The sequence below is a fragment of the Faecalibacterium sp. Marseille-Q4896 genome, from assembly GCF_017377615.1.
Taxonomy (GTDB): domain Bacteria; phylum Bacillota; class Clostridia; order Oscillospirales; family Ruminococcaceae; genus Faecalibacterium; species Faecalibacterium taiwanense.
Window position 1 is genome coordinate 336186 of sequence record NZ_JAFREG010000001.1, and the last position, 57671, is coordinate 393856.

The window sequence follows — 57671 nt, forward strand, 5'->3', positions numbered from 1 at the left end:
TACATCCGCTACACCGCCGAAGAGCTGGCCGCGCAGGAAGAAGCACGCAAAAAGGTCGAAGCCCGGGAGAAGCTGCCGGAGCGCGTGGACGCGCTGGAAACCGCAAACAACGATATTATTTTGATGATGGCTGATTTGATTGGAGGCTGATTTTTATGAAAACCCTGAACGCACTCAAACTTCGCATTATGACCCGCGCTTTCAAAATCCGCATTGCCGCCGGTGAAGTCTTTGAAGACATCGCCGCCGACTACCCGTCCCTGACCATGGACGATCTGGAAGCCATCAAGGCAGAATTGGAAAAATAAGCCCGCGGCTTGATCCTATGAAAGGACGTGATACATATGGCGATCAAGCAGTACAGTTTGAAGAATGATGGTGCAAAGCAGCTCTCTCCCGCATTCCGTGTGCGTGAGTTCCGCTGCCGCGACGGCACCGACACCATCCTCATTGACGAGGGCCTTGTGGTGCTGCTGCAGTGCATCCGGGAGCACTTCGGCAAGCCGGTGACCATCACCAGCGGCTACCGCACGGCCAGCCACAACACAAAGGTGGGCGGCTCTAAATCCAGCCAGCACCTGCTGGGCCGGGCCGCTGACATTCAGGTGCAGGACACCGACCCGCTGGCTGTGGCCGCCTACGCAGAGAGCCTGATGCCCGGCTGGGGCGGCGTGGGCCGCTACCCGGTCAAGGCAGGCCGGGCCAAGGGCTGGGTGCACGTGGACACCCGCCCGAACAAGAGCCGGTGGACACTGTGAGGGGGTGAGACCAGTGGAAAGCATCATCTCAGCCATCCTTGCCGGTGCGGTGACCCTGATCGGCGTGCTGATCGCCAACAGCCGCAGTCAGGCCGTGACCGACACCAAGCTGGAAGAGCTGACCCGCGAGGTGCGGGAACACAACAATTTTGCCCGCCGCGTCCCCATTTTGGAAGAGCAGATGAAGGTGGCCAACCACCGCATCGCTGATTTAGAAGCAGACGAACACGAAAGAGAAAGGAACTGACTATGAACGCACACACCTACAACGCACCCACCATCTCCGCAGGTACCATTGCCCGCACCGCCTGCCTGCTGCTGGCCCTGACCAATCAGGTGCTGTCTGCACTGGGCAAGCCCGTGCTGCCCATCGAGAGCCAGACCGTGGAGCAGCTGGTCACCGCCGGTATCACCACCGTGGCCGCGCTGGTCGCGTGGTGGAAGAACAACAGCTTCACCCCCGCAGCCCTTCAGGCAGACCAGACCTACGACAAGCTGAAGGCACAGGGGAAGTAAAGGAGACGCAGACGTGATTATTACTGGCATGGCCGAATATGAAAGCATCTGCAAAAATGCACTGGTCGAGTGGTACAACGCCCACCGTGAGACGAAGATCACCCTCGAAAATGTCTTTGTGGTGTGGGCCTGCAAGACACTCCAGAACTATAAGGCATTGCTGTCCACCACCGTGGCAGGTGACGGAATCTATGCTGAGTACACCTACAACGGCGATAAGCAGGAGCTGTACGAGGATGTATACGGCAAGCTGACGAACCGCTGTATCAAGCGGTAATCCCATACATAGCAGCAGCCCCGGGGAGCCTGACGGTTCCTCGGGGCTGTTTTTGTTTGGCATGTTTCGACGCTTTACGACGTATATCGACGTAATTGGTAAATTTTAAGTATTTTTCGGTTAGAGTTGACGCATAGAAAGGATGTGTCAACTATGATCGTTTCCGAATTGTCCACTCAGGTCAATGATTTGCTGCGCCCGATGGGCATCACACGCAATCTGAGCGCCTACAGTATCCTGTGCCAGTGTCTTGAGCTGGTCTGTGAGCAGGAAGACCGCCTGCAGGCCGTGGAGAAAGATATCTATACCCCTATCGCCGACCGCAGAAGATGTGAGCCAAAAGCGATTCAAAGCGCTGTCCGCCGGGCAGCTAAAGGTGCATGGCTCACAAACCCGGAGTATGTGCAGCAGCTGGCAGGCTATCCGCTGACCGGTGCGCCCAGCGCGGTGCAGTTCATTGAGATGTTGTATAATGCACTGGTGAGAGCAGTCTGAAAACTTAATAGTGTTACCAAAAACGTTACCATGACAAAGAAAAGAACGCCAATTCCTAACGAAATGGCGTTCTTTTTTCATGGTGGAGGCGATGGGAGTCGAACCCATGTCCGAAAAGAGTTCAGTGTAGGTATCTCCGGGTGCAGGCGATCTACAACATTCCCGCCGCGCCACGCCGATCGTCAGGCTAGCGCATTGGTAGCTTCATGAGTTCCTGCCGGTCCGCAAAGCTTAAGTCCGTTCAGGTGCTGTGTCTAAAGGACGCCCCGGCCCCACACGACACAAGAGTGGGCGGAACGCGCAGCACTCAGGCTGCGAGCAACTGAGAATTGTTATTGTCAGTTAATTTTTTGGAGGAGTTATAGAGCAGTTCCCCCACTGCTACCCGCTGCCCAGACCTCGCTCTCCCCGTCGAAACCTTTACGCCCCCTTATAAAGCACACCTTGCGGTGTGCAGAAAGCTTTGAAAAAGTTCCGCTTCAGGAAGCGGTCTGAAAAAATCAATAGTATTTGCCGTTGGACTTCATGGCACGGTCAATGGAACGCTTTGCGTCACGCTGGGCGGCATCGGCACGCTTATCGTAGAGCTTTTTGCCTTTGCAAAGGCCCACTTCCATTTTCACGCGACCATGCTTGAAATAGAGCGAAAGCGGCACAAGGGTATATCCCTGCAGCTTGCACTGCTGATGCAGCCGCCGGATCTCACTTTTGTGTGCCAGCAGGCGCCGGACGCGCATCGGATCCTGATTGAACATGTTTCCGTGGTCGTAGGGACTGATATGCATTCCCTTTACCAGCAGTTCACCATCCTCAATATCGACCCAGCTGTCTTTCAGGTTGACCCCTCCGGCACGCAGGCTCTTGACCTCCGTACCTTTCAGTTCAACGCCGGTTTCCAGCGCTTCCAGAACGAAGTATTCATGGCGCGCTTCACGGTTTGTGGCAATGGTTTTTGTTGCCGGACGCTCCTTAGTGGGTGCCATTCCGCGCGCCTCCTTTCTCCATTGTGGTTTGTTGTATCAGTATACCATTTTTTTATGGTTTTGCAAGGGTTGTTTTTGAAGAAATTGTAAATTTTTCCCAATTCACAGCTCACCACGGCCAGAAAGTGCACGGTACAAAGTGGTTTCGTCAGTGTATTCCAGGCTTGCGCCCACCGGCAGGCCATAGGCCAGACGTGTGGTCTTGATGCCCAGAGGCTTGATAAGCTTTGCCAGATACATGGCGGTGGCTTCACCCTCCACCGTGGGGTTCATGGCCATGATGACCTCTTTCACCTTGCCGTCGCCCAAGCGGGCCAGAAGTTCCTTGACGCACAGCTGTTCGGCAGTAATGCCGTCCATCGGGCTGAGCAGGCCGTGCAGCACATGGTACAAGCCGTGATACTCCCTTGTGCGTTCAAACGCCTGCACATCGCGGGGCGTTTCCACCACGCAGATCACAGAAGGATCGCGTTTTGCACTGGCACAGATGGGGCAGATATCCGCTTCTGTATAATTCTGGCAGATACGGCAGCGATGGAGCTTGGTGTGGGCACCCTGAATGGCTCCCGCCAGTGCGGCGGCATCTTCGTCCGACATGCTCAGCACCTGATACGCCATGCGGGTAGCGCCCTTGCGCCCGATCCCCGGAAACTTGCTGAATTCTTCGATCAGCTTTTCCAGCGGGGCAGCAGTATAGCCCATATTCTTCCCTCCTGCCGGATCAGAGACCAGGGATGTTCATGCCGCCGGTCAGCTTGCCCATTTCAGCTTCGGCAGTTTCGTCCACCTGCTTGACGGTTGCGTTGATGGCAGCAGCCACCATATCTTCCAGCATTTCAACATCATCCGGGTCCACAGCCTCGGGCTTGATGGTGATGGACAGCACTTCGTGCTTGCCGTTCATCTTAACAGTGACCATCTCACCGGCAGCGCTGCCGGTGTACTCGGCAGCTTCCAGCTCGGCCTGTTTGGCTTTCATATCTTCCTGCATCTTCTGTGCCTGACGCATGAGGGCGTTCATATCGGGGCGGCCAAAGCCTGCGGGCATTCTTGCTTTCATAATCGTTTCTCCTTATTGATGCAATGTATTTTTATGATCTCGTTTTCCTTGCGGAATCCTCAATGGACACATCCAACCCCAGCTTTTCCAGTGCACGAAGCGACTGCTCTGCGTTGGAGACCGTTTTGCCAGCGCTCTTTGGTTCATAGGGACCAATGGGCACCGCCGTACCGGACACATCCTTGATCAGCTTTTTGATCAGGCGCTGGCTGTCCTTGTTGGCGCGGATAAAATCGCGGAAGGTCTTGCCGCCGTCGATCAGCACGCGGGTGCCATCAAAATAAGCCTTGGACTTGCGCAGATAGGTGTAGAGCATGGGATCTTTTTCCTGCAGCTGCTGTACCACCTGCGGCCAGTACGGATACAGCGCAGTCCCTTCCTGCCCGGCATCCTGTGGCTTTTCCGGCACAGGCTTTGCAGCGGGCGTGGGTGCAGGTTTGGGCGGTTCTGGCTGCGGAACAGGTTCCAACTCTGCCGGCACGGATGCAGCTGGCTGTGCGGCCTGCGCGGCAGGCTCGTCCCAAGGCAGCATTCCGGCCTGCTGCACGGGCGGTTCCTCCGGCAGCGGCGGCAGCTCTTCGGTCTGGACGGGTGAAGTCTGCTCTACAGATATTTCCGACGGCACGGAAGGTTCTGCCTTTACAGGTTTCGGTTCCGCTGCAGGCTGCACCACAGGAACGGACGGTATTGGCGGCTGGGGAGTCGGAGCGCTTGCAAAGGGCTGCACAGCAGTTGCCGAGGCAAACGGCTGCGGCGCTGCGGGTTGAGCTGCAGCACGGACAGGCGCGGCCTGCACAGGAACTGCCTGCGGCTGCTGGGGCGGTTCGGATAAGCCAAACAGTGCAAGTTCCAGCTCGATCCGCTGGTCGCTGCCGCGGGTCATATGTTCCAGCGCACTGCCCAGCGCACGGATGGCACGAATGGCCTCCCGCTGGCCCAGCTGCGGGCCTTTTTCCAGATACAAAGCCTCCTCCTCCGGCGAAACGCCGGACAGAAGGCTCTGCCCGCCCGGCAATGCTGCCAGCATCAAAGCACGATAATGCGCGATCAATTCCTCCGTCAGACGCTTGACATCCACAGACTGCTGGCGAAGCTGTGCCAGCTGGGCCAGTGCTGTGGCACCGTCCTGCGCTTCCAGTGCGTCCGAAATGCGGAACAGATAACTGCGGTCGGTCACACCTGCCATGCGGCGCACCACATCGGCATCGATTTTCGCCGTAACGCCTGCGCAGGTATCCAGAATGGACAACGCATCACGCAGTGCACCGTCGGCCAGACGGGCGATCAGTTCCGCACCGTCCGGCGAAAGCTCCAGCTTTTCCTCACCTGCAATGTATTCCACCCGGCGGGCGATATCCTCCGGCCCGATGCGGGTAAAATCGTACCGCTGGCAGCGGGAAAGAATGGTGGCGGGCACCTTCTGGATCTCAGTGGTTGCCAGAATAAAGATGACGTGGGCAGGCGGTTCTTCCAGCGTTTTGAGCAGCGCATTGAATGCCGCTGTGGACAGCATGTGCACCTCATCGATGATGTATACCTTATATTTACAGGCGCTGGGAGTGTAAGCTGTTTCGTCGCGCAGATCGCGGATATCGTCCACACCGTTGTTGGAAGCCGCATCCATCTCCACCACGTCCAGAATGCTGCCGTTATCGATGCCCTTGCAGATCTCACACTCGCCGCAGGGGTCTCCATTGACCGGATGCAGGCAGTTGACTGCCTTTGCAAAGATCTTGGCGCAGGTGGTTTTGCCGGTGCCGCGCACGCCGGTAAACAGGTAGGCATGGCCCACACGGTTTGCCGTGATCTGGTTTTTCAGCGCAGTAACAATGGCCCGCTGGCCTACCACATCCTCAAAACGCTGCGGTCTCCATTTGCGGTACAAGGCACGGTACATGGTTCTCTCCCCTTTCCTGCAAAATAAAAAGGACAGCGCTGACGGGGTTTTGTCCCCGCCTTGCGTAACTCGGCATACGGATGCAGGCTTACTGAAACGCACGAACGCACTGCTTAAGGCTGCTTGGTTCCCCACCTGACCTGGTTCACAGCGAATCCATCGTACAGGACCCGCATCCGTATGCCGAACCACGCAGCAGGCGCTGTCCGACACATCCTTCTGAATGCCAGAATATTGTACCATAAACGCAGGCAGATTGCAAGGGGTGGGAGGTATCATTTCACGGCCCACGCATGAAACGATCAAATAGGATAGCCCAAAGTCAGAAAATGTGATGTTCTCTAAAATCCAAAAAGCGCAGTACATTCTCTGCGCTTTCGCGTTTTGTACTGCGCTTTGCTTTTATCCTGTTATTTTAACGGCATTGATTTTGCAACAGCCCTTTTTTCTTACAATGCCACATCCAGTGCCATCATCAGCGCAAATCCCAGCACGATGCTTACAACACCGGCAGGCTCGTCGCCCTCCACGGCCTGCGGGATCATCTCCTGTGCGGTCACGCACACCATGCAGCCCGCCGCCGCGCTGAGCAGCCACGGCAGCGCAGTACTGACCCATTCGGCCAGAGCAAAGGCAAGCAATGCCCCCAACGGCTCTACCAGCCCGGAAGCCGCTCCCGCAAAAAACGCCTGACTGCGGGTGCGGCCGTTATGGGCCAGCGGCAGGCTGACTGCTGCACCTTCCGGGATATTCTGCAGGCCGATGCCAAGGCTCAGCGCCAGTGCACCGCTGATGGCATCCGGCTCCCCGGTCAATGCCAGTGCAGCGGCAAGGCCCGCCACCATACCCTCGGGCAGGTTGTGTAATGTTACAGCCAGCACCATACGTCCGCCGTGCCCGGCCCCGCCTGCCAGCAGCTGCCCGGCAAACTGTTCCACCTGCAAAAGGCCCACTGCGCCAAGCACAAGCCCCACTGCCGATGGAATCCATGCCGGAAGCGGCAAAGTCTGTCCGCGCTGGATAGCAGGCAGCAGCAGGCTCCACACACTGGCCGCCAGCATGATGCCCGCTGCCATGCCGCACAGGATGCGCTGCGTGCAGGGCCGCGACTGCCGCCGCAGCAAAAACACGCCTGCTGCCCCCAGTGTAGTGCACGCCGCCGGGAACAGCAGCACCCACGCAGTGAAAACGATCTGGTTCACGATACATTCCCCCTTTGCCCGGTGTATGTGCGCCGAAGCAAAAAGGTGCAGAAAAGCCCGTCACACTGTATTTTGTGTGGCGGGCTTTTCTGTCAGAATGCGATGGCATCTTCTTCGTTGCCAAAGGGCAGACCCGTAGCCGGATCGACCGGCGGCAGGCCAGTCTGCCCCATATCCGCCGCCTTTACACTGCATACCACCGCATTGGCAAGCACATACTTCACCTTTGCGGTGGCAGCAGCGCCGATCTTATCATAGATGCGGCCTGCGCTGTAACAGTCGCCCAGCACGGTGTGAGTGCTGTTGGCCACATAACCCACCTTGCCCAGACCCGGCAGTTCTGCGCGGATGGCTTCGCGGTCAAAGTCATTCTCCGGCTCCTTGACCAGCTTTACCTTCTGGCCTACTGTAAACGGCTGAGTGCCGAAGCGGTAGTTGAGTCCGGTCAATGTAACATAGTACTTCATCTTTATTTCCTCCAAAACACATGTTTTATTTTCAGTGAACCCGTTCATCCCCTGCTGTGTCTGTATTATCCACTTTTTATGTCCAATAAAAATCACTTTCAAATAGCACTTGTCATTTTTTGATATTTTTGTTCAGGTTCGCTGCACAAAGTTTACCATCTTTTCTTTCTCCGCAGGTCAACTGTCAGGTGACAAATAGTTCTTTTCCGTTTCCGGAGCCGCATCATCCTCACTTTTGCATTTCTTTATTTCTCTTTAGGGAACATGCATTCCCGTCTTGATTCAAGTGAACAAACAATGAAAGAAATTACAAAGTGATTACAACGCGGTAAAAAATTCTTTCCTGAGTCTCCCTGTGCTTCGATCAGTTTAACAAAAACTCTTTGACTTTTAGCGATAAATTATAACAAAATCGTAGATTATCATTGAAATCTCACTTCTTAGCCAAAAAAGCTCTTGATTTTTTCGCAAAAAAGACTAGAATATCCACTTGCAGAAAGGCACTTCCTGTAGGGCCTTCTGCAAAATACATTTGCGTATGGCAAGGAGATTTTAGATATGAAACTCAAGAATGTTTGTGTTGCTGTTGTTGCTCTGGCTCTGGCTGTTGGCATGACCGCTTGCGGCGGCTCTGCTTCCTCCACTGCTGCATCCTCTTCCGAGGCTGCTTCTACCAGCACTTCTGTTGCTGCTGAGGCCGATGAGAACGCTTCTTCCGCTGTTGCAGAGGAGAACGGTTCTTCTTCTGAGGCTGCTTCCAGCGAGGCCGCTTCTTCTGAGGCCGCTTCTTCTGAGGCTGCTTCCAGCGAAGCTGCTTCTTCTGTTGCCGCATAATTCAGGCAGCACTCTTAGTTCAAGGAACGATCAAACCGGGCACGGAACTTTTTCTGTGCCCGGTTTTTTTGCAGCAAAATGCGCCGGAAAGGTTTATTGGGAACCTCCCGGCGCATTTTTCAGAAGCTGTCATCAGAAGCAGGATGCCCCTCAGGCAGCGTGCAATGCTTATTCTTATATTCCCCAGAACAGGATCCCCAGTCCTGCAGAGAGCAGGATCATCCCAATGGGCGATGGTGCTTTGCCCTTTTTCCGGCGGCAAAGGGCATGCAGCCCCCACAGCAGCAGGAACACCACAATGGAACGGAGATCCGGTGCAATGCCTGCCTTGTCCGCTGCAAACCCGGCCAGCGTAGAAAGCGCCATGTTGACAGCAGTTGCCAGGATCATCGCCACCACACAGGGACGAACGCCGCCAAGAACTGCATTGACACCGGCATATTTCATCAAATTCTGCAGCACCGATGCAATGAGCAGAATGATCACAAAAGACGGCAGCACCACACCCAGCGTGGCACACAGCGCGCCCCAGAAGCCGCCCTGTGAAGCACCGATGAAGGTGGCCATATTGATGGCCAGCGGGCCGGGTGTGGATTCCGACACGGCAATGAAGCTGAGAAATTCGCCTTCCGTCAGCCAGCCGTGTCCTAAGACCGTTTCCCGCACCAGCGAGATCATGCCGTAGCCGCCGCCGAAGGACAACGCACCGATCATGAGGAAATTCCAGAAAAGTTCTACATAGATCACGGCTTCTTCTCCCCCTTCCGCAGCTGCTGTACTGCATACACCAGCAGCCCGGCCGCACCGCTGAACAGGATGTAAAAAATGGAAGAGAATGACACTGCTGCAATGGAACAGCCCACCATCGCTGCCGCAACCGTGGTCAGGATGACAATATTGAAGACGCTGTGTTCCAGCTGCTTCAGCATTTTCAGTCCGGCGGAAAGGATCAGATAGATCACACACACCTGAATGCCGTGGAACGCACTTGCCACCACCGAAAGGCGGAGGAACTGGTCAAAGAACAGCGAGATCAGATAAATGACCGCGAAGGACGGAAGACATACCGCCACCGTGGACGCTGCCGCACCTGCCGTACCCTCGATCTTGTAGCCGATGTAGGTGGCACTGTTCACCGCCACCGGGCCGGGCGTAGACTCCGCAATTGCCACCATGTCCAGAAATTCTTCTTTTGTCACCCACTTTTTCTCTTCCACAAATTCATTCTGCAGCAAAGCCACCATGGCATAGCCGCCGCCAAACGTGAACGCACCAATTTTGAAAAACGTCCAGAAAAGCTCCTTTGTTTTCGACATAGCCTTCTCCTTTCTTGCGCCTTATTATATCATTTTTTGTTTTGATATGATATACTTTAATGGAATATGCTGTTTTCTTTGGAAAAAGCAGAAAGCTGTTTTCTTTGGAAAAAGCAGAAAAAGGAGTTTAGGATATGAAAACAAAATTTGGCATTGTAGGCTGCGGATTTCTGGGCGGCATTGTGGCCAACGCATGGAAGAACGGTCTGCTGCCGGACTATGAGCTGGTGGGCGTGACCAGCCGCACCCGTGCTTCGGCGGAAAAGACTGCCGAAACGGTGGGCTGTGCCGTGTGTGACGATGTGGATGCCCTGCTGGCGCTGGAGCCGGAGTACATCGTGGAGACCGCTTCGGTGGAGGCTGTGCGCGCCATGGCTGTGCCTGTACTGAAAAAAGGCGTGAATCTGGTCATTATTTCCATTGGTGCCTTTGCGGACCTTGATTTTTACGAGCAGGTCAAGGCCGCTGCCGTGGAGGGCGGTGCCAAGGTGCATCTGGCAAGCGGTGCCATTGGCGGCTTTGATGTGCTGCAGACCGTCACTCTGATGGCCGAGGCGCAGAAGCTGGCCGAGACGGCAGGCATTGAGACCCACACCGGAGCCAAGGGCTTCCGCAACACGCCGGTATGGGCCGACCACCTGCTGACCGATACCGAAAAGACCACCGTGTTCACCGGCAATGCCAAGCAGGCCATTGCCACCTTCCCCCGCCGCGTGAATGTGGCTGTTGCCACCTCGCTGGCCACCACCGGCCCGGAGATCACCGGCGTGACCATGCACTCGGTACCCGGCTGGGTGGGCGACGACCACCGCATCACCGCCGAGATCGAGGGCGTGAAGGCCGTGGTGGATATCTGCTCTTCCACCAGCGCCATTGCCGGTTGGAGCGTAGTTGCCCTGCTGCGCAACCTCTCCTCCCCTGTATGCTTCTACTAAAGGAGGGCTTTGCAGATGTTCAACAAACTGGTGGCCATTGAGCCGGTAAGCCTGATTCCTTCCGCCGAGGAAGCGCTGCATCAGTACGCAAAAGAAGTGGTGCTGTACCGCGATATCCCGGCCAGCGATGACCAGATCGTGCAGCGCATCGGAGATGCCGATGCTGTACTTCTGAGCTACACCTCCCGCATGGGCAAAAATGTGATCGAGCGCTGCCCGAATATCCGTTACATCGGCATGTGCTGCAGCCTGTATTCTGAGGAAAGCGCCAATGTGGATATCGCCTACGCCCGCACCCGCGGCATCAAAGTGCTGGGCATCCGGGACTACGGCGACCGCGGCGTTGTGGAGTACGTCCTGCATGAGCTCACCGGCATCCTGCACGGTTTTGGGATGCCCATGCTGCGGGACGAGCCGGTGGAGATCACCGGGCTGAAGGCAGGCATCATCGGGCTGGGTGTGTCCGGCAAAATGATCGCCGACGCGCTGCAGTTCATGGGCGCCGACATTGCCTATTACAGCCGCACCCGCAAGCCGGATGCCGAAGCTGTGGGCATGGCCTATAAGCCGCTGGCACAGCTGCTGACCGAGAGCGAGGTGGTGTTCACCTGCCTGAACAAAAATGTCCTTCTGCTGGGCAAGGACGAATTTGCGCAGCTGGGCGCAGGCAAGGTGCTGTTCAACACCTCCATCGGCCCGGGCTTTGACTCTGCTGCTCTGGAACAGTGGCTTGCTCTGCCGGGCACCCACTTCTTCTGTGACACCCGTGCCGCTGCCGGCCCGGTGGGCGAAGACTTCTTTGCCCGTGAGAATGTGCATTGCGCGAATGTTTCTGCCGGACGCACCAAGCAGGCTTTTGTGCTGCTGAGCCAGAAGGTGCTTGCAAATATCCGCACTGCACTGGGAGAATGATATAAAAAGGAAACGCTTCCCGGCCGGGGAAGCGTTTCCTTTTAGGCTTTATTCAAAATTGTTGTGATCTCTTCCAGATTCGCCGCAAATCGGATGCCCTGCTGGCGCTGCGGCGTGGAAAGGCCTTTCTCGATCATTTTGGCAAGCAGTGCTTTCAGGCTGTCGTAGTAGCCGTTCAGATCATACAGGATGCAGGGCGCGTCCAACTGGCCCAGCGAGACCTTGGACATTACCTCTGCGATCTCTTCCAGCGTGCCGGTACCGCCGGGGAATGCGATGAAGGCATCGCCCAGCTCGATCATCTTCGTCTTGCGCTCGGTCATGTCCTTGGTGACGATCAGCTCGGTCAGGCCATCGTGCTGCAGCTCCTGCTGCACAAAGAACTGCGGTTCCACACCGGTCACCGTGCCGCCTGCGTCCAGCGCGCTCTGGGCAAGCTGACCCATCAGGCCGCTGCGGGAGCCGCCGTACACAAGGCGGTGCCCGTTTGCACCGATCCAGCTGCCCAGTTCCCGGACAGCTTCCGCCAGCGCAGGATCATTGCCCGCATTTGCTCCAAGATAGACCGTGATGTTCATGGTATTTCCCCCTTTGTTTTTTCCATTTTACCACGCAGCGGGCCGATTGAAAAGGGCCATCCCCTTGCAAATGCAGCGGCACTGTGGTATTCTTGAACGCAGAAAAAGGGAGCCTGCAAAAGCAGGCTGAGAGTGGGCTGTTTGCCCAGACCTGTGACCTGATTTGGACAATGCCAACGTAGGGAGATACTGCTGCTTCAAAGTGCGGAGGTGCCTCTTTGCGGGCATTTCCGCATTTTTTGCAAAGGAAGTTGTAACCATGAAAACTGCATTGACGATTGCCGGCAGCGATTCCAGCGGCGGTGCTGGCATCCAGGCCGATATCAAAACCATGACTGCAAACGGCGTGTACGCCATGAGCGCCATTACCGCACTGACTGCCCAGAACACCACAGGTGTGACCGGCATTTTTGAAGCCACGCCCGAATTTCTGGCACAGGAGATCGACGCCATTTTTACCGACATCTACCCGGATGCCGTCAAGATCGGCATGGTATCCTCGGCAGAGCTGATCGGTGTGATCGCCGAAAAGCTGCACACCTACGGCGCAAAGCATATCGTGGTGGACCCGGTGATGGTTGCCACCTCCGGCTCCAAGCTGCTGCGGGACGATGCCGTGCAGGCACTGACCGAAAAACTGCTGCCCATGGCAGAGGTGGTCACCCCCAACATTCCGGAGGCTGAGATCCTTTCCGGCATGAAGATCACCGATGCGGCCGGAATGGAGGCCGCTGCAAAGCTGATCAGCGAGAAATACCACTGTGCCGTGCTGTGCAAGAGCGGCCACCAGATCAACGATGCCGACGACCTTCTGTGGCGGGACAGCTGCGGCAAATGGTTCCGCGGCAAGCGCATTGCAAACCCCAATACCCACGGCACCGGCTGCACCCTATCCAGCGCCATTGCGTCTAATCTGGCAAAGGGCTATGATCTGGATGCATCTGTGGAGCGCGCAAAGGCCTACATTTCCGGCTGTCTTTCTGCCATGCTGGATCTGGGCCACGGCTCCGGCCCGATGGACCATATGTTTGCACTGAAGGGAGAGTTTGTGGGTGAGTGAGCAGACCTTTGTGCAGCAGCTGGTGCAGGAAAGTCTGCCTGTGTGGGAGCAATGTCTGCACTCAGAATTTCTGACCCACCTTGCGGATGGCACACTGGATGAAGCCTGCTTCAAGGGCTACATCGTGGAGGACAGTCTTTACCTGCGGGAATATGCCAAGGTGTTTGCCTGGGGCATGACCAAGGCAAAGGATATGCAGACCATCCGCACCTACTATTCCCTGCTTTCCTTCGTGAATGAGAGCGAGGATGCAGCCCGCCTGCACTATCTCAAGCACTTTGGACTGACCGATGAAGGCATCCAGAGCCTGCCGCTGCGGCCGGAGAACCGTGCCTATGTGGACTCTATGATCGAAGCCGCCAAAAATGGCGATGGCGCGGCCGAGTGTATGATGGCCTGCCTGCCCTGTATGCTGAGCTATGGCTGGATCTTCCAGAAACTGCTGGAAGAAAAGCCTTCCGTGCAGGATACCCTTTATGGTGCGCTGGTGGTGGACTATGCTGACAAGGGCTATGAGGCGGCCTGCCGCGACTGGGCCGCGTTTGCAGAAAAAGTCTGCGAAGGCCTGAGCGACGAGCGCCTTGCCCGCTGCCGCGAGATCTTCCATGCCTGCTCGGAGCACGAGCTGAACTTCTGGGCCATGGCAGCTTCCCCGCGCAGTGACCTGTAATTTTTCCTAAAATATAAAATGCACCCGGCCTGTGGGCAGAACCGCAGCAACCGGGTGCATTTGTTTTGTTCAGGGTTTCGTGGCCGCAGCCGCAGGCATGAGCCTTCGTGCCGGAAACATGGGAGCCCTATGCTGCACTAAATGGTGTATTCCCGCACAGCGTCCTTCATGCTTTTTACATATGCGCCAATGTGCTCCGGTGCATCCTTGCCGTACTGTTCCAGCAGTTTGATGATGGCCGAGCCCACAATGGCACCATCGGCAATGCCCGTCATTTTTGCTGCCTGCTCCGGCGTGGAGATGTTGAAGCTGTGGGCGTTGTCGCCGCCGGTGCCAACGATCTCAAAGATATCCATGCCGGTGTCCACCTTGGTGGCGTGGTCGCGCATGGCGGCGGCGCAGCCCGCAATTTCGTCCGTGGTCTCAGCCTTGGCGCTCTTGGTGGAAAGCGCCGCCAGAAAAGCTGCGTTCTGGGTGGGAGTGGTCTCGCCGCTCATGATCTCGTTCATCACGGCATAGGCTTCGTCATAGGTCAGGTCCTGTTTGCTGACGATCTTCACAATGGCTTCCTTGATCATTTTTTAACCCTCCATACTTCGTCCAGTGTGGGCCGTATCTTCATGGCTTTTTCCCTCCCGGTAGAACAAAAACTCCCCCGGCTCTTCTGCCGAGGGAGTGGAAAAGAAAAACGCCCCTAACAGAAGAACTCTCTTCTGTCAAGGACGAATAAAATTTGGCCTTCTATCCGCGGTGCCACCCTGACTTCATGGGCATGACCCCATGCACTTGGCGGGATGCCAACACATCCCCGGCAACTGACGTATGCCCTACGTTGCAGAATACTGTGCGGCGAAAGTTCTCCGCAGTTCCCTGCACCCTCAGCGGTCCATTTCGGGAAAATATAACGCAAAGTCACACTTTCCTTGACGAACTGTTTCCGGTCTGCTTCTCAGCTGCGCAGGCTCTCTGTACAGGCATGGTTCGCCGTTATCTCCGCTTCAACGGTTTAGTGTATTGAATTTGGCTATATTAAACCACGGATTTTTCGTTTGTCAATACCTGTTTGCAAATTTTTTAAAATCAGCCTATGTCCACAGTGGGTTCAGCGCTTCCGGCGGCTGTTCGTGCTGGAAAACTTCACCGCTTTTGCCGGCCTGCGGCGGCTGTGCAACGCACTGTAGTAGCCAAAGGCAGTGCCGCATAAGCCGCCCACAATGTGCATGAAGTTTGCTACATTGTCGTGCACAAAAATGATATCGTACACCTGCTGACCAAAGTACAGCGCTGCAACCAGCAGCATGGTGACCGGGATGCCGCCGGAGAAGCCCGCCAGCGACGAAAGCATGATAAGCATGAACACGATGCCGGACGCGCCCAGCAGCCCCGAACGCGGGAACAGCACGCATTGCAGCACGCCGGTGACCAGAGCGGTGAACACCATGCCGCACAAAAGCGGCTTGCTGCCGTACTTTTCTTCCATTGGCGGGCCAACAACGAGCAGCAGCAGCATGTTATTCAGAAAGTGGTCCCAGCTGGCATGGCCCAGCACATGGCCGAACAGCCGGATGTAGAACAGCGGGTCCTTCAGCGAGGAGCGGTAGACACAGAACAGATGCATCGTCGTCCACCCGTCCGTCCACTGGTCGAGGAACAGCACCAGAAGTGACAGCAGGAAAAATGTGAGGATCACCGGGGAGTTGTACTGCAGTTCCAGTTTGAGTTTTACTTTTTTCATCCTCTTGTCTCCACCCAGTATTCGCCCATGCTCTGGCCGGGCTGGTTCGTCACTTCATCCTTGAGGTAATCGCCAAGGCCGCAGCTTTCCGGCTGCCATGCAAGGGCTGCTTCCACCGTGGGGTACTCCACCTCGGCGTACCAGAACTCGGTGGGCTGGCCTTCGTCCACATGGTTCACTTCCAGCACAGAACCGTCCGGCAGGGTGTAGCTGCGGCGCAGCTTTGGGATGAGCGGTTTAGCGATAATCTTGTATTCCAGATCATCAAACAGTTCTTTGTCGATGCTGCGCTCGATCTCCTCGCGGGCAAGGCCGCCCCCGGATTTGAAGCAGAGGATGTAGTCCGTTCTGCCACCGGTGAGGGCTTCTTCCCGGATGCGCACAGTGGGCCGCACGCTGATATAGCCCTGCCGCATGGCAAATTCCTCCCTGAGGGGCAGCCCCTCCGGCCAGCCCTTCACCATCCATTTGCGTTCGATCTCCATAATGTATCCCTCTTTCATGCGGTTTTTTGGCATTTCTTATTTATAATAACATGATTTTGTGCTATTATAAAGGGTAGATTTTTACTCCTTCAGTCTGCTTCGCAGCCAGCTCCCTCAGTGAGGGAGCCTATCCGCACGGTAAGCGTGTCGAGCGAACGCGGGACGAAGGGAGTTCGTCCATGATAAGGAGAACCATATGAAAGAACGCGCTTACCCTGTGTATACCGTCAACAAACACGCCGAAGGCCTGCTGGTGGGCGGGCACCCCTGGGTGTATGAGAACGACATCCTCAATTCCCCGGAAAATGAGCCGGAAAACGGCACGCTGGCCGATGTGGTCAGCACAAAGGGTTCCTACCTTGGCACCGGCTTTGTCTCGCTCAAGAGCAAGATCCGCGTGCGGCTGATCTCCCGCAATGCCAACGACACCTTTGATGCTGCGTTCTGGCGCCGCCGGGTGGAATATGCATGGAACTACCGCAAGACCGTGCTGGAACCTGCAGACCTTTCTGCCTGCCGCGTCATTTTTGGCGAAGCCGACCAGTTCCCCGGGCTGACTGTGGACCGGTTCAGCAACATCCTTGTCACCCAGACCCTAAGCGTGGGCATGGAAAAGCTCAAGCCCATCCTCTTTCCTATTCTGGCAGAAGTCCTGCGTGCCGACGGCCAGACCATCGATGGCATCTACGAGCGCAACGATGAGGCTCTGCGCGCCAAGGAAGGTCTTGAGCAGAACAAAGGCTGGTTTGAGCTGCCCGGTGAGACTCATCCGGCAAGCACCCAGACCGAGATCTGCGAGAACGGCGTTTACTACCATGTGGACTTTGAGAATGGGCAGAAGACCGGCTTCTTCCTTGACCAGAAGTACAACCGCCGGGCCGTGGCACGTCTTGCCGCAGGCCACACCGTGCTGGACTGCTTTACCCATACCGGCAGCTTTGCACTGAACGCCGCTGCGGGCGGCGCTGCCCGTGTGACCGCCGCCGACATCAGCGCCGAGGCCATTGCCATGGCGCAGCGCAATGCCCAGCGCAACGGTCTGACCAATATGGACTTTTTGTGCGAGGACACCTTTGAGCTGCTGCCCCGCTTGGAAAGAGAAGGACACCCCTACGATTTTATCATTCTGGACCCGCCGGCCTTTACCAAGGCGCGCCGCACTGTGGAGAACGCCATGCGCGGCTACAAGGAGATCAACTACCGTGCCATGAAGCTGCTGCCCCGCGGCGGCTATCTGGCAACTGCCAGCTGCTCCCACTTTGCCACCGAGGAGCTGTTCATCAAGATGCTGCGCGCCGCTGCAAAGGATGCGCACCGCCAGCTGCGGCAGATCGAGGTGAAGCAGCAGGCACCGGATCATCCGATCCTGTGGGGTGTGCCGGAGACGAATTATCTGAAGTTCTTCCTCTTTCAGGTGATTTAACGATTTTAAAATTGCGCCGCTTCGCTCTGCAATTCATTAAGGTATTTTTATTTTATATTTTCGTGTTTGTCGCGTCCCCGACACTTGTCAGGGCAAAGCCCTTCCATCTGCTAACGCAGACCGCTCGCCTGCTTAAAAGCCTCGCCGGGGCTTTTATTGCTGCGCAACCGCAGGGCCGATCCAAACACATTTTCACCAGAAGGGACCCCATCGGGTAAATGCATCTTTTTGCTGCGCTGCCTGAACCCTCTCAGTCAAAGCCTGACGGCTTTGCCAGCTCCCCCGAGGGGGGAGCTTTATGAGCAGGGACGGAAAACAACAATCTTTTCCGATGATGAATAAACTTACCCGGCAGCTGGATAAAAGCTCGCCCTTCGGGAGAGCTGGCATTGCGCAAGCAATGACTGAGAGGGTTTTTCCCATCGGGCGGAGAGGGTTCGTTCTCTTAAAAAGTCATACCAAGTGCGGATGCTCCAAAAATGCAGGAAGCTGTTTGTACAGAATCGTCAGATTTGTCAATTGCCTTTTTGCCCGGCAGAGGCTATAATCAAACCATAGACAGCAACGGCGCTGTGGGTCACCTCCTGACTCGCAGCGCCGTTTTTGTTAAGATGCTTTCGTACTTCTGGGTGCGGCATTGCGGCAGACCAGAATGCAGACGAAAGGGTAAGAAAAATAAGATCAAGTAAGGAGTAGGATTTATGGCAGCGAATGTTATGGAAATCTACGGCAGCAAGGTCTTTAACGAACATGTGATGAAGGAGCGCCTGCCGAGCGCAACTTATAAGAGCCTGAAGAACACCCTGCACAAGGGTGCTCCGCTGGACATTGAGGTGGCAAACGTTGTGGCCAGCGTGATGAAGCGCTGGGCCATGGAGCTGGGTGCCACCCACTACACCCACTGGTTTCAGCCGCTGACCGGCATCACCAGTGAGAAGCACGATGGCTTTGTTTCCCCTGTGGGCGACGGCACCGCCATCATGGAGTTCTCCGGCAAGGAGCTGGTGCGCGGCGAGCCCGATGCATCTTCCTTCCCCTCCGGCGGTCTGCGCGCCACCTGCGAGGCCCGCGGCTACACTGCATGGGACCCCACCAGCTACGCATTCGTGAAGGATGATGTGCTGTGCATCCCCACCGCATTCGTCAGCTACACCGGCGAGGCTCTGGATAAGAAGACCCCCTTGCTGCGTTCCATGAACGCACTGTCCAATCAGGCAGTTCGCATCCTGAAGCTGTTCGGCAAGGATGTGGATTACGTCTCCACCACCGTCGGCCCCGAGCAGGAGTACTTCCTTATTAAGAAGGAAGATTACGAAGCCCGTCAGGATCTGATCCTCACCGGCCGCACCCTGTTCGGTGCCCCCTCTGCCAAGGGTCAGGAGCTGGAAGAGCACTACTTCGGTGTCATTCGTCCCGAGGTCTCCGAGTTTATGAAGGAGTTGGACGAGGAGCTGTGGAAGCTGGGCATTCCCGCCAAGACCAAGCACAACGAAGTTGCTCCCTGCCAGCATGAGCTGGCTCCCATCTACGATACCACCAACGTGGCCATCGACCACAACCTGCTGACCATGGAGATGATGAAGAAGATCGCCCCCAAGTACGGTCTGGTCTGCCTGCAGCATGAAAAGCCCTTTGAAGGCGTGAACGGCAGCGGCAAGCACAACAACTGGTCCCTGTCCACCACCGAGGAGAACCTGCTGGATCCCGGTGACACCCCCATGGAGAACCTGCAGTTCCTGGTGTTCCTGGCCGCCGTCATCAAGGCTGTGGACGAGTACGCCGACCTGCTGCGGACCTCTGTGGCCACTCCCGGCAACGATCACCGTCTGGGTGCCAACGAGGCACCTCCGGCTATCATTTCCATCTTCGTGGGCGAAGAGCTGGAAGCTGTCATTGATGCTATCGCATCCGATTCCCCCTACGCAGGCCCCGTCAAGATGAAGATGGACCTGGGCGTGGACGTGCTGCCCAAGTTCAGCAAGGACACCACCGACCGCAACCGCACCTCCCCCTTCGCCTTCACCGGCAACAAGTTCGAGTTCCGGATGCCCGGTTCTTCTCAGAACCTCAGCGACTGCGATACCATCCTGAACACCGCCGTGGCCAAGGAGCTGAAGGGCTACGCCGACGAGCTGGAGGGTGCTGAGGACTTTACCAGTGCCGCCATCGCGCTGGTCAAGCGCACCATCCGGGACCACCGCCGGGTCATCTTTAACGGCAACGGCTACTCTGCCGAGTGGGAAGAAGAAGCAGCCCGCCGCGGCCTGCCCAACAAGAAGAACGCCCCCGCTGCCCTGCCGGCCCTCATCGACCCCAAGAACATCGCCCTGATGGAGGAGTTCGGCGTGCTGACCAAGGTGGAGATGTACAGCCGCTACGAGGTAGAGCTGGAGCACTACTCCAAGATCATCAACATCGAGGCCCTGACCATGCTGGAGATGGCCCGCAAGCAGCTGCTGCCCGCCGTCAACGCCTACATGAGCGAAGTGGCCAACACCGCCGCTTCCAAGCTGGCCGTCAGCGAGAGCATCAGCGTGCGCAGTGAGACCAAGACCCTGGGCCGTCTGTCCGCCGACGCCGACGCCATGAGCGACGCCATCGACACCCTGCAGGATGCCGTGGATGCCGCCAAGGCTCTGCCCTCCGAGAGCGAGAAGGCCGTTGCCTTCCATGACAACGTGCTGCCCGCCATGGACACCCTGCGTGCCGCCGCCGACGACGCCGAGACCATCTGCGGTGAGGATTATTGGCCTCTGCCCAGCTACAGCAAGATGCTCTACTACGTCTGATCTTTCATCAGCGTAACAGCAGAATAGCATCCGTAGGCTGCGGAATTTAAAATTGCCATTCTCCTTTTCCTATTTCTTACACCAGCCTAAAGACCTGCTCCCATTCTGAGGGCAGGCCTTTAGGCGTTTTATTTGAAAGGGAAACCATTATGAGCTATTCGACCCAACAGGACATCCTTGATTTTGTGGAGGACAATAACGTCAAATTTGTGCGCTTTGCCTTCTGCGATATCTTTGGCACTCAGAAGAACATTGCCGTGCTGGCAAACGATCTGCCCAAAGCTCTGGAAGACGGTGTCTGCTTCGACGGCAGCTCCATTGCCGGCTTCATGAAGGTGGAGGAAAGCGACCTTGTGCTGCGGCCGGATCTTTCCACCGTGACCATTCTCCCCTGGCGGCCTACCGAGGGCCGGGTGATGCAGTTCTTCTGTGATGTGGAAAAGCCGGACGGCCAGCCCTTTGGCGGCAACTGCCGCGGCTTTCTGCGCAGCGTGAACCGAAAATTCAAAAAGCTGGGCATCACCTGCAATGTGGGCGCAGAGTGTGAGTTCTACCTGTTCGAGAATGATGACCGGGGCCGCCCCACCCGTATCCCCATCGACTTTGGCGGCTACTTTGACGTAGCCCCGCTGGATGCAGGCGAGAACCTCCGCCGGGACATCTGCCTGACCATGGAGCAGATGGGCATGAGCCCTCAGCACAGCCATCACGAAAGCGGCAACGGCCAGAACGAGATCGACTGCCACCACGCAGGCCCCCTCAAGACCGCCGACAACGTGATGATGTTCAAGCAGATCGTGCGCGCCATTGCCACCCGCAGCGGCATCCATGCAAGCTTCCTGCCCAAACCCCTGCCGGATCAGGCAGGCAGCGGCCTGCACATCAACCTGTCCCTTTACATGGATGGCCGCAACCTGTTTGAGGGCGACATTGCCCCGGACAGCATTGCAGGCAGCTTTATGGCCGGTGTGCTGGCCCACAGCCGGGAGCTGACCGTGTTCACCAACCCTCTGCCCAACAGCTATCAGCGCTTTGGCTGCGATGAAGCGCCCCGCTATGTGAGCTGGAGCCGCCAGAACCGCAGCCAGCTGGTGCGCATCCCGCAGGTAAAGGGCGACAACTGCCGCATGGAGCTGCGCAGCCCGGACCCTGCCTGCAACCCCTATCTGGCCATTGGTCTGGTTCTGGCTGCCGGATTGGACGGCATCGAGAACCGCATGGTGCTCTCTGCCCCCGTGAACAAGAATCTGTTCGACCCCTCCATGGCTGAGGGGCTCGGTCTTGAGACTCTGCCCACCAGTCTGGAAGAGGCCGTGCAGGCCGCGGAGGAGAGCGAATTTTTGCGCAGAGTGCTGCCCGAGCAGCTTGCCAGCCGCTACTTTACGGAAGAACTGAAGCGCTGCGAAGCACTGAAACACGCGTCCGACCCTGTTGAGTACGAGCGTACCCATTACTTCAACGCCATCTGACCCCTGCAAAAGAGAGTGTGTAGGAGAAAGGAGCGAAGGAAATGGGACGTGCACTGATCGTAAGTGCCGGTGCAAGCTCCAACGAGTATATCGCTGCACGGCTGACCGAAATGGGCTACAGCCGCCCGGTGATCATTCCCAGCGGGGCCGAAGCCCGGAGGCGCATGACGGAATCGGACTTTGAGCTGATCGTGGTCAACTCTCCCCTGCCCGATGAATTCGGGCATGAGGTGTGCATCAATGCTGTGGAAAAAACAGATGCCGGTGTCGTGTTTCTGGTCAAGGCCGCACAGGCTGAGCAGCTTTTGGGGCCTTTGAGTGAGCAGGGGGTATTGCTGCTGTCAAAGCCCTTCAGCACCACCTTTTTTGTGCAGGCCATGCACATGGCGGCGGCAGGCAACCACCGCCTGCTGCGTGCCCGGCAGGAGAACGCCCGCTTACAGGAAAAGATCGCACAGGTGCGGCTGGTCAGCCGGGCAAAATGCTGCCTTGTGGAGCACGAGCACATGACCGAAGCCGAGGCACACCGCTACATAGAAAAACAGGCCATGGATACCCGTCGTGACCGCACAGAAATTGCACAGGAAGTCCTTGAAAATTATGAGGACATGGGTGTATAATATTGGATTGGGAAAAGTATCCTTGCTTTCACCGGCTCATTTTGGGAGAGGCTGAGAGCAAGACCGTTCACCTGAAAGAATTCACAAAGGTTTATAAGGGAAAAAATTCAGAAAAACAAAAATAGAGGAGGAAATTCTATGGCAGAGAAACAAACCAAATTCATCTTTGTCACCGGCGGTGTCGTCTCCGGCCTTGGCAAGGGCATCACAGCCGCATCGCTGGGCCGTCTGCTCAAGTGCCGCGGTCTGAAGGTGGCCAGCCAGAAGCTGGACCCCTATGTGAATGTGGATCCCGGCACCATGAGCCCGCTGCAGCACGGTGAGGTGTTCGTGACCGACGATGGCACTGAGACCGATCTGGATCTGGGCCACTACGAGCGCTTTATCGACGAGAATCTGAACAAATACTCCAACCTGACCACCGGCAAGGTGTACTGGAACGTACTGAACAAGGAACGTCAGGGTGCATATCTGGGCCAGACCGTGCAGATCATTCCCCACATCACCAACGAGATCAAGAGCTACATCTACAATCTGGCCTCTTCCACCGAGGCTGACGTGGTCATTACCGAGATCGGCGGCACGACCGGTGATATTGAAAGCCAGCCCTTCCTCGAGGCCATCCGTCAGGTGGGTCTGGAGCAGGGCCGCGACAACTGCTGCTACATCCATGTGGTGCTGGTGCCCTACATTTCCGGCTCGGACGAGTACAAATCCAAGCCTGCACAGCACTCTGTGAAAGAGCTGCAGGGCATGGGCGTGAACCCGGACATCATCATCCTGCGCGCAGACGGCAGTGTGGGCGGCGACATCCGCCGCAAGATCAGCACTTTCTGCAATGTGAAGCCGGAGTGCGTGATCGAGAACCTGACCATGCCCAGCCTGTACCAGTGCCCGCTGATGCTGCACACCGGTGGTCTGGACGAGGTCGTGGTGAAGAAACTCAAGCTGGACGTTCCTCCTGCCGACCTGACCGAGTGGAAGCAGGTGGTCAGCCGCATTGCCACCCGCAGCAAGACCTGCAGCATTGCACTGGTGGGCAAATACGTCAAGCTGCACGACGCTTACCTCTCCGTGATGGAGAGCCTGTACCACGCCGGCTTTGAGAACGACAGTCAGGTGGAGATCCGCTGGGTGGAGAGCGAAGACCTGACCGACCAGGTCGCCTGCAAGGAAGCCTTTGCAGATGTGGACGGCATCATCGTACCCGGCGGCTTTGGCGACCGCGGCATTGAGGGCATGATCCAGGCTGCACAGTATGCCCGCGAGAACCATGTTCCCTACTTTGGCATCTGCCTTGGCATGCAGATCATGGTGATGGAGTTTGCCCGGGGCGTTTTGGGCTACAAGGATGCAAATTCCAGCGAATTCACCCCGGATGGCAAGCACAATGTGATCGCCCTGATGGCCGACCAGCAGGGCAACATTCCCAAGGGCGGCACCATGCGTCTGGGTAAATACCCCTGCAAGGTGATGCCCGGCACCAAGATGGCCGAGTGCTACGGCGAGGCCGAGATCTGGGAGCGCCACCGCCACCGCTACGAGTTCAACAACGAGTTCCGTCAGGAGATGCAGGACGCCGGTCTTGTCATTTCCGGCACCAGCCCCGACGGTCGTCTGGTAGAGACTGTAGAGCTGCCCGGCCGTGACTTCCATTTGGGCGCACAGTTCCACCCGGAGTTCAAAAGCCGTCCGAACCGTGCTCACCCGCTGTTCAAGGCATTCATTGCTGCGGCACTCAAGTTCCGCGCCAGCGAGCAGCGCAGCCTGCTGCACATGTAAACCATAAAAATAAGGTGCTGTCTGTGCGGACAGCACCTTATTTTTTACCCATATAATCCATGATCCTGCAAGGCATTATTCATAGTGGTCATTTTCCAGATCACACACCACAAACCGGTCCACGATGCGGGCCATCCCGTGGAACATCTGTTCCGTAAGTTCCTTGCGGCGCTGCAGCTCCATCCGTTCCGCTTCCGCTTTTTGCAGAGAACTCCCGGTGGCTTTGTTCTATCCTTGATTTCCGATCAGCACCACGGCCACATCGTTGACATTCGTGCCGGTCGCGCCGGTGATGATGAGCCCATCCACCGCCTTGAGGGCATGGTAGGCATCGTTGTTCTGCAGCACATCGTACACCTTCAGCTGGTTCTGCGCCAGTGCCGCGGCCGTGCTGCCGTCCACATAGCCGCCCGCAGCATCGGTTGGGCCGTCGGTGCCATCGCTGCCCACCGAAAAGACCGCTGCGTCCAGCCCGGCGATCACCGGTGCTGCAGCAAGGGCCAGCTCCTGATTGCGCCCGCCCAGACCTGTTCCGGTCAGGTGGACGACCGTCTCACCGCCTGCAAGAAAGGCCAGCTTTTTGCCCTGCCCCGCGTGGGTGCGGGCTATGGAACCAAGGAAGCTGCCAGCCTCCCGCGCTTCACAGCAGAGCCTGTCGGTCAAGATCACCGGCTCATAGCCCAGCTCCCGGCAGGCGTTGGCTGCTGCGCTGCACAGCTCCCGCACGCTGCCGGTGATCTGCGTGGCAACACGGTCCAGCACCTTTGGAGTCTCCTGTGCCAGCAGAGCCTTGGCCTGTGCCGAAAGCTGCAGGTGATATTTTTCCGCAATGGCAAGGGCCTGTGCACAGGTGGAGGTATCCGGCACCGCCGGGCCGCTGGCGATCATATCCAGCGGGTCGCCCAGAATATCACTGAGCACGATGCTGAACACCCGCGCGGGCGCACAGCTCTGTGCAAACCGCCCGCCCTTGACCCCGGACAAGCGCTTGCGAATGGTGTTCATCTCCACGATATCGGCACCGCTGGCAAGCAGCTGGCCCGTGATCTGCTGCAGCTCTGCGCCGGGGATCAGCGGCTTCTCAAACAGTGCACTGCCGCCGCCGGACAGCAGAAACAGCACCGTATCCTCTGCCGTTAAGCCCTGCACCAGTTCCAGCGCTTTCCGGGTGGCGGCAAAGCCATTCTCATCCGGCACGGGATGCCCGGCTTCGCAGCAGTCCACGCCGGGGATCGTGCCCTTCACGTGGCCGTATTTGGTCACGACCACGCCGCCATCCACCCGGCCAAGAAATTTCACCGCCGCATGGGCCATCTGCCATGCTGCCTTACCGGCAGCCACCAGCAGCACCCTGCCGCCCTGCGGCCGGAAATTTTTCAGCGCGCGGCGCACCGCTTCGTCCGGCAGAACAGCGTTCAGGCTGGCACGGATGATGGCATCTGCATCTCTGCGCAGTGTTTCGTTTTTCAGCATGTCGTTCTCCCCTTTTCCATCGCTTCTTGTCCGCGGACAAAAAACACCTGTACAGTCTATTCCTATGCAGGAAAACGCCGTACAGGTGTTCTGATCTTTTTTGCTTACTTTGTGCTTGCCGGAGCAACCTCAAAGTCGATCTTGCCCAGGTTCACATCCGCACGCACAATGGTGATCATCATGGTGTCGCCCAGGCTCCAGTTCTTGCCGGAGACGGGGTCGGACAGGCGGATGCCCTCGGTGAGCATGGTACCGGAGGGGGTCAGGCTGGAAGCCGGCACAAAGCCCTCCACGCCATTGTCCAACTCGATGAACAGGCCGCGCTGGGTCACGCCGGAAATGCGGCCCTCGTAGCACTCGCCCAGATGGCGGCGGGCATACTCGGCCTTGTAGCAGTCCTCAGCCTTGCGCTCGATCTGCATTGCAATGATCTCGCGCTCACTGGACTGCTTGCTTGCCTTCTCGGCAAAGTCGCTGTAGCGCAGCACCATGGTATCCTTATCCATGCCCTTGAGCTGGGCGGTCATGATGCGATGGATGGCCAGATCCGGGTAGCGGCGGATGGGGCTGGTGAAGTGAGCGTAGTCCTTCAGCACCAGACCGTAGTGGCCCTTGGGTTTTTCCTCATACACAGCCTTGGACATGCAGCGCAGCATACCGGTATTGATGATCTGCTCATACGGGCCGCCGCGCACACCTTCCAGAATGGCGCTCAGCTCCTTGGGGGTGGGCACATCCTTGGCAAAGTGATCGTTGATGCCGCAGGCCTGCAGCAGAGTGTGCAGACGCTCCAGCTTTTCAGCATTGGGTTCCTCGTGCACACGGTACACGAAGGGGATCTGCTTCACGCGGGCAAAGTGGGCAGCGCACTGGTTGGCCAGCAGCATGAACTCTTCGATCATAGCTTCGCTCTCGCCGGAGGTGCGCTTTTTCACATCGATGCAGTGGCCGTCCTCGTCGAGGATCAGCTTCACCTCGCCGCTCTCGATATCCATGCAGCCGCGCTCCTTGCGCAGGCGGGCACGGTGGCCGTACAGCTCCTTCATGGCGGGCAGCTGGTTGAGCACTTCATGGTACTTGCCCTTCAGCTCGTCGTCAGCACTGCCGGCCAGCAAGGCATTGATCTCGGAGTAAACACCCTTGACGCGGCTGCGGATGACCGACTTGACAAAGCGGTAATCGATCAGGTTGCCATCCTTATCCAGATGCATCAGGCAGGAGAAGGCCAGACGCAGCACGCCCTCATTCAGGCTGCAGATGCCGTTGGAAAGCTGCTTGGGCAGCATGGGCACCACCTGATCGGCATAGTAGACGCTGGTTGCGCGGTTAAACGCTTCGTTGTCCAGTTCGCTGCCGGGCTTGACATAGTTGGAAACATCTGCAATGTGGACACCCAGCTCAAAGCCGCCCTCCGGGGTCTTGGTCAGGCTGATGGCATCATCGATGTCCTTGGTCTCAGCACTGTCAATGGTGAAGATGGGCAGGGCACGCAGATCCATGCGGCCCTCGGTGTCCTTTTCAGAGACCTCAGCGTTCTCCAGCTTCTTGGCTTCCTCACGAACCTTATCCGGGAAGCGGCTGCGGATATCCTGCGCATAGAGCAGGGCCTTTGCGCAGCGCTTTGCTTCGTCCGAGCTGCCAAACCGCATGGCAACGCCCACGCGGTGATCTTCCTGCCGATTGCCGCGCTGCAGGATCTCCACGGCCACCTTGTCGCCGTCCTTTGCACCGCCCTCGCAGTCACGCATCAACTGCATGGAGATGGCCGGGCAGTCGTCCGGCACGAACTTCAGGCGGCCCTCAATGCGGCGGGCAGTGCCCACCAGATCGTTCTTTTCTTCCAGAATGGCCAGGATCTCGCCTTCATCGCTGCCCTCCACACGGGGGTGCTCAAACTTTTCCACAAGCACCATGTCGCCGGGCATGGCACCGCGGGTAAAACGGCCCGGGATAAAGATATCGCTGGTGCCGTCCTCCAGCATGACAAAGGCAAAATTCTTGCCCAGTTTTACCACCTTGCACAGCAGAGCCTTGTCTGCACGGCCGGAGCGCACCGTAAAGAACACGCCCTGACGCTGGCAGATGACCGCCTCGTGCACCAGCTGATCCACAGCCTCCATCACCTTGCGGTCCGAGCCGCGGTCCCCGCCGAATTTGGATTTGAGGTCTTTGACGGTGCACGGCTGATTCTGGATCGCGTGCTCAATTTTATCGCGCATTGCCATAATATTTTTTCTCCTTGCTCTTCCATGGCCGCAGCCTCCAACGTGCCGCAGCGCTGCCAATCGTGGGCCAGCTGCCCCACCCTGCCCGGCGGTCAGACTGCCGCCGACATCCTATCATAACACAGAAAAACAGCCCCGTCCTTTACACGGGGCTGCACGAACCTTGTCAACCTGCCAGACGGCCTGCAAACAGACATGCCAGAATGGCAACCACAAAGAAAACAATACCTGCAATGCGGGTGGTCTTGGCCAGCATCTGATCAGCCGGGGTCAAACGGGCATTGTTTGCGCCGCCCATACTGCCGTTGATAGCACCGGAAAGGCCCTGACCGTGGGTGTGCTGCATGAGAGTGAGGAAAACGATGACGAGCGAAGCGATCAGCAGGATCACACCGCCAACAATTTCGATAACAGACATGGATTGAAACGCTCCTTTATTTTAATTCAACAAAAACTACGCAGAAATACAAATATATAGTAGCATAACAAGCGCAAAAAAGCAAGCAGAAACCGTGCATTTTTATGCCAGAAGGTCCAGCATTGCGCACAGCCGGGCAAAGATGGCGGCGCTGGAATGTTCCGTGCTCACCTGCCCGTCCTGCAGCACCACAATGGTGTAGCGCGGCTGCTGCGCCGGGTAAAACCCTGTGAACCACAAGTTTTTGCGTTCCGTGCCATCCGGTGTGAACTGCCCGGTCTGCGCGGTACCGGTCTTGCCGCCAGCCCCTTCTTCCAGCCAGGCAGCATCCTGTGCGGTGCCCTCTTCCACCACCTGCTGCAGCATTTTACGCAGGAGCGCTGCATTTTCCGCGCTCATCACCCGCCTTGACTGCGGATGTGCAAGCGTTTCCAGCGGCGTACCGTCAGTTTCATCCACCGAGCCACACACAAAGAAAGGCGTGCGGTACACCCCGCCGGAAGCAATGGTGTTCATCATGGCGGCGATCTGTACCGGTGATGCCAGCAGACCGCCCTGCCCAAAGCTGAAATTTGCCAGCTGGCCGCTCTGGGCAAGCTCCCCGGCAGACGGCAGCTTTCCGGCATCGGCGTGCAGCGCACCTGCCACCGGCACCTCCTGCCCGAAGCCAAGCTGCCGAGACATCTGCAAAAGCGTCTCTGCCCCCAGCTGCTGCCCCAGCCGGATAAAATAGCCGTTGCAGCTTTTTTCCAGAGCCGCAGTCATGTCCACCATTCCGTGCGGAACACCGCCTGCGCAGCGGAAGATCTGTCCATCCACCACCACAGCACCGGTGCATTCGCACTCCGGCAGGATGCCCTGCTCCAGCGCTGCCGCGGCCAGCACCGGCTTGAACACTGAACCCACAGCATAGCTTTCCAGTGCGCGGTTCAGGAACGGACTGTCCGGTGCATCCAGACTTGCGGCAAGGTCATCCGGGTCATAGCCCGGCACGCTGACGCTGGCGCGAACCGCAGCAGTGGCCGTGTCCAGAACCAGAATGCAGCCGCTGGTCATGGTGTCTGCGGCCACCGCTTCGGCGGCACGCTGCACCGGGCGGGAGATCGTCAGCTGCACACCCACCGCACTGCTGTCCTGCCGGGTGAGCTGCGGTGTTTCCCCGGCCCGCAGCCGTCCTTGTGCTGTGACCGCGCACACCAGCGTGTCATGCTCCTTTGTCCCGGCCAGCTGGCTGTCCAGCGCCTTTTCCAGCCCGGCAATGCCGCGGCCTTCTGCATCCAGATAGCCGATCAGATGCTGGCACAGTGGAACTTCTGCGCAGCGCCGTGCCGTTGCAAAGCAGCGTATGCCGCGCCCGGAAAGGTCGCGGTCCACTTCCAGCAGAAACGGTGCGGAGCGGTTGCGGTTCCGGTACAAAAGTGCCTGCCCGGCACTGTCCGTAAATGCATACAGGCGTGTGTAGTTGTTTTCGCCCGGGAAGCAGAGGGCAAGATGCCGCGTTTCCAGCCCGGTGAGAAGCAGGCCGCTGTGGTCGTAAAAGCTGCCCCGCCGGGCAGGCAGCGAGAGCCGGACCGTGCTCTGCGCTTCGGCCCGGGCAGCATAGGTATGGTTCTCTGCCAGAAAATACAGGCGGCACAAAACTACCGCAAACCCCAGCAGAACAGCTGCATACAACGCCAATACCCGTTTGCCGGACATCTGCTCACCCCTTTTTGATAGAGTGGGCTGCATCTGTGGTTTCTATACAAAAAGAGACGGGGTCTCCGAAGAGATCCCGTCTCCATAAGGTACTTATTGAGTAAGCAATTCCGCTTCATACGTCGAAAATCACAGGTTGCCGGCGATCTGTTCAAAGGCTCTTTCAACCGATTCAAAGCTGCTGTGCGTGTAGACATCCAATGTCACACTGGCATTGGAGTGCCCCATCAGGTATTGCAGGCTCTTCACATCCAACCCGGCCTGCTGAACATTGGTGCAGAAGGTGTGTCGCAGCACATGGGGTGTAATGCGCGGAACCGGTTTGCCATATGCCTTCTCAAACTTTCCCTGTACGCCGCGCATATAGTTTTCCAAGTGCATTGCCACCTTCGGCATTCCGGACTTGTCCAGAAAGAGAAATCCGCTGCAACCATCCACTAGTGCTTCCACCTTTGTGGATGCTCTGGCTTTTACTACACGCCGCAACGCTGCACAAACGGTATCCGTCATGGGAACATTGCGGATACCGCTTTTTGTTTTCGGCGGTGTGACAAAGTAGGGCTTTTCAGCCGTCCGGCAAAGCTGCCGCCGGACATGGATACAGTGCCGTTCAAAGTCGATATCTGCTCGTGTCAGGCCATACAACTCACTCACACGCAAGCCGGTTCCCATAAGAATGACGATATCATCATAATAGTTGCCGCCATAGTCTTGAACGAATTGCAGATATTTCTCCTGCTGTTCTCTGGTCAGGGCATTGCGCACATAAGCGTCCTTCGGCACAACGTCCGACAGCTTGAACTTAAATGGATTCTTGCGGATGATGTCATCCTCTACCGCCATCTCAAACGCCGGTCTGACAACGCTTTGCAGGATTCCTATGGTGTTTTGCTTGAAACCGCTGTCATGCAGAAACACGAACCAGCCTTTCGCATCGGACAATTTTACCGTTTTGATGGCTTTTTGCCCGAAAGGGTCAGCATGAATCCGCTTGACCGCTGTGTTGTACGACCGAAGTGAATTGGGTTTCAACCCACGTTTCAGGTTCATATAGCGGTCAACCAGATCAGCCACCGTCATCTCTCCGGCGGCGTAGTCGATGCCGTCTGCCAGATCGCGCCACAGTTCTTCCTCTTTTTTCCGCAGCTCTGTCAGGGATTTAGCGTAAATACAACGCCGTTTCTTGTGGATATCGGTATAACGATAGTCGTAGGTGCCGTTTGCTCTCTGGCTTTCGCCATCCTTCAAAACACGGCCCTTGCTATCTTTGCGCTTTTCAGACATTTAGAAACTCCTTTCTGTGAAAAGCGCATATAGGGGTTAATTTTAGTATACCATACCGACCATGCGATTTCCACCGATATCGAATAGAAAAGACGTTGCATCATTCTCAAATAGAATACGCCTGCTCGATAAAGCAATCAAACAGACGGCGCTTGATCAAACGCTTGTTGCCCACCCAAAGGACAAATTTGCACTTATCCTCGTTGGTGATCTCACGCAGTTTATTGATGCCAATGCCGGAATAAGCCGCAGCTTCTTCCAGCGTCAGATTGCTCTTTTCCCAGATCGGAACTTGTCGGGACTTGGTTCCTCCATCTTGCTGATGCAAGACCGTTCCGTCGCTTGAAGTCTCCACCGGGGACTTCATTGCTTCGCAAACGCGAACTTCCTTCATAGGCAGACCTCCAATTCCTTGTAACCGAACGCCTGTAACCGGGCAGGAAAACTCTCTTTTTCTGCACACAGGGCATCCGGTCGGCTTTATACTTTTTCTTATCTTTTTAAGGTTACATGGTTACAGAAAGAGGAAAACACAGTAGCCATGCGGCCTTTGGACTGTAACTGAAGTGTAACCGAATCTGTAACCAGACGTGTAACCGCTGTTCATCAGAAGGGAAAGCCCAGCTGCTTAGCTTCTACATCCGTTATTTCGGAGAAATCTTCAGCCCCGGTTTCGGGGCTGGTTACGCGCTCCCAGCCTTTCTGAACGCCGTACTTCGGGTAACGCTTGGCGGTCTTGTGCGCCTGCCAGCCTTGAATATCGCCGCGCGAAATTCCCGTGTTCATGATCTCACAGATAGCGCGGGTCTCCCACTCTGCCGGGATGTTCGTGTTGCCCAGCGCTTCCGCATAAAGCTGCTTGGAACACACCCGGTCACCCGTGTAGTCCTCCAGAAAGGCGTAGATCATGCCAGCCTGTGCATCCTCCTGCATGAAGTCCTGCTGATGGACTTGCAGCGTTTCCTGCATGGCGGGGCTGAACGCCAGCTTGTAATTACCGCTGTTGTAGATGGTCATGGCTTCAGCCCAAAGCTGGGCGATATAGGCACGGGATTCGGCTTCATCGTCTAGAATGTGGACTTCGGCCAGTTCCGCATTCACCGGGACAGGGATGAAGCGGCGGTTGCCTGTGCGGTCACGGGGCAAAAAATCCTGTCGATTGGTCGTGCCAGCAAAGACGCACTGGCGCAGACGGTCGGCAGGATGTGTCTCGTAGGGAACTTTATAGGTTTCCTTCTGCTTGCTGAGGAAACTCTTGATCTCCTCGATGCTCTTAGCATTGGCGGTGGCGATCATCTCCGACATTTCGATGATCCAGTGACCTTGCAGCTTGCGGTACACGTTGTCATCGTCCAGCCGCCGCAGGTCATCCGAGAACCACTCATCCTTGACCGCCAGCAGTCGAAAAAAGGTGGACTTCCCCGGGTCTCGCCTGTCGGCTCGGTCGGTGCTTCAAAATGCCTGCAGCATTTTGAGGTCGCCACTGGCGACCCGCACCCTTGCCCGCCCACCAGACAGAGCATGGTTTCAAATTTACATCCCGGCTGGAACACCCGCTTGATGGCTCCCAGCAGGAATATCTTCATAGCTTCGCAAGTGTACTCGTCCTCCGCAGCACCGAGGAAGTGGTGCAGAACGTGGGGAATCCTCTTTGTGCCATCCCATTGCAGGCCGTTCAGGTAGTCCCGGATGGGGTGGTAGCGGTTCTCGTTGGCAACGATGCGGATGGCGGATTCGATCTTCTTCTCGCTGGAAATGCCGTATTTCTCCATCCGGCGCAGGATATACTTCATGTCAGTGTCGTTCAGGGTCTTGCCGGAGCGGGGCCAGCCCACGGGCTTCACAATGTCGATGCGCTCGCTCAACAGGTTCAGCCGGATGGCATCGGCAAGCACATGGTCGTTCTGCAAAATCGTGATGCAGTTTTGGATTGTCCGCTGGATCTCGCCGTTGGAGTGCTTGGTCAGCATTTCTTTTACGTCCGCAACGGTTCTGGGAGTACGTTCTTCGTTGGCTTCTTTGCTCAATAAACATCACCTCGTACTATTATTGAAAACAATTTTCTAACTTTTCCGCAGCGGGTATATCTCCGGGTTTCCGTTGCATCTGCTCTGCCTGCAATCGGCTTAGCAGTTGCAGAACGGAATCCCGTGCTTTCTCCTTGACCTGTTCCTTGCCTTTCTGCCGGACTTCCGGCTTCAGCAGCTTCTCTTGCAGACGTGCAGCAGTGGTCTGCATGGTCTTGAGAAATTTGTCCAGCACGGTGTCCAAACGGTGCGCTGCATACTCTCTCGTGGCCTGCGGAGCCTTGCGTTCAGGGGACAGCACCCACTTTTTTGTGTCCTCGATCATCCGCATATCTTCCTTGCGGGTCTCGGTGCGTACCACGTCGGTCACAACCTCCACCGCCTTGTCATAGGCCGCAGCCGAAACATTTTCCAGCAGGGTCTCCATATCCGAAACTTTCAGGGTCAGCTCGTCCAGCTTGCTCTGCTGGGCGGCAAGCTGCTCCTTCTGCTTGGCAAGGATGAAGTCCTGCTTTTCCAAATACTTGCGGTTGCCATACTCCGCTTCTTCCTCCAATTCCAGACCATGCCGTTTTGCAATCTCGAACAGCATCTTCCGGCAGGCGGCATCAAAGGTGATCTTGCGGTTGTTGCGGCGGCTGAGGGGCTTGTCCGGGTCGGGCAGGTCGAAACCCAATGCTTCCAGTGCCTTTTCCTGCTGAGGAGCGATCTCGCCGTACTTGTTTTCGCAGTCGAACACATGACGCTCATGGATGTGGGGAGTGCTTTCGTCCAGATGCAGTGCCCAGTCCAGCAGATGAACATGAGTGCCGAAGCGCTCATGAAATTCGGACATAAACTCTGTCACCACTAAAACCAGGTCTTCCACCGATGCGTGTTCGTCCAACGTTCCGAACTGGTAGATGGTTTCTTCCGGGCAGGTTTTCTTACCTGCAAGCAAGTCCTCTATGGTTCGATTGCGCTCGGTGTGGCGAATCTTCGCATTGCGGGCGTTCTGGTTCTCCACAAAGTGAGCGTAATGGATTTCATAGAATATCTTCTCCACATCGCTGAATGCGGCAGTCTGTTTATCATTGTCGGATGCAGAACGGATGCCATGATAGCAGTCCCAGTAGATGTTACCTTTAGCTCGTTCCGGGTCAATGTGCTCGCTGTTGGAAAGGTTGAAACTGCGGTCATTGTGCTTGGGGTTATAGGTGCCGTGGGTTCCGGCTCGTCCATTGTGTCGTGTTAATTTCAGATAGACATCCCTCTTTTCCTGTATTTTTGTGTACGGTCACTCATGCTATTAGATCACAAGAGTAATACAATTCTTCCAAGCAAAGGGTCTCGCATTTCAAGACCGTGTCTTGAAATCTTCTCTCGGAATCGAGAGGTAATCCTTTCGGAAAAGGATTTATGTGTTTGTTATACTGCAAAGAAAGTGGCCTACCGCTCCTTCCCTCAGTGGGAGATCATGGCGTTTGTCGCTTTCTGCTTAGAAGAGTTTGCTTTCGCTCTGCAAGAAAAGTATAACAGAGAAACTCATAGTCGAACAGGAACTGTGAGTTCCTAATTTTCAGTGAAAGTAGGAAGCATCGTTCCCATTTCTTGTTGCATCGTTATTCTTTCTTTGCAGAAAATCACTAAGATGCTGCATCTCTGCAATTATTATAGCACCTGAAATCACTAAATTCGTGGGCCTCGTAGGCCTATTATTGGCTCCCTAAGTGAACCTGTTTTGATTACTTTTTCCTGATTTTGGTATAAGGTTTAGCGGAGGCTTCTTTCATTTCAACAGCTTGCCGGGAGAGTGCGCAGCAGCGGAGCTGCTGGATCTGCCGCCATTTTGCGCCAGATAATACCCAGTAGGATATGACGCACAGCATCATATCACTGGGCAAGGCGTTCCCCCTTGACTCCCTTCAAAGAGCTGGTCTCGCCTGTCGGCTCGGTCGGTGCTTCAAAAGGCCAGTGGCCTTTTGAGGTCGCCGCAGGCGACCCGCACCTCTCTGCACTCTTGCTCCGGGCAAGCTGTCCTGGAATGGACAGCTCGTCCGGCTCCGATGTAACGAGAACTGACAAATTCGTCCGTTTTCGTAATCGTATAGCACAAAAAGGCGGCCATCTGCACCCATGCAGACAGCCGCCTTTGGTTTTATGCTGTATTCTATTTGTCAGTCTCTGAAAATCTTATCCAGTTCCCTTTCCATGGTGCCCGCCTTGGCAAATTCCAGCGTATCCGCCTGACGGATATGGTGGGCGGTGATGCCGTGATCCTTTGCAAAGCCCAGAATGTAGCTGATAGCAATGCGGTAGATGATCTCGGTAGGGGCAAGCCCATAGACCTGCTTGGCAAAGATATGTTCCAGCCGGGCGTTATCGTCCGGGAAGGCTTGCCGCATCTTCTCGCTGCGGTAAAGGCGCTTGACGATTTCCGTAATGTACAGGCCGGACTTCATGTAGGGATCCAGGAAGGTCTTGCCGGGGTCATCGAAGCAGCCGGGGTTTTCCTGTTCCAGCAAGTCCACCATCTTTTTCACCACCCACTTTGGGGTGAAGATCTGGTTGGTTTTCTGGGGCGGGATGTAATCGAAGATATCCTCGGTGCGGCTCTCGTCAAAGTAATCCGCCAGTTTGACCTTCAGGTTCAAAAACTCCTTCACCGAATCGTCAAACACCACCGGGTCGAACAGGTGGCCTGCAAAGTGCTCCTCCTGTCCGGTAGTCTGGTTGATGTACGGCCCGCCGTCCCGCAAAAAGCGGAACTGCTCCAGCGTGATGCTGGTGACCTCCTGAAAGACCTTGTCCGGGATGATCCGGTCAAAGTTTGCCAGTGTCACGGTCTCGTCGCCGTAGGCCATGAGGAAGGACGGGATGGTGCGGGAGAAGCCCCGGAGATGGTCACGGACGGTGTCCTCGTAGCCCTTTTTCTTCTGCTCCTTCTGGTTGGTCTCCACGGTGCGCACGATGGTCTGCTGCATTTCCTGCGCCGTCTGCTGGATGGTGGATTGCAGGGTCTCCATGAGGGCGACGGTGCTCTGCTGCTGCTTTGCGTCAAACTCCCGGTTCACCTGCTGGCGCTGCTGGGCGGTGGTGCAGCTTTGCAGCTGCTGGGTGCGCTGGGTCTCCAACTGGCTCTGGTCGATGCGGTAGTTGTCCACCACCTTGTTCACCGCCACGTCCATTTTGGCCTTGGCGGTGCTCTCAAACCGCTTCTGGTCGGACAGCTTCAGGTCCCGCCCATACTCCTGCTTTGCCTGCTCCACCATAGGAGTGATGATCTCCTTGGTGATGCTCTTTTTCAGAGGTTCCAGATGCTCTTCTTTGGCAGGAGCCGGGGCATCGGTCAGGTCTTGCAGGGCGGTGTCCAGCGTCGGGGTGCTTTCGTAGATCTTTGCCCCGAACACATCCGCTGCCTTGCCGATGACGTAGCCCTCGTCCAAATCCACCTCGCCCTTGTCGTTCAGGGAGAGGTCTGCGCCGGTCTCCGGGGTAATCTGGATGGGCTTTGCCTTGGCTTCGCTGATGGGCTGCAAGTTTTGCAGAATGTCCAGCACCTCCTGCGGCGCACTGAACACGTTGGAAATGTTCTGGAACAGGAAGTTGCTCTGGAAGCCCATCCGCACCACTTCCTTGGACTTAATCTTCCGGGGGATGCTGAGGACTTTTTCTGCATCCAGCGGGATCATCTCCCCTTCCTCGTCCTCGCCGATGACCGGGAAGAAGTTGAGCAGATTCTGAATGTGCGCCTTGCGCTCCTCGGTGTCGCCCTTGCCGCTGGCGGTGTCCTGTGAAAGGTCGTTGGCGAACTGCTCGTAGATCAGCAGGGTGCGGGCAGGGTCAAAATCGAACACATAGGCGTTCTCTTTGCGGCGGAAGGTGCCGTTTTCGTGGAAAAGGCAGGGGTTCTGTGCACGGAACGCCGCCTGCATATACAGCGCCGGGCTTTTCAGGTTGGAGAGCATCAGCACCGCCGACCACTCCGGGATGGTGACACCGGTAGTGAGCTGCCCCACCGACAGGGTGATGGTCTTTTCGTGGTGGGCGATGGCGGCTTTTACCCGGTCAAAGCTCTTCTGGTTCTCGTCCGTGTCGTCCAGCTTGCCGTCACCGGCGGCTAGGATCACCTCATAGTCCCGGAATACCGGGTGCGCCTGCAGCTTTTTCGCCAGCGCTCTGGCGCTGTCCACCCGGTTCAGTAGCCAGAAGGTATGCTTCAGCTCGGCACGCAGTTCCGGGGTGGAAAACGGAAATTTGTTCTGGGTGGTCATGGCATCCAGAAAGCGGTCCACCTCAGCCTCATGCTCAAAGCTGCCGCTGGGCTTTACCTTGAAGAACTCGTTCAGGTCAAAGGCAAATTCCTGCGTTTCGCCGTCGATCTCCACGCCCTGCTGAATTTCGTCCCGGATGATCTCGGACATCTGGTAGGTGTAGAGGTTGAGCATAGGGAGGTTTGCGTAGGGATTCTGCTGCCCCGGTGCGCCCTGCCAGTTCCGCTTGGCGGCCTGCTCGTCGGCGTAGGTCCAGTTGAAGATGGCATCCCCGGCAAACTTGTCGTTCGCCAGCGCCTTGAAGGGCGTGCCGGACAGGTGCAGCGTGAAGCGGCGGCGGATGTGGTCAAAGGCAAGGTCGGTCTTGTAGGTGTCCACGCCCTCGTGGGCTTCGTCGATGACCAGCACATCCCAGTTCAACTCGGTCAGGTGGCGCAGCTTGTCGTACTCGCCGCCGAAATATTTCGAGCCTTTCATGTCCTGCAGGCTGACGAACTCAATGCGCTTATACAGTTTCTCGCCCTGTGCGGCGGCATCCAGATAGCCTTGCTCGTCCAGCACATGGGGCTGCCCGGCAAGGGCATCCACATGGCTGACAAACAGGTAGCCGGACTCCCTGCCCAGAAAGCGCACATAGTCGCTGTACCAGCTATTGGCAATGGCAGGGCGGTTGGTGACGATGAGCACCGTCTGTGCATCGACCTGCTTACAGAAGTCGTAGACGGAAAGGGTCTTGCCAAAGCGGGGCTTGGCGTTCCAGAGGTATTCCCCGCCGGGGTGGCTCTGGTAATAGATTTTGGTGTCGTGGACAGCCCTTGCCTGCTCCTCCCGCAGGGTGTAGGCGATGGCGGCATCCAGCTGCACCCGGCCCCGGTTCATGCGGAAATCCTGAAAATACCGCCGGGACTGCTGACCATCCAGATGGAACCACTCGTTTTTGCAGTCGTTCTCCACGTTCAGCTTGCGGAGGTAGGCGTGGAAATCGTGGTCGGTGAACACCTCGCCGCTGCCGTCATCGTAGACGGCATTGCCCCGCCACTCCTCATGGTACAGCACATCGGCGGTGTGGGTCTGCTGTTTCAGGCGTTTGTCCACCGACTGCTCGGTGTAGCCGATCTTCGTCCAGCCGTTGTGCCGGGCAATTTCCGGGGTGGTATAGGCGTAGATCATGGGCACCACCTGCCGGGCAGTGCGCAGGGTTATGCCAGCCATTATGCCATCTCCTTTATAATGCTTTGTATGAATGCCACTTCATCAGAAGTTAGTTTATACTTTGAAAACAGTTCTTCATCTGTCCACGCTCTTGAAAAATCCTGAGCAGGAACAAAACCAAACATACCTTTGCTGATATGCTGTGTCATCGCCAAAATCGAAATCAAAAAACGCACAAATCGTGTTTTTAGGTATCTCATATAGTTATCTGCTTCAGCTTCTGTGTCAAATGCTCCTGCAACGAGATACGTTTCTGAACAAACTACTTTCGGCGGCTGCTTTTCCATTGTCGAGAGAATGCGGTATTGTCCGTTCTTGTCGGGCTGTCCTGCGTGTTCTGCCGTCAAATATGAAATAATGATTTTATAGCGGTCTATATTTTCTATACCCGTAGAAATCAAACTTCTTTTATATGGGCCTATCCCACCATTAAATCTCAGTTGAATATCTCCTGCTTTGAGCGGTTTCACATTTGTAGCAAGACCAAACGGCTTTCGGCTGGAAACTATCGTATCAAGCGTCTGCTCTCCTTTCAGACGCACCTTCTTAACTATCTCGGCAGCGATTGGATAACGAATAAATGTCGAAAACTCATTCAAATCACGGTATTCGGATGTCTTAACCCCATCTCGGTAATTTATGTAGTAGCATTTTCCCTCATGTGACTTAGCCCACACAAAATAGCATACACCACCAGCAACATCCACATTCGGAAAAACATCCAGCGAGTTAGGATAGTCAACGAGTACCGCCATTCGTTTGTCGTTTAACATCTGCTCTCGAAATTTATCCAACCCTTTACCACCAGAATACCATTTTGCTGGAATGATAAAAGACATTGCCGTTGGATTCAATGTCTTTGTTTCCTCAATGAATTTGTTATATACCGGCGTTGCGCTTGCGCCTGAACCTCCATCAACTTCCTGATACGGTGGGTTTCCGATGACATAATCAAACTTCATGCTGGCACTCCCTTCCTGAATGGTTTCAAAGTTCTGCGTTTTGCTAGAACGCCAATTTTTCACTTTGCACGATACTGCCGGGGTCTGCTCTTCCATCGTGCCAAACATTGAGAAGAGATTAAGCTGTTCTGCCTCCGGCTGAGGCTTGCCGCCGGGCACAGACAGGTGCAAGCCGTCCATTTGCCACAGGTTCCAGCTGATGATGTTGGCGATAGGCTGTAACTCTTCTTTTGTGGGTTTGCGCTGCCAGCGAGCTTGCAGATGCTCTGCATAGGTCAGCAGCAGGTTGACCCGCGCCAACAAAAGATTATCTCCCTGATACTCGTAGCCGTAGGTGGACTGCACCGCATGGGTGGCATATTTGCGCCACTCGTCCTCTGTGGCGGCGTTCTCGCTTACCACACGCAGTTTTCGGTCCAGAATGCCAATACGCCGAGCCACCGGGATCATCTCGCCGGTGGCGGCATCGTAGCGGGACGCCAGAAAGGGGGCTTCACCGCAGGTCACCTCCAAGCGGCGGCTCTGCACATACTGCACCCATGCCGGAGTCCTGCCCTTGCAAACCGGAAACTGCACCGGCGTTTCCACCGTCTGCCAGCCTTGGGGCAGCTCCACCGTGAACTGCCCGGCACTCTCCTCTGCCCCCAGCGCACCGAACCAGTCGGCGTCCAGTGCGTTGTTCATCTTGTTGCAGACCCATGCGGGGCTGAACACCTCGCCTTTTTTGCGGGTGCGCTGCTGCTGGGTGTTGGTCTGCTTCATCATCCGGGGCAGCACCACCTCGTAGTGGGTCAGCCCGAGCTGCTGGGTGGTGATCTGAGATCTATCCGTCACCGGCTCGTACATTACCGTTTGCAGTTCCTCCGGCGGGTCGGTGGCCCAGATGATGTTTTTGCCGGTGGATTTATCTTTTAGTAGCGTATCCAGCACCGCCTGCACTTCCGGTGCGTGAAAGTCGATCAATTGTTCCAACGGGGATTCCCTCGCTTTGCCTTAGCGTTGCGGCGGAAGTGATAATATTCTTAGCACTTTCAGTCCATACTAACAAGTATCTTATCACTTTCAAGCCAAATTAACAAGATTCTCGGCGTTTTTTACCAAAAGTGATATGAAACACCTATACTTATGGCAAAGAAAGGCGGGAAAAAGATGATTGGAGCACGATTAGCCGACCTGCGAGATTGGAATAACCAAACGCAGGAAGAACTCGCCAAAGCCCTTAATGTTGCAACCTCTACCATCCGCAGTTGGGAGCATGAAAAGAGTTCCCCAAACCACGAGATGTTGATTGCCATTTGCAGGTACTATGGCACCTCCGCCGACTACCTGCTGGGTCTGACCGACATCGACCCCTCGGACGAAGCCCGCAAACAGCGCCAGCGCCTGACCGAAGAAGAACAGAACGAGATGCACCGCTACGAAGAATATTTGCTCTGGAAACGCAAAAAATAAGCCGCCCAGCGAGACCGTAAGGTCGCTGGGCGGCTGTTTTGTATATAAACTAGTTGTCTTCTCGAATTTCTTTCAAAATGTCCTCTGTTCGTTTTATTCCCATTTTACTAAAGTCAGATTTCAAACTATTATAGCATTTTTCAAGTTTTTCTTTATCATGTAGATATAACAAGGTCATAACATTATAACAGACCATTTTTTTGGTTTTTGACATATTATCAACAGGGAACGAATTTCTTTGATACAAGGGATCAATTTCTTCATCAATATAGCGATGCATCTCTAGCGTTCCTGTATACCATTCTTTAAGCCAGTACGAATACTCATATGCAATTTCTTCGTCTAGGATACCACCAAGTTTCTCGATATATGTTCTTATAATTTCTTTTTTCGTTTGTTTAAGTACTTCTTCATATATATCACGAATTTTTTCTGTTGCGCCATGGAATTCATCGCTATTGTAATAGTCCAATGGACTTCTTTTATCGCTTCTGTTCTCACATAAAAACATGTTTTTTAAAACATCTCTGTAATATTCAATAAGTTCGTCATCATCTTTTTCCAACACCTGAAACCAATAATCATATTCCCCTGCCAACTGCGTCAATTCTACACTATTTGATGCTTCATGTAATTTTGCTTTCCAACTTTGAATGTAAGTCTCTATCTCCTCATCAGTTTTGTAATAATTTGCTTTATCACCGGCTTCCTTGAATTTTTGATAATGTTTTTGAAGGGTTTCTTCACTAAGCATCTTAGAGCTTTTAAAATAGTTATAGATATCATCCAATAATGCACCACTAGATTGAAGATGTACATAGTTTGCGAGTCGGACATTTAAATGATTGCTCAAGATATGCCCATCTTTCCGGTATCTGCTGTTAGTATTTTCTTTCTCTGTTGAATCGTTTTTATAGTATAACTTATCTACATCTTCTACAACAACAGCAAAGCAGAGCATCTTTACTTCATTCATAAATTGTTCGTTTTCTATTTTCAGGCAATACTGTTTCACATCATTATAAAAATTTTGAGCCTTTTGCAATGTTCTCAAATTTTTTGCTTTATGATGCATCAAAAAGGCATCAATAAATTCTCCATCTATTCCATACACTCCCCACTTAATCGATGCCGAGTGTTCCGTTACCTCAAAGATACGATCAATAGTTTTTTCTTTGTACTTATTGAACGTAGTTCTTTCATTTTCATGAATTTCATTTGAATTGGCAATAAGAATAACCTTAATATAGTTGGACTGCTTTAGTTCCTCAATCACTCCAAAGAGTTCCTCTAAATCCAATCCAGCCTTTCGACGTTCCAAATCGTCAATGACGATAATTCTGTTCTTTTTAAAATTGCTCGCCGTAACCGCAAACAATTCTCGTTCAGATATTGCTTGTGCAAGCGCACCGTTCAATTTTGTTATCTCCGCACAGAAATTACCAGCTGCTTTTGCTACCCCTTTCGCACCATTTGCAATTTTTCCTCCACGAGAGGTACGCAACGCCAACTGAAAAAAAGCTTCATGGTATATTTTTTGAACATCATCCATTCCAAAAAGTGAGATAAAGCACGTCCTATCCTTCATATCCTCCAGTGCTTTTCTTACCATGTAGGACTTACCAATTCCCCAAGCGCCATCAACTAAGATACATTTATAAGATTGCTTATCAATATTTCGAATGATATTTTCAACATAGTCAGCATTCATTGATTTCACCTCACACGAAAAGAAACTACTTTTATATCATTGTTGCAGCATGCTTCTTTAGCCCATTTCGCCGCCGCATTTGTTGCAGAAAGCAGCCGTGATTTCAAAAGTATACTTCTTTTCCCGGATGGTCTGGTTGATTTTGATTTTCTTCAAGGTGTAGCTCGTTTCTCTGCGGCATTCTGTGCAGAAATCCCTCTGATTTTCCATGGCGGCACGCTCCCTTCCGGTTTTACATTCTTTTTTATTATTGTATCCCTACCTTTGTTTTTCGTCAACAATAAAGCCGCTGACAGTCTGCCGCTCGCAGAATCCATCAGTGGGTTTCATGAGTCTTCAAATCCCCTAGACACAAAAAATCGGCACCCGCTTTTCAGCGAGTGCCGATTTTATTACCCTATAGTGCGCTTTGATTTTTGGCGTAAGTGGCGTAAGTTTGGCGTAAATCCGCTTTTGCGCGCTCCAAAAATCAAGGATTCATGCGGTTTTCAGGCAGTTATTAGTACATGCCGCCCATACCGCCCATGTCACCGCCTGCAGCAGCGGGTGCAGCAGGGGGTTCCGGCAGATCAGCGACCAGGCTTTCGGTGGTCAGCACCATCTCAGCGACGGAGGCTGCGTTCTCCAGAGCGGAACGGGTGACCTTGGTGGGGTCAACGATGCCAGCAGCGATCATATCGTCCACAAAGACCTCGTTCTGAGCATCAAAGCCGTAGTTGGGCTTGTTGGCAGAGATGATCTTGTCGATGATGACACTGCCTTCCAGACCGGCATTCTTAGCGATCTGGCGCAGAGGAGCTTCCAGAGCCTTCAGAACGATCTTGGCACCGGTGCGCTCGTCGCCTTCCAGCGTGTCGCACAGCTCGCGCACAGCGGGGATCGCATTGATAGGAGCAGTGCCGCCGCCGGCAACAACGCCTTCCTGAACAGCAGCCTTGGTTGCGTTCAGAGCATCCTCGATGCGCAGCTTCTTGTCCTTCATCTCAACTTCGGTAGCAGCGCCGACCTTGATGACGGCCACGCCGCCAGCCAGCTTTGCCAGACGCTCCTGCAGCTTTTCACGGTCGAAATCGCTGGTAGCGGCCTCGATCTGGCTGCGGATCTGAGCGATGCGGGCTGCGATGGCATCCTTATCGCCTGCACCGCCAACGATGGTGGTGTTCTCCTTGGAGACCTTCACCTGACGGGCATGGCCCAGCATCTGGACGGTAGCATCCTTCAGCTCATAGCCCAGATCGGAGGAGATCACGGTGCCGCCGGTCAGGGTTGCAATATCCTGCAGCATTTCCTTGCGGCGGTCGCCAAAGCCGGGAGCCTTGACAGCGCAGACGTTCAGGGTGCCGCGCAGGCGGTTGACGATCAGAGTGGACAGAGCCTCGCCCTCAATGTCCTCAGCCACGATCAGCAGTTTCAGACCGTTCTGCATCACCTGCTCCAGCAGAGGGACCAGATCCTGAATCACGCTGATCTTCTTATCGGTGATCAGGATAGCGGCGTTGTCCAGATCAGCCACCATCTTGTCGGTATCGGTGACCATATACGGGGTGAGGTAGCCGCGGTCGAACTGCATGCCTTCCACGATCTCGTTGTAGGTCTCAGCGGTGGTCTTGTTCTCCTCAATGGTGATAACGCCATCGGAGGTAACCTTCTCCATAGCCTCGGCGATCAGACGGCCGATCTCGGGGTCGCCTGCAGAAATGGTGCCGACGCGGGCGATATCGTTGCTGTCCTTCACCTTCTGGCTGTGAGCCTTGATGGTCTCAACAGCCTTGGCAACAGCCTTGCTCATGCCGCGGCGGATATCCATGGGGTTTGCACCGGCGGTGACATTCTTCATGCCCTCGGTGACCATGGCCTGTGCCAGAACGGTTGCGGTGGTGGTGCCGTCGCCTGCTGCGTCGTTGGTCTTGGTAGCGACTTCACGCACCAGCTGTGCGCCCATGTTCTCGAACTCGTCCTTCAGCTCGATCTCCTTGGCAATGGTCACGCCATCGTTGGTGATGACCGGTGCACCGAACTTTTTGCTCAGCACCACATTGCGGCCCTTGGGGCCCAGGGTGATCTTAACGGTGTTTGCCAGGGTATCGATACCGGCACACAGTGCCTTGCGGGCATCCTCGCCCTGCTTGATCTGCTTAGCCATAATCAAATCGCTCCTTTAAAGCTCAATTTTCAAATATCAGAGGGGAAACTGCTCAGTCCTCAACGACTGCCAGGATATCGCCCTGACGGACGATGGTGCACTCTTCGCCGTCCACCTTGACCTCGGTACCGGAGTACTTGCTGGTGAGGACCTTGTCGCCGACCTTCACAGTCATCTTGACTTCCTTGCCGTCCACAACGCCGCCGGGGCCGACAGCGATGACCTCAGCCACCTGGGGCTTTTCCTTAGCACTGCCGGTCAGGATCAGACCGCCCTTGGTGGTCTCCTCAACCTCAACAGCCTTAATGACAACACGGTCTGCAAGAGGAATGATCTTCATAGTTCTTGCCCTCCTATAGTAAAAATATAATTTAAAACTTTGCTGTGTCCAAAGGGCCTCGTGTCGGCTCTTCAGCTCTTTAGCACTCCATTTATCTGAGTGCTAAGTGTATTGTACTCATCTTGACCCAAAAAATCAAGACCTTTTTTGCTTCTTTTTGTTAAGAATTTATGACAGATGAAAAAATCAGCCGTACAGCGAAAAAGAGACAGCTTTCTCTTGGGCAAAAAAGCTGTCTCTTCTTCTGGTTTTTCATGTTCGGTCTGCACTCTGTGCCGTCCTCTGCGCTGCAAAGCGCTCAAAAGCAGGCTTTGGCAGAAGGATGCGCCCTGCCAGCGGCTGTACCTGTACAGTGATCTGCTCCTTGGGTGCGCATTCGCCGTCTGCCGTGGCAACGATTGGCCCGCAGCCATCCGCAGCGCGCAGGCTCACCTGCTTTGCGCGGCGGTAAATGAAATACGGCTCTGCAGCTCTGACGAGCTGACCGTTCTGGAAGTGCTTGCCGCTCTTGTACATTCCCAGCAGCTTTGCAATGGTCACGCGGCTCACCTTGCGGATGATATATACATCCAGCCAGCCATCGTCGGGCTGTGCTTCCGGCGCTGCATAGAAGCCGCCGCCATAGGTGCGGCCATTGCAGATGGCACACATCAGGCAGTCCACATCCAGCGTTTCACCATCGATGGTGTACTCCACCCTGCGGCCGATGTGTCCGCACAGCTGTTCCACAATGGAAAGCACATAGGCCATCTCGCCGCCGCACAGCGGGATGCGCCGGAACTTCGGGATGCCGTAGGCAACCTGCGCATCCAGACCGGCAGCGCAGATGGTGGCCGAAAGGCCAAGGCTGGTCTGCATCAGATCGATGCTCACCGGCCCACCGGCCAGCTGGGCATCCAGATCCAGAAACTCTTCCTTTGTCCCAAAGGTGCGCAGAAAATCGTTGCCGCTGCCAAAGGGCAGACAGCCCACGGCTGCATTTGCATAGCCATAGAGCCCGGTGAGCGCTTCGTTGAAGGTGCCGTCGCCGCCGGCAGTGAAGACCCGCAGTTCTTCCCCGCTCTGCCGGGCCTGCTGCGCAGCGACATTGGCCAGCTCCCGGGCATGACCGGCGTGATTTGTGACCTGAATGGTATATTCTTCCGGCGCAAGCCCTGCACGCGCGGCGGCAACATTGATCTGCTGCGGCAGCGTACGGGTGCAATCGGCCTTACCGGCAGTTGGGTTCAAAAGAAACAATGTGCGCATGGACTTCCTCCTGCAATTCTGTTGCTTCTATGATAACAGAAAACCAAAAGGATGCAAGAGCCAATCTCACAATGTCCCTGCCCCGTACGCGCAAAAAAGGAGCGGACGTCTCCGCTCCCCCCTGCAGACAAAAAAATACCGCCCCGGGTCTTGTAACTCAGGGCGGTCCTTTTGAGCTTCAGATGCTTTACAGTGTTGCGGTTTCGTCCTCCCGCAGGACGATAGCACCATCCGCCGAGCAGTCCGCCGTCCAGTGCTGGCCCACGCAGGCCGTGCCGGATGCGATCTGATCCGCAAGTGCCTGCTCCACTGCCCTGTCCACTGCGCGGCGCAGTTCTCTGGCCCCGTAGGCAGAGCGGGCCTTTGCTGCCAGTGCCTGCCCTACCCGCGGTGTGTGATGCAGCTGGTAGCCGCTGCGGGCGGCACGCTGCTCCAGCTGGCACAGCATTTTTTCGGCAATGGCGCACAGGCTGTCGTCGGCCAGCGGACGGAATACGATCATCTCGTCCAGACGGCCTGCCAGCTCCGGCCGGAACCACTTTTTTGCCTCCTCAATGGCCTGCGCAGACTGCTTTTCAAACACGGCTTCGCTGCCCGCCGCAAAGCCCAGCGGCGTGCTCTGACCCGCCAAAAAACGTGCGCCGAGGTTTGAGGTGAGCAGTACGATGGTGTTGCGGAAATCCGCCTTGCGGCCCATGGCATCGGTCAGCTGGCCATCTTCCAGTATCTGCAAAAGGATGTTCTGAATGTCCGGGTGTGCCTTTTCGATCTCGTCAAACAGCACCACACTGTAAGGGCGGCGGCGCACTGCTTCGGTCAGCTGTCCGCCCTCGTCATGGCCCAGATAGCCCGGCGGCGCACCCAGCAGCCGGGCAGCGGTGTGCTGCTCCTGATACTCCGACATATCAAATTTGAGCAGGGCTTTTTCGCTGCCGAACCAGCTGACCGCCAGCGCCCGGGCAAGAGCCGTTTTGCCCACTCCCGTGGGGCCAAGAAACAGCATGGCACCCATGGGCCGGCCCGGCTCGCCAAGACCGGTGCGGCTGCGCCGGATGGCACCTGCCACCGCAGCCACAGCCCGGCTCTGGCCCACGATCTCGGCGTTGAGACGTTCTTCCAGCTTGTCCAGTCGTTCCCGCTCCTGCTCACCTACCCGCTCCACCGGCACACCGCTGGCCTGCGCCACCACATGGGCGATATCGTCCGGCATCAGCGTGGGCTTTGACTGCTTTGCCTGCTCGGCCCGGATGCGTGCCGCCGCACAGGCTTCGTCCACAAGGTCGATGGCCTTATCCGGCAGAAAGCGCCCCGGCAGATATCGCACCGAAAGCTCCACCGCAGCCTGCAGCGCTTCCGGCGGAAGGCAGACATTGTGGTAGCTCTCATAGCGCGGCGCAAGCCCATTGAGGATATCCAGCGCCTGCGCAGGCGTAGGCTCCTCTACCTGCACCTTGCCGAAACGGCGTTCCAGTGCGGCATCCTTCTGGATGTGGGTGCGGAACTCTTCGGTAGTGGTAGCGCCGATAATTTGTATCTCGCCCCGGGCCAGCACCGGTTTTAAGATGCTGGCTGCATCGATGGCACCCTCCGCTGCACCGGCACCCACGATGGTGTGGAACTCGTCTACGAACAGGATGGAGCTGCCGTCCCGCACCAGCTCTTCCAGCAGGTTCTTGAACCGCTCCTCAAAGTCACCGCGGTATTTGGTGCCCGCCACAAGGCTGGCCATATCCAGTGCCAGCAGACGGCGGCCCTTGAGCGCACGGGGCACACGATCCGTGGCAATGCGCTGGGCCAGCCCTTCGGCAAGGGCGGTCTTGCCCACGCCCGGCTCCCCCACAAGGCAGGGGTTGTTCTTCTGACGGCGGCATAAGATCTCCACCATGCGGTCCAGCTCTGCTTCCCGGCAGAACACCGGGTCCAGTTCCCGTTCCGCAGCACGGCGGGTCAGATCCCGGCAGTACTTATCACTGGCGCGGCTGCCGCGCGGCGCACTGACCGTGGCCCGCGTCTGATACGGCAGTACGAACTGCCCGGACAGCTGGCGGCATTCCCGCACGGCATCTGTGAGCTGCACGCCCATGGATGCCAGCAGGATGCCTGCTGTGCAGCCGTCATCCTCCAGCATGGCGCAGAGCAGATGTTCCGGCTCGGCCCGGTTCAGGTGCGCGTTCTGTGCCCCGATGATGGCGTAATCCATGGTGCGCTTGAGGTCCGGCGCAAGAGCGTAGCGATCCAGATGCAAAGCCGGTGCGCGGCGGCTCTCGGCCAGCTGACGGCGCACCTCCGGTTCCCGGATCTGCTTGCCCTCCAGAAACCGTGCTGCCGCCCCGTGATCCTGCTGCAGGATCGCCAGCAGCAGGTGGCCGGTATCGGCTTTTTCGCAGCCAAGGTTCCCGGCAAGCTCCACCGCACTGCGCAGCAGCTGATCCGACTCGTGCGAAAAGCCCTTGTACCCGCCAAAGCCAAGTTTTTCCCAAATACTCATTTGCCCGCTCCTTGCTGATGAAATTCGTTTTCACAAGAAGTATAGCCCCGAAGCACAGAAAAAAAACATCTCTTTCTGTCGGGATGGGAAAACAAAAAGGAGATACCCGCAGGCATCTCCCCCTTCGCTGTTTGATTTTTCAGTCCATTTCGGCCAGGGCCTTTTTCAGATTCTTGGCGATCTGATCCGGGCAGCTGGTATTGCGGAAACCGCAGAGCGTGCCCTCCATGCGGTCGATCACATCTTCGGCCTTCATGCCCTTGACCAGACGGCAGATGCCCTTCAGGTTGCCGTTGCAGCCGCCAATGACCTCCATGGACGCAATGGTGTGGTCATCGTTCAGCACAAAGTTGGTCTGCTTGGAACAGGTGCCGCTGTTCGGGAAGCTGAATTCCTTGCTCATAGTTCAAAATCCTCTCTTTTTGACAGAAATCCCGACGAAGATCGTCTGCTTCTATTATAGAGCAGCGTGCCGGAATGTCAATGTGACCGGGTCACACATCAATACCGCGGCGCTTGTGGGCCAGCTCCAGAATGCGGGCCACCTGATCGTCTGCCGTGGTACAGGTACCCACCGGGTGCGGCACCTTGTGGTTTGCACCGTGGAAGTCCGTACCGCCGGTATGGATCAGCCCATACTGCTCACACAGAGCAGCACACTCGGCCCTGTCCTCCGGGCTGTTGCGGGGGTGCTCCACCTCAATGCCGTCGATGATGCCCTCTTTGGCAAGCTGACGCACCAGCGGCATGCTCTTGTAAACGGTCGGGTGTGCAAACACCAGCACCGCACCGGCAGCTTTCGCCGTGGCGATCACTTCCTGCACCGAGGGATATTTTACCTGATGCAGCACCACGCCGCGCGGCTCCCAGCCAAAGAGATAACTGTACAGCTTGCCGTACACAGCATCGCACAGCCCCAGCTGGTGCAACGCTTCCATAATGCCGCTTTTGAACAGCACACCGCTGTCCTTTGCGTATTCCAGCGCCTGTTCCGTGCGGAACTGTGGGTACAGCGCTTCGATCTCCTTTGCGCTTTGCAGGCCGCACTCGTTGCGGCGCTGTCGCAGGATGTCGCAGTGCTCCTTCAGTTCCCGGCTTTCCGGGTCCGGGAAGTAGCACAGCAGGTGCACGCGATGCTTATGCTCATGGTCATAGCCGGTCAGCTCGGTGGCCGGGAGCAGGCGCACGCCGTCCTGCACAGGGTGCTCATAGCAGTAGTTTACGCTGAGCAGGGTGTCGTGGTCGGAAATGGCCATGGTGTCCAGCCCCGCCCGCGCCGCCATGAGCGGCAGGCGGTGGATGGGCACAGAGCCATCGGAACAGGTGGAATGGTTGTGAAGATCGCCGGGCATGGAAAATGAACCTCCCAAGAAAGCCAGAGAAAGGCTTCCCCCAAAGAGGAAGCCTTATATCCTATCAGTGCTTATAGAAATTGATCAGGCAGCCGTCGGCCAGGATCTTGCGCTCGTCGGCGGTCAGCGGGGCCATGTACAGGCTGAACTCTTTTGCAGTGTCACCCAGCACATAGGCCTTGATGTCCTGCAGGTCGCCCTTGAGGGCCTCGCGGACGTTGGGGATAAAGACATAGTCGCCCAGACCGAACGGCGTTGCGCCCACCAGCTGCAGCGGCAGCATGCCCCAGTTGATCAGGTTGGAGCGGTAGCGCTTGGTGGCGTACTCGGTAACGATGTTGGCACCGGCCCCCAGCACACGCTGGCAGCTGGCCGCCTGCTCACGGGCAGAGCCATCGCCGGGCTTGACGGCAAAGATGGTGGATGCGATCTGCACATCGTTCCAAGTCAGGTTTTCGCAACCGGGCACCTTGTGCAGCTGGGCCAGCACCTCGGCGCTGCCCTCGCCTGCACGGCGGGCCTTTTCTTCGGCCTGCACGGCCTTGGCACGGCCCACATACTCCGGGTCCTTGCGGCTGAGGGTAAACTCGGCCAGACCCAGAGGATTGGAACGGTAAGACGAAGTCTCACCGGAGGGGATCAGCTCGTCGGTGGTGGTGACAGGGTCGGTGATGTAAGATGCCACCTTCAGCAGCAGGTTATCGCCCAGCGGTGCAATTTCGGGCCAGTCCTTGATGTTGGGGCCAAGCTTGAGCAGAGCATCGTAATCGCCCTTGCCAAAGCCCTGATACACGCGGGTATCGTAGCTGGAAGGATCGTACTGATACTCCGGCACGGTGGGATCATAGTCGATATCGGTAGCCGGGGTCAGAATGCCGCCGTTGGCCGTGGTGGCCGCAATGCTGCGGGCATCCATCAGTGCCACACCGGAAAGCTGGCCGTTGCCGGGCTTGGAGCCTTCGCGGCTGGGGAAGTTGCGGGTGGTATGGCGGATAGACAGCGCGCCGTTGGCTGGCACGTCGCCTGCGCCGAAGCAGGGGCCGCAGAACGCCGTGCGGACGGTGGCACCGCTGGCCATCAGGTCGTGGATGACTCCGGTGCGCACCAGTTCCATCATGATGGGCTGGCTGCCGGGATACACGCTCAGGGCGTAGTCACCGCAGCCGCCGGTGTGGCCCTTGAGGATGGAGGCCGCTTCATAAATGCTGTCGTACAGACCGCCTGCGCAGCCTGCGATCACGCCCTGATCCACACGCAGTTTACCGTTCTCGATCTTGCTGCACAGGTCAAGGCTGACATCCTTACGGCCGATCAGCTTCTGCACATCCTGCTCGCAGGCATGGAGAATATCCTCAAGGTTTGCGTTCAGCTCTTCAATGGTAAATGCATTGGAGGGATGCATGGGCAGTGCGATCATGGGACGGATGGCAGAAAGGTCCACCTCTACCACACCGTCGTAATAAGCAAGGTCGGCCGGAGCCAGCTTCTTATAGTCGGCGGCACGGCCATGCACCGCAAGGAATTTCTGCGTCGTTTCGTCGGTTTCCCAGATGGAGGACAGGCAGGTGGTCTCGGTGGTCATGGCATCGATGGCGTTGCGGGTATCCTGACGCAGAGACGCAACGCCGGGGCCGACAAACTCCATCACCTTGTTCTTGACATAGCCGCTCTTGAACAGCTTGCCCACCAGCGCAATGGCCACATCGTGCGGGCCGCAGCCTGCAGGCAGAGAGCCGGTGAGATAAATTGCAACAACACCCGGACGGGCCACATCGTAGGTGCGGCCCAGCAGCTGCTTTGCCAGCTCGCCGCCGCCCTCACCGATGGCCATGGTGCCCAGAGCACCGTAGCGGGTGTGGGAGTCCGAGCCAAGGATCATCTTGCCGCAGCCCGCAAACTTTTCGCGCATGTACTGGTGGATGACCGCCAGATGCGGGGGCACAAAAATGCCGCCGTATTTTTTGGCGGCGGACAGGCCGAAGCGGTGGTCGTCCTCATTGATGGTGCCGCCCACGGCGCAAAGGCTGTTGTGGCAGTTGGTGAGCACATACGGAATGGGGAATCTCTCCAGACCGGACGCACGGGCCGTCTGGATGATGCCCACAAAGGTGATGTCATGGCTGGCCATGGCATCGAACTTGATCTTCAGGTTTTCGGCATCGCCGCTGGTGTTGTGGGCCTGCAGAATGCTGTAGGCCATGGTGCCGGTCTTTGCGTTCTCGATGGCTGCGGCATCAAAGCCCTTTGCTGCCAGTGCGGCGCTTGCTTCGCCGTCTGCAGGCACCCATTCACCGCGGGCATAGTATGCGCCGCCGGTGCTGCACTTGATCATATCCAACATCTCGATTCGCCTCTCTTTTTGTATTTCCCGCCCGCCCTATCTTGCGGGCACTGCCCCAGCAGAGCGGTACGCTGCCCGCTCTGCCCTCTTCTGCCGCGCTGCCAAAGCACGCGGCTGCGGCCCGGAAAGCCGTATCTGAAGGTTATTATACCATGAAACCACGGAAAGAAAAAGCACTTTTTACAAATGAATCGTGAATGGAGGATGAAGAAACGGGCTCTGTGCTTTTTCTTGACAAAGAAGCCATTCTATTGTATTATTATTAGCGTTGTATGCCGCTGTGGTGAAATTGGCAGACACGAGGGACTTAAAATCCCTTTCTGGAGACAGAGTACGGGTTCGACCCCCGTCGGCGGCATAAAAAGACCCCCCAAGCTTACGCTTGAGGGGCTTTTTATTTTGCTTATTTTACACCTTGCCGCCGTGCAGCTCTGCATACATCTTGGAACGGCACTCGGCCACAGCCGGGGTCATGTTCACATAGTGCTTATGCGGGCACTCCAGACGCAGTTCGCTCTCCCAGGTCTCCTCGGTGAGCTGCTTTGCAATGTAGGCCTTCTTCTCTGCAATCGAAGGCAGCTCAATGGCCAGCTGACCATTCAGCACATGCGGCACCAGCAGCTTTTTGACCTTGGTGGGGGTAATGGTGACGGTGCGCTCGATGGCATCGGAGTCCAGATTGACCATCGTGACGGGCTTGCCCGCCTCGATGACTTCATCATCCATGGCGATCAGGTCGCACTGGGCCTGACCATTTTCATCGTAGAGACGCCACGGCATCTTCTTGCCCGGAATGATGGCCTTGCTGGCGGAATCCGAGCACTTCATCCTGGGAGTGTAGCTGCCGTCCGGCTGCTTGACCGCCACCAGCTTGTACACCCCGCCGAACACGGGGTCGGAAGCAGAGGTGATCAGGTTTTCGCCCACGCCGTAGGAGTCAAAATGAGCGTGCTCATACAGCTCCATGTTGGCGATCTTCTTTTCGTCCAGACCATTGGAAGCCACCAGCTTGATGTAAGGCTTACCGGCCGCATCCAGTGCCTTGCGCAGGCGCTTGGAGCCGCGGGCCAGGTCGCCGGAGTCGATACGGGCGCTCTTGACGCGGCGGTTCGGGTCGTTGGGGTATTTTTCGATGAGGTAATCGTCCAGTTTAATGAGGTTGGGCAGACCGCTCTCCATGATATTATAGGTGTCCAGCAGCAGACTGACCGAATCCGGGTAGGTATCGGCAAAGGCCTTGAAGGCATCAAACTCCGTGGGGAAGAACTCGATGAAGCTGTGCGCTACGGTGCCCACAGCCTTGACCTCCGCGCCGAACTTCATCTCGGCCAAACAGTTGGCAGTGCCCACGCAGCCGCCCAGAACAGCAGCATATGCACCATCGTTGCCAGCGCTTTCGCCCTGCGCACGGCGGGTGCCGAATTCCATCACGCTGCGGGGCGTGTGGGTGTTCAGGCCGGTGACGCGGGTAGCCTTGGTGGCGATCAGACTGTGGAAGTTCATGGTCTGCAGCAGGTAGGTCTCGATCAGAATTGCGCCCACGAGGTCACACTCGATGCGCACCATCTGCACATGCGGGTATGCCACCGTGCCCTCGGGCAGAGCGTACATGTCGCCCTTCCACTGATAGGTGCGCAGATACTCGCAGAATTCCTCACTCATGCCCTTGGTGCGCAGCCACCAGATATCCTGTGCATTGAAGTGGTAGTTCAGCAGAAAACGGGTCAGCTTGCGCTGGCCGGCACTGATGGAGTAACCCTGATTATCCGGGTTCTTGCGGAAGAACATATCGAACACCAGTGTAGTATCCTTGAATCCGTGCAGGAACAGGCAGTTTGCCATTGTAAATTCATAAAAATCCACGACCATTGCGGGGTTGTCGTAGTCCTCATCTGGAATATAAGGCACAACCTTGATTTCGTCCATGAATAGTATCCTCTCTTCTTTACACCCGGCAAAGGCTCCTTGCTGTCCCCTGCCGTTCTGACCTGTGGGAAGGTTTGCGCGCCTGCCTGTCTTGACAGTGCGTTTCTATCATGATATCACCAAACGCAGAGCGGTGCAAGCATTTTTGAAAAATCCTGGTCGATTTCCGGTAAGAAAAAGCCGCCCATACACAAACAGCATGGGCGGCTTTCAGAACAAACGTGTTAACCGTTGATGATATTGGGGGTAGCATTCTTCAGCACAACGTCGTGGCTGCCGCCCTCAACGATGGAGGTAGAGGAAACCACGGTCAGCTTTGCTTTCTGCTGCAGCTCCGGGATGGACAGAGCGCCGCAGTTGCACATGGTGCTCTTGACCTTGTACAGAGTGGTCTGCACACCGTCAGCCAGAGGGCCGGCATAGGGCACGTAGCTGTCCACGCCTTCCTCAAAGCTCAGCTTGCTGGAACCGCCCAGATCGTAGCGCTGCCAGTTGCGGGCACGGTTGGAGCCTTCGCCCCAGTACTCCTTCATATACTGGCCGTTGATGCGCACCTTATTCGTGGGGCTTTCGTCAAAGCGGGCAAAGTAGCGGCCCAGCATCACGAAGTCTGCGCCCATAGCCAGTGCGAGAGTGATGTGGTAATCGTGGACGATGCCGCCGTCGGAGCAGATGGGCACGTAGATGCCGGTCTCCTTATAGTACTCATCGCGGGCCTTTGCCACCTCGATGACAGCGGTAGCCTGACCACGGCCAATGCCCTTGGTCTCGCGGGTGATGCAGATAGAACCGCCGCCAATGCCGATCTTCACGAAGTCTGCACCAGCCTCGGCCAGGAAGCGGAAACCCTCGGCATCCACAACGTTGCCTGCGCCTACCTTGACGGTATCGCCGTAGTGCTCACGGATCCAGCCGATGGTGCGGCTCTGCCACTCGGAGTAACCCTCGGAAGAGTCGATGCACAGCACATCCACACCGGCATCCACCAGTGCGGGCACGCGCTCAGCGTAATCGCGGGTGTTGATGCCTGCGCCCACCACATAGCTCTTGTTCTTATCCAGCAGTTCGTTGGCGTTCTTCTTGTGGGAGTCGTAGTCCTTGCGGAACACCATATACTTCAGGTTGCCCTCGGCATCCACCAGAGGCAGGGTGTTGATCTTGTTATCCCAGATGATGTTGTTGCAGTCGTGCAGGGAGGTGTTCTCCGGTGCAGTGACCAGCTTTTCAATGGGAGTCATGAAGGTGGTGACAGGGGCATCATCCGGGGTGTGGTTGATGCGGTAGTCACGAGATGCAACAATGCCCAGCAGCTTGCCGCTCGGAGTGCCATCGGCAGTGATGGCAATGGTGGAGTGGCCGGTGCGCGCCTTCAGCTCCAGCACATCGTGCAGGGTGGCAGTGGGGGCCAGGTTGGAATCGGACACGACATAACCGGCCTTGAAGCTCTTGACGCGGCGCACCATGGCGGCCTCGTTCTCAATGCTCTGAGAGCCGTAGATGAAGGACACGCCGCCCTGACGGGCCAGTGCAATGGCCAGCTTATCGCCAGAGACCGCCTGCATGATGGCGCTGATCATGGGAATATTCATCTGCAGGGGGCACTCCTCCTCGCCCTTGCGGTACTTGACCAGCGGGGTCTTGAGGCTGACAGCCGTGGGGATATTCTCTGCAGAGGAATAGCCGGGGATCAGCAGATATTCACCGAAAGTGCGGGAAGGTTCTTTATAGAAATAAGCCATGTTCAAACTCCTTTTCTCTTAACGCATCAACATCAATCGGATTCATGTTTGCAACCTATAAATTGATTGTATATACTGTACCACAAAGCCAGCCGGAATACAAACCCCCGCCGCGCCAAACTTTGTAAATGTCCTTTGCAGAAAAACAGGCAAATTGCCCACCAAAATGGCGTAAGGTCATACTTTCCCGCATGAGAAGCCGGTTTTTGCGTAATTTATGGATGCAAAAAAGCTCGTCCAGAACGGACGAGCTTTTTTGCACACGAAGCGGGATACCGCCTGTGCGGCACATGGATCACGACTGTGAAGGAGAACAGCCGGAGGAGGAGAACCTGTGCCCGATATCCCAAAAAACAAGAAGAAAAAGATTTCACACTCAGCAGGGCTTGTGCCCTTGCTGTAACCATATTGTAACTCTTTTGAAACCATTTTGCAATAGGGTTTTGTAATTTTTCTGTAATTTCTTTTGTTAACTTTTTGTAGACACATATAAAACCCCTGCCAGAAAATTTCCGGCAAGGGCTTTGCAGATCATTATTTATTTTCTTAATAGCACTTTTTGCAAGCAGTGAAGCCTTCCGCTTTTGCTTTCGATAATGTAACCTTTTCCGGGTCTTTCATATTGCTGCAGGTAGACTTGCTGTGATATTTTTTGCCGCCGTGCGTTGGGACCCAGACCATCTGCTCCGTCTTTTTGCCGGCAGAAATGGTCTGAACGGCTGCAGTGGACGGCTTGCAGGCCGCAGTCTGTACACTGGCGGCAGATGCCGCCGGGCACAGCAGACTGAAGCACAGTACCAGAACGGCCGCAAGGACTCGGAGATGTTTTTTCATTTGTTTTATCCTCCTTTGGACAATCAGAAGATCCTTCTAATAAAAGAGTACTCCCTGTTCCTCAGAGGATGCAATTCTCAAAATGCGCCGGTTTTTTCTGCACGGGTGACGCTTTTTTTGCATTGCTCGCTTATTTTCAGCTAAAAGCGGCGCAGCGGTTCTCTTGAGAAATCAACGATTTACACGTTTGTCTTTCCCATCTCCAGATAGCACTCAAAGCTGGTCTGGCCGTTGTGCTTTCCGACCACATACCAGCCATCCGCCGAAGGAGCATAAAACACC

General features: G+C 56.0%; 53 protein-coding genes, 1 tRNA gene, 2 other RNA genes, 1 pseudogene and 1 riboswitch (2 of these 58 cut by a window edge). Of the genes and pseudogenes, 19 read left to right on the forward strand and 38 right to left on the reverse strand.

The window, feature by feature from the left end; translation table 11 throughout:
• From J3348_RS01830 to J3348_RS01860, 7 genes are all read left to right on the forward strand, one after another.
• Window positions 1–150: the 3' portion of a hypothetical protein gene (locus J3348_RS01830; protein WP_207698178.1), read on the forward strand. 234 nt of this gene lie to the left of the window's left edge; only the last 150 of its 384 coding nucleotides appear in the window; its start codon lies beyond the left edge, outside the window; it ends in the stop codon at window positions 148–150.
• A 5-nt stretch (window positions 151–155) separates the two neighbouring features.
• Window positions 156–308, forward strand: a complete 153-nt coding sequence (locus tag J3348_RS01835; RefSeq protein ID WP_207698179.1) for a DUF433 domain-containing protein — start codon at window positions 156–158, stop codon at window positions 306–308.
• A 36-nt stretch (window positions 309–344) separates the two neighbouring features.
• Window positions 345–758: a D-Ala-D-Ala carboxypeptidase family metallohydrolase gene (locus J3348_RS01840; protein WP_120120041.1), complete on the forward strand. Its 414-nt coding sequence runs from the start codon at window positions 345–347 to the stop codon at window positions 756–758.
• A 13-nt stretch (window positions 759–771) separates the two neighbouring features.
• A complete protein-coding gene (locus J3348_RS01845; protein ID WP_173012902.1) occupies window positions 772–1005 on the forward strand; it encodes a hypothetical protein in 234 nt (77 codons plus the stop codon).
• Between the two features lie 2 nt (window positions 1006–1007).
• A complete protein-coding gene (locus J3348_RS01850) occupies window positions 1008–1274 on the forward strand; it encodes a phage holin (RefSeq protein WP_097781834.1) in 267 nt (88 codons plus the stop codon).
• 13 nt (window positions 1275–1287) lie between these two features.
• The gene (locus J3348_RS01855) at window positions 1288–1551 is read left to right on the forward strand and encodes a DUF6275 family protein (protein ID WP_207698180.1); all 264 of its coding nucleotides are present in this window, start codon (window positions 1288–1290) and stop codon (window positions 1549–1551) included.
• A gap of 153 nt (window positions 1552–1704) precedes the next feature.
• Complete coding sequence (locus J3348_RS01860; RefSeq protein ID WP_120120044.1) at window positions 1705–2046, forward strand: sporulation initiation factor Spo0A C-terminal domain-containing protein; 342 nt, start codon at window positions 1705–1707, stop codon at window positions 2044–2046.
• A gap of 80 nt (window positions 2047–2126) precedes the next feature.
• On the opposite strand, the gene ssrA is transcribed toward J3348_RS01860, so the two are convergent.
• From ssrA to J3348_RS01900, 8 genes are all read right to left on the reverse strand, one after another.
• Window positions 2127–2476, reverse strand: a transfer-messenger RNA (tmRNA) gene (gene ssrA, locus J3348_RS01865).
• 70 nt (window positions 2477–2546) lie between these two features.
• The gene (gene smpB, locus J3348_RS01870; RefSeq protein WP_005941729.1) at window positions 2547–3029 is read right to left on the reverse strand and encodes an SsrA-binding protein SmpB; all 483 of its coding nucleotides are present in this window, start codon (window positions 3027–3029) and stop codon (window positions 2547–2549) included.
• A 102-nt stretch (window positions 3030–3131) separates the two neighbouring features.
• Window positions 3132–3731 carry a recombination mediator RecR gene (gene recR / locus J3348_RS01875; protein WP_005941730.1) on the reverse strand — a complete coding sequence of 200 codons (600 nt, stop codon included), beginning with the start codon at window positions 3729–3731 and terminating at the stop codon, window positions 3132–3134.
• Window positions 3732–3750: 19 nt separating this feature from the next.
• Window positions 3751–4089, reverse strand: coding sequence for a YbaB/EbfC family nucleoid-associated protein (locus tag J3348_RS01880; RefSeq protein ID WP_097774953.1), 339 nt, complete (start codon window positions 4087–4089; stop codon window positions 3751–3753).
• 31 nt (window positions 4090–4120) lie between these two features.
• Complete coding sequence (gene dnaX, locus J3348_RS01885; protein ID WP_207698181.1) at window positions 4121–5986, reverse strand: DNA polymerase III subunit gamma/tau; 1866 nt, start codon at window positions 5984–5986, stop codon at window positions 4121–4123.
• Window positions 5987–6063: 77 nt separating this feature from the next.
• Window positions 6064–6162, reverse strand: an RNA gene (gene ffs / locus J3348_RS01890) — signal recognition particle sRNA small type.
• 273 nt (window positions 6163–6435) lie between these two features.
• The gene (locus J3348_RS01895; protein WP_165852537.1) at window positions 6436–7188 is read right to left on the reverse strand and encodes a ZIP family metal transporter; all 753 of its coding nucleotides are present in this window, start codon (window positions 7186–7188) and stop codon (window positions 6436–6438) included.
• A 92-nt stretch (window positions 7189–7280) separates the two neighbouring features.
• Window positions 7281–7655, reverse strand: coding sequence for an HIRAN domain-containing protein (locus J3348_RS01900; RefSeq protein WP_154256201.1), 375 nt, complete (start codon window positions 7653–7655; stop codon window positions 7281–7283).
• Window positions 7656–8213: 558 nt separating this feature from the next.
• Here J3348_RS01900 and J3348_RS01905 point away from each other — a divergent pair.
• On the forward strand, window positions 8214–8489 hold the full coding sequence (locus tag J3348_RS01905; protein ID WP_207698182.1) for a hypothetical protein: 276 nt from the start codon (window positions 8214–8216) through the stop codon (window positions 8487–8489).
• 174 nt (window positions 8490–8663) lie between these two features.
• On the opposite strand, the gene J3348_RS01910 is transcribed toward J3348_RS01905, so the two are convergent.
• Both J3348_RS01910 and J3348_RS01915 read right to left on the reverse strand, forming a co-directional pair.
• The gene (locus J3348_RS01910) at window positions 8664–9236 is read right to left on the reverse strand and encodes a chromate transporter (RefSeq protein ID WP_207698183.1); all 573 of its coding nucleotides are present in this window, start codon (window positions 9234–9236) and stop codon (window positions 8664–8666) included.
• Complete coding sequence (locus J3348_RS01915; protein WP_005941745.1) at window positions 9233–9805, reverse strand: chromate transporter; 573 nt, start codon at window positions 9803–9805, stop codon at window positions 9233–9235. The genes J3348_RS01910 and J3348_RS01915 overlap by 4 nt, the downstream gene beginning before the upstream one ends.
• A 134-nt stretch (window positions 9806–9939) precedes the next feature.
• Between J3348_RS01915 and J3348_RS01920 the strand changes: the two genes are divergently transcribed.
• On the forward strand, window positions 9940–10740 hold the full coding sequence (locus J3348_RS01920; RefSeq protein ID WP_207698184.1) for an aspartate dehydrogenase domain-containing protein: 801 nt from the start codon (window positions 9940–9942) through the stop codon (window positions 10738–10740).
• 15 nt (window positions 10741–10755) lie between these two features.
• Window positions 10756–11652 (forward strand): D-isomer specific 2-hydroxyacid dehydrogenase family protein, encoded by an 897-nt coding sequence (locus J3348_RS01925; RefSeq protein WP_207698185.1) that lies wholly within the window; start codon window positions 10756–10758, stop codon window positions 11650–11652.
• A 41-nt stretch (window positions 11653–11693) separates the two neighbouring features.
• Here J3348_RS01925 and J3348_RS01930 read toward each other — a convergent pair whose 3' ends face one another.
• Window positions 11694–12230, reverse strand: coding sequence for a TIGR00730 family Rossman fold protein (locus J3348_RS01930; RefSeq protein WP_097774947.1), 537 nt, complete (start codon window positions 12228–12230; stop codon window positions 11694–11696).
• A 95-nt stretch (window positions 12231–12325) separates the two neighbouring features.
• A riboswitch (TPP riboswitch) is annotated at window positions 12326–12433 on the forward strand.
• 56 nt (window positions 12434–12489) lie between these two features.
• Between J3348_RS01930 and thiD the strand changes: the two genes are divergently transcribed.
• Complete coding sequence (thiD, locus tag J3348_RS01935) at window positions 12490–13290, forward strand: bifunctional hydroxymethylpyrimidine kinase/phosphomethylpyrimidine kinase (protein WP_207698186.1); 801 nt, start codon at window positions 12490–12492, stop codon at window positions 13288–13290.
• The gene (locus J3348_RS01940; protein WP_207698187.1) at window positions 13283–13960 is read left to right on the forward strand and encodes a TENA/THI-4 family protein; all 678 of its coding nucleotides are present in this window, start codon (window positions 13283–13285) and stop codon (window positions 13958–13960) included. The genes thiD and J3348_RS01940 overlap by 8 nt, the downstream gene beginning before the upstream one ends.
• A 137-nt stretch (window positions 13961–14097) precedes the next feature.
• Here the strand turns inward: J3348_RS01940 and J3348_RS14355 are convergent, their stop codons facing one another.
• The 3 genes from J3348_RS14355 to J3348_RS01960 form a co-directional block, all read right to left on the reverse strand.
• A complete protein-coding gene (locus J3348_RS14355; protein ID WP_278251688.1) occupies window positions 14098–14538 on the reverse strand; it encodes a tryptophan synthase subunit alpha in 441 nt (146 codons plus the stop codon).
• Between the two features lie 524 nt (window positions 14539–15062).
• Window positions 15063–15695 (reverse strand): rhomboid family intramembrane serine protease, encoded by a 633-nt coding sequence (locus J3348_RS01955; RefSeq protein WP_005941761.1) that lies wholly within the window; start codon window positions 15693–15695, stop codon window positions 15063–15065.
• Window positions 15692–16180, reverse strand: a complete 489-nt coding sequence (locus tag J3348_RS01960; RefSeq protein WP_044953662.1) for a CYTH domain-containing protein — start codon at window positions 16178–16180, stop codon at window positions 15692–15694. The genes J3348_RS01955 and J3348_RS01960 overlap by 4 nt, the downstream gene beginning before the upstream one ends.
• A gap of 196 nt (window positions 16181–16376) precedes the next feature.
• On the opposite strand from J3348_RS01960, the gene J3348_RS01965 reads away from it, so the two are divergent.
• From J3348_RS01965 to J3348_RS01985, 5 genes are all read left to right on the forward strand, one after another.
• Complete coding sequence (locus J3348_RS01965; RefSeq protein WP_207698188.1) at window positions 16377–17603, forward strand: class I SAM-dependent rRNA methyltransferase; 1227 nt, start codon at window positions 16377–16379, stop codon at window positions 17601–17603.
• Window positions 17604–18304: 701 nt separating this feature from the next.
• Complete coding sequence (locus J3348_RS01970) at window positions 18305–20392, forward strand: glutamine synthetase III (protein ID WP_207698189.1); 2088 nt, start codon at window positions 18305–18307, stop codon at window positions 20390–20392.
• A gap of 149 nt (window positions 20393–20541) precedes the next feature.
• Window positions 20542–21861 (forward strand): glutamine synthetase family protein, encoded by a 1320-nt coding sequence (locus J3348_RS01975; RefSeq protein WP_207698190.1) that lies wholly within the window; start codon window positions 20542–20544, stop codon window positions 21859–21861.
• A 41-nt stretch (window positions 21862–21902) separates the two neighbouring features.
• The gene (locus J3348_RS01980; RefSeq protein ID WP_207698191.1) at window positions 21903–22481 is read left to right on the forward strand and encodes an ANTAR domain-containing protein; all 579 of its coding nucleotides are present in this window, start codon (window positions 21903–21905) and stop codon (window positions 22479–22481) included.
• A 138-nt stretch (window positions 22482–22619) separates the two neighbouring features.
• Entirely contained in the window at window positions 22620–24263 is a 1644-nt protein-coding gene (locus J3348_RS01985) for a CTP synthase (RefSeq protein ID WP_207698192.1), read from the forward strand.
• A gap of 228 nt (window positions 24264–24491) precedes the next feature.
• Here the strand turns inward: J3348_RS01985 and J3348_RS01990 are convergent, their stop codons facing one another.
• From J3348_RS01990 to J3348_RS02035, 10 genes and pseudogenes are all read right to left on the reverse strand, one after another.
• The gene (locus J3348_RS01990; protein WP_207698193.1) at window positions 24492–25736 is read right to left on the reverse strand and encodes a glycerate kinase; all 1245 of its coding nucleotides are present in this window, start codon (window positions 25734–25736) and stop codon (window positions 24492–24494) included.
• A 104-nt stretch (window positions 25737–25840) separates the two neighbouring features.
• Window positions 25841–27961 carry a ribonuclease R gene (rnr, locus tag J3348_RS01995; RefSeq protein ID WP_207698194.1) on the reverse strand — a complete coding sequence of 707 codons (2121 nt, stop codon included), beginning with the start codon at window positions 27959–27961 and terminating at the stop codon, window positions 25841–25843.
• A 166-nt stretch (window positions 27962–28127) separates the two neighbouring features.
• Window positions 28128–28379, reverse strand: coding sequence for a preprotein translocase subunit SecG (gene secG / locus J3348_RS02000; protein WP_005937305.1), 252 nt, complete (start codon window positions 28377–28379; stop codon window positions 28128–28130).
• 102 nt (window positions 28380–28481) lie between these two features.
• Window positions 28482–30077, reverse strand: a complete 1596-nt coding sequence (locus J3348_RS02005; RefSeq protein WP_207698195.1) for a penicillin-binding protein 2 — start codon at window positions 30075–30077, stop codon at window positions 28482–28484.
• Between the two features lie 129 nt (window positions 30078–30206).
• Complete coding sequence (locus J3348_RS02010) at window positions 30207–31361, reverse strand: site-specific integrase (RefSeq protein ID WP_207698196.1); 1155 nt, start codon at window positions 31359–31361, stop codon at window positions 30207–30209.
• Between the two features lie 106 nt (window positions 31362–31467).
• Window positions 31468–31689, reverse strand: coding sequence for an excisionase (locus J3348_RS02015; protein ID WP_227623440.1), 222 nt, complete (start codon window positions 31687–31689; stop codon window positions 31468–31470).
• A gap of 278 nt (window positions 31690–31967) precedes the next feature.
• Window positions 31968–33331 (reverse strand): annotated as a pseudogene (locus tag J3348_RS02020) (virulence-associated E family protein).
• 76 nt (window positions 33332–33407) lie between these two features.
• On the reverse strand, window positions 33408–34433 hold the full coding sequence (locus J3348_RS02025; RefSeq protein ID WP_347565349.1) for a hypothetical protein: 1026 nt from the start codon (window positions 34431–34433) through the stop codon (window positions 33408–33410).
• Window positions 34434–35544: 1111 nt separating this feature from the next.
• Window positions 35545–38853 (reverse strand): DEAD/DEAH box helicase family protein, encoded by a 3309-nt coding sequence (locus tag J3348_RS02030; RefSeq protein ID WP_207698197.1) that lies wholly within the window; start codon window positions 38851–38853, stop codon window positions 35545–35547.
• On the reverse strand, window positions 38853–40787 hold the full coding sequence (locus J3348_RS02035) for an Eco57I restriction-modification methylase domain-containing protein (RefSeq protein ID WP_207698198.1): 1935 nt from the start codon (window positions 40785–40787) through the stop codon (window positions 38853–38855). Before J3348_RS02035 ends, J3348_RS02030 begins: the two co-directional genes overlap by 1 nt.
• Window positions 40788–40964: 177 nt before the next feature.
• Here J3348_RS02035 and J3348_RS02040 point away from each other — a divergent pair, with 177 nt between their 5' ends.
• Entirely contained in the window at window positions 40965–41267 is a 303-nt protein-coding gene (locus tag J3348_RS02040; protein ID WP_097792897.1) for a helix-turn-helix transcriptional regulator, read from the forward strand.
• Between the two features lie 49 nt (window positions 41268–41316).
• On the opposite strand, the gene J3348_RS02045 is transcribed toward J3348_RS02040, so the two are convergent.
• From J3348_RS02045 to J3348_RS02090, 10 genes are all read right to left on the reverse strand, one after another.
• On the reverse strand, window positions 41317–42978 hold the full coding sequence (locus J3348_RS02045; protein WP_207698199.1) for a P-loop NTPase fold protein: 1662 nt from the start codon (window positions 42976–42978) through the stop codon (window positions 41317–41319).
• 57 nt (window positions 42979–43035) lie between these two features.
• Window positions 43036–43188, reverse strand: coding sequence for a hypothetical protein (locus tag J3348_RS02050; protein ID WP_207698200.1), 153 nt, complete (start codon window positions 43186–43188; stop codon window positions 43036–43038).
• A 289-nt stretch (window positions 43189–43477) separates the two neighbouring features.
• Window positions 43478–45121, reverse strand: a complete 1644-nt coding sequence (groL, locus tag J3348_RS02055) for a chaperonin GroEL (protein ID WP_097777868.1) — start codon at window positions 45119–45121, stop codon at window positions 43478–43480.
• A gap of 52 nt (window positions 45122–45173) precedes the next feature.
• On the reverse strand, window positions 45174–45461 hold the full coding sequence (locus J3348_RS02060) for a co-chaperone GroES (protein WP_005937287.1): 288 nt from the start codon (window positions 45459–45461) through the stop codon (window positions 45174–45176).
• Window positions 45462–45532: 71 nt separating this feature from the next.
• Window positions 45533–45730: a hypothetical protein gene (locus J3348_RS02065; protein ID WP_207698358.1), complete on the reverse strand. Its 198-nt coding sequence runs from the start codon at window positions 45728–45730 to the stop codon at window positions 45533–45535.
• A complete protein-coding gene (locus J3348_RS02070) occupies window positions 45714–46709 on the reverse strand; it encodes a YegS/Rv2252/BmrU family lipid kinase (protein ID WP_207698201.1) in 996 nt (331 codons plus the stop codon). Before J3348_RS02070 ends, J3348_RS02065 begins: the two co-directional genes overlap by 17 nt.
• A gap of 187 nt (window positions 46710–46896) precedes the next feature.
• Window positions 46897–49197, reverse strand: a complete 2301-nt coding sequence (locus J3348_RS02075; RefSeq protein WP_207698202.1) for an ATP-dependent Clp protease ATP-binding subunit — start codon at window positions 49195–49197, stop codon at window positions 46897–46899.
• A gap of 139 nt (window positions 49198–49336) precedes the next feature.
• On the reverse strand, window positions 49337–49600 hold the full coding sequence (locus tag J3348_RS02080) for a TIGR03905 family TSCPD domain-containing protein (RefSeq protein WP_005937268.1): 264 nt from the start codon (window positions 49598–49600) through the stop codon (window positions 49337–49339).
• Between the two features lie 91 nt (window positions 49601–49691).
• The gene (locus J3348_RS02085) at window positions 49692–50549 is read right to left on the reverse strand and encodes a PHP domain-containing protein (RefSeq protein ID WP_097774920.1); all 858 of its coding nucleotides are present in this window, start codon (window positions 50547–50549) and stop codon (window positions 49692–49694) included.
• 64 nt (window positions 50550–50613) lie between these two features.
• Entirely contained in the window at window positions 50614–52890 is a 2277-nt protein-coding gene (locus J3348_RS02090) for a hydratase (protein WP_097774919.1), read from the reverse strand.
• A gap of 274 nt (window positions 52891–53164) precedes the next feature.
• Here J3348_RS02090 and J3348_RS02095 point away from each other — a divergent pair.
• A tRNA-Leu gene (locus tag J3348_RS02095) sits at window positions 53165–53248 on the forward strand.
• A gap of 50 nt (window positions 53249–53298) precedes the next feature.
• Here the strand turns inward: J3348_RS02095 and J3348_RS02100 are convergent.
• From J3348_RS02100 to J3348_RS02115, 4 genes are all read right to left on the reverse strand, one after another.
• Window positions 53299–54816, reverse strand: a complete 1518-nt coding sequence (locus J3348_RS02100) for a nicotinate phosphoribosyltransferase (protein WP_207698203.1) — start codon at window positions 54814–54816, stop codon at window positions 53299–53301.
• Window positions 54817–55040: 224 nt separating this feature from the next.
• Window positions 55041–56555 carry an IMP dehydrogenase gene (locus J3348_RS02105; RefSeq protein WP_005937254.1) on the reverse strand — a complete coding sequence of 505 codons (1515 nt, stop codon included), beginning with the start codon at window positions 56553–56555 and terminating at the stop codon, window positions 55041–55043.
• Between the two features lie 546 nt (window positions 56556–57101).
• Window positions 57102–57389: a hypothetical protein gene (locus tag J3348_RS02110; protein WP_005937246.1), complete on the reverse strand. Its 288-nt coding sequence runs from the start codon at window positions 57387–57389 to the stop codon at window positions 57102–57104.
• Window positions 57390–57568: 179 nt separating this feature from the next.
• Window positions 57569–57671, reverse strand: partial view of an acyl-ACP thioesterase domain-containing protein gene (locus J3348_RS02115; protein WP_207698204.1) — the final stretch only. 635 nt of this gene lie beyond the right edge of the window; 103 of the gene's 738 nt are visible here — the last part of the coding sequence; its start codon lies beyond the right edge, outside the window — the gene reads right to left on this strand; its stop codon occupies window positions 57569–57571.

Coding starts and splice junctions, on each gene's coding strand:
- J3348_RS01835 (WP_207698179.1), top strand. CDS start 156: ATGAAAACCCTGAACGCACTCAAACTTCGCATTATGACCCGCGCTTTC.
- J3348_RS01840 (WP_120120041.1), top strand. CDS start 345: ATGGCGATCAAGCAGTACAGTTTGAAGAATGATGGTGCAAAGCAGCTC.
- J3348_RS01850 (WP_097781834.1), top strand. CDS start 1,008: ATGAACGCACACACCTACAACGCACCCACCATCTCCGCAGGTACCATT.
- J3348_RS01860 (WP_120120044.1), top strand. CDS start 1,705: ATGATCGTTTCCGAATTGTCCACTCAGGTCAATGATTTGCTGCGCCCG.
- smpB (WP_005941729.1), bottom strand. CDS start 3,029: ATGGCACCCACTAAGGAGCGTCCGGCAACAAAAACCATTGCCACAAAC.
- recR (WP_005941730.1), bottom strand. CDS start 3,731: ATGGGCTATACTGCTGCCCCGCTGGAAAAGCTGATCGAAGAATTCAGC.
- J3348_RS01880 (WP_097774953.1), bottom strand. CDS start 4,089: ATGAAAGCAAGAATGCCCGCAGGCTTTGGCCGCCCCGATATGAACGCC.
- dnaX (WP_207698181.1), bottom strand. CDS start 5,986: ATGTACCGTGCCTTGTACCGCAAATGGAGACCGCAGCGTTTTGAGGAT.
- J3348_RS01900 (WP_154256201.1), bottom strand. CDS start 7,655: ATGAAGTACTATGTTACATTGACCGGACTCAACTACCGCTTCGGCACT.
- J3348_RS01905 (WP_207698182.1), top strand. CDS start 8,214: ATGAAACTCAAGAATGTTTGTGTTGCTGTTGTTGCTCTGGCTCTGGCT.
- J3348_RS01915 (WP_005941745.1), bottom strand. CDS start 9,805: ATGTCGAAAACAAAGGAGCTTTTCTGGACGTTTTTCAAAATTGGTGCG.
- J3348_RS01920 (WP_207698184.1), top strand. CDS start 9,940: ATGAAAACAAAATTTGGCATTGTAGGCTGCGGATTTCTGGGCGGCATT.
- J3348_RS01925 (WP_207698185.1), top strand. CDS start 10,756: ATGTTCAACAAACTGGTGGCCATTGAGCCGGTAAGCCTGATTCCTTCC.
- J3348_RS01930 (WP_097774947.1), bottom strand. CDS start 12,230: ATGAACATCACGGTCTATCTTGGAGCAAATGCGGGCAATGATCCTGCG.
- thiD (WP_207698186.1), top strand. CDS start 12,490: ATGAAAACTGCATTGACGATTGCCGGCAGCGATTCCAGCGGCGGTGCT.
- J3348_RS14355 (WP_278251688.1), bottom strand. CDS start 14,538: ATGATCAAGGAAGCCATTGTGAAGATCGTCAGCAAACAGGACCTGACC.
- J3348_RS01955 (WP_005941761.1), bottom strand. CDS start 15,695: ATGAAAAAAGTAAAACTCAAACTGGAACTGCAGTACAACTCCCCGGTG.
- J3348_RS01960 (WP_044953662.1), bottom strand. CDS start 16,180: ATGGAGATCGAACGCAAATGGATGGTGAAGGGCTGGCCGGAGGGGCTG.
- J3348_RS01965 (WP_207698188.1), top strand. CDS start 16,377: ATGAAAGAACGCGCTTACCCTGTGTATACCGTCAACAAACACGCCGAA.
- J3348_RS01970 (WP_207698189.1), top strand. CDS start 18,305: ATGGCAGCGAATGTTATGGAAATCTACGGCAGCAAGGTCTTTAACGAA.
- J3348_RS01975 (WP_207698190.1), top strand. CDS start 20,542: ATGAGCTATTCGACCCAACAGGACATCCTTGATTTTGTGGAGGACAAT.
- J3348_RS01980 (WP_207698191.1), top strand. CDS start 21,903: ATGGGACGTGCACTGATCGTAAGTGCCGGTGCAAGCTCCAACGAGTAT.
- J3348_RS01985 (WP_207698192.1), top strand. CDS start 22,620: ATGGCAGAGAAACAAACCAAATTCATCTTTGTCACCGGCGGTGTCGTC.
- J3348_RS01990 (WP_207698193.1), bottom strand. CDS start 25,736: ATGCTGAAAAACGAAACACTGCGCAGAGATGCAGATGCCATCATCCGT.
- rnr (WP_207698194.1), bottom strand. CDS start 27,961: ATGGCAATGCGCGATAAAATTGAGCACGCGATCCAGAATCAGCCGTGC.
- secG (WP_005937305.1), bottom strand. CDS start 28,379: ATGTCTGTTATCGAAATTGTTGGCGGTGTGATCCTGCTGATCGCTTCG.
- J3348_RS02005 (WP_207698195.1), bottom strand. CDS start 30,077: ATGTCCGGCAAACGGGTATTGGCGTTGTATGCAGCTGTTCTGCTGGGG.
- J3348_RS02010 (WP_207698196.1), bottom strand. CDS start 31,361: ATGTCTGAAAAGCGCAAAGATAGCAAGGGCCGTGTTTTGAAGGATGGC.
- J3348_RS02030 (WP_207698197.1), bottom strand. CDS start 38,853: ATGGCTGGCATAACCCTGCGCACTGCCCGGCAGGTGGTGCCCATGATC.
- J3348_RS02040 (WP_097792897.1), top strand. CDS start 40,965: ATGATTGGAGCACGATTAGCCGACCTGCGAGATTGGAATAACCAAACG.
- J3348_RS02045 (WP_207698199.1), bottom strand. CDS start 42,978: ATGAATGCTGACTATGTTGAAAATATCATTCGAAATATTGATAAGCAA.
- J3348_RS02050 (WP_207698200.1), bottom strand. CDS start 43,188: ATGGAAAATCAGAGGGATTTCTGCACAGAATGCCGCAGAGAAACGAGC.
- groL (WP_097777868.1), bottom strand. CDS start 45,121: ATGGCTAAGCAGATCAAGCAGGGCGAGGATGCCCGCAAGGCACTGTGT.
- J3348_RS02060 (WP_005937287.1), bottom strand. CDS start 45,461: ATGAAGATCATTCCTCTTGCAGACCGTGTTGTCATTAAGGCTGTTGAG.
- J3348_RS02070 (WP_207698201.1), bottom strand. CDS start 46,709: ATGCGCACATTGTTTCTTTTGAACCCAACTGCCGGTAAGGCCGATTGC.
- J3348_RS02075 (WP_207698202.1), bottom strand. CDS start 49,197: ATGAGTATTTGGGAAAAACTTGGCTTTGGCGGGTACAAGGGCTTTTCG.
- J3348_RS02080 (WP_005937268.1), bottom strand. CDS start 49,600: ATGAGCAAGGAATTCAGCTTCCCGAACAGCGGCACCTGTTCCAAGCAG.
- J3348_RS02085 (WP_097774920.1), bottom strand. CDS start 50,549: ATGCCCGGCGATCTTCACAACCATTCCACCTGTTCCGATGGCTCTGTG.
- J3348_RS02090 (WP_097774919.1), bottom strand. CDS start 52,890: ATGTTGGATATGATCAAGTGCAGCACCGGCGGCGCATACTATGCCCGC.
- J3348_RS02100 (WP_207698203.1), bottom strand. CDS start 54,816: ATGGACGAAATCAAGGTTGTGCCTTATATTCCAGATGAGGACTACGAC.
- J3348_RS02105 (WP_005937254.1), bottom strand. CDS start 56,555: ATGGCTTATTTCTATAAAGAACCTTCCCGCACTTTCGGTGAATATCTG.
- J3348_RS02110 (WP_005937246.1), bottom strand. CDS start 57,389: ATGAAAAAACATCTCCGAGTCCTTGCGGCCGTTCTGGTACTGTGCTTC.